This window comes from Paraburkholderia fynbosensis (genome assembly GCF_902859935.1).
Lineage (GTDB): Bacteria > Pseudomonadota > Gammaproteobacteria > Burkholderiales > Burkholderiaceae > Paraburkholderia > Paraburkholderia fynbosensis.
Window position 1 is genome coordinate 57672 of record NZ_CADIKI010000027.1, and the last position, 49317, is coordinate 106988.

The following is a 49317-nucleotide window of genomic DNA, read 5'->3' on the forward strand; positions in this document are numbered from 1 at the left end:
CCCTCACGCTACGCGCACAACCGCAACGAAGGCTGTCGTTGACTGTCGACCAATGGGTCGTTTCGGCGACCGCGCGGATTGCGATCTTCCATTCACATAGCACGGGCGCGACGGTTTCTGTCCGGCGCGGCTTCTAGTTTCGATCGCTATGAGGAAGTTCCCCGGCGCGCAGCCCGCGAGTGGTGACGCAAAGCGGCGGAGATAAAAAAGGCGGCCCATCGGGCCGCCTCGAAGCAAACAATCGACCGCGATCAGTTCGCCGCTACCCTCGCCCGCACCTTCGCGACCTGGTCAGCGGTCACGGCCGCCCCCTTGTTGCCCCAGCTCGAACGAATGAAGGTCGCAAGCTGCGCGACGTCATCGTCGCCGTAACGCCAGCCGAACGGCGGCATCGCCAGCGGTGACGGCGCCGACGCAGTCGACGGCAAACGCGCGCCGCCCAGAATCACCGCTACCAGCGAGTCCGGATTCGCCTGCGTCACCATCGGGTTGTCGACCAGCGACGGGAACACGCGCGTGGCGCCCTGACCGTTCTGGCGATGACAGGCCGCGCAGCTATCGATGTAGATGCTCGCGCCGCGCCCCGTTGCCTGACCCGCGAGAACCGACTTGAGGGTGGTGTCGTCGGCATGGAACGGCGTCGAATCAGCCGACCCACCCAGGCTCTTCAGATACACCGCGATCGCGCCGAGGTCGCCATCGCTCAGGTACTGCGTACTGTGCTCGACGACTTCGCCCATCGGACCCGACACGGACGAATGCGGATTACGTCCGGTTTTGAGCGACGCGACGATGTCTTCCTTCGACCAGTTCACGAGACCGCCGCCCGCCGCCGAACGCAGGTTGATCGGCGCGGTACGCTCGAGCGAGGAACCGGACAGATAAAGATCGCTCTTGCCGCTCAGATCCTTTTCCTCGAAGCCGACGCCGCGCGGCGTGTGGCACGAGCCGCAATGCGCGAGACCCTGCACCAGATACGCGCCGCGATTCCACTCGACATTCTTCGACGTATCCGCGACATAGCGCGAATCGTCATGGAACGCGCGGCTCCAGTACGCGAGCGGCCAACGAATGCTCAGCGGCCAGATCGCATCGGAGGCGTGATTCGGCTGCGCCGAGGCCGGCACCTGCGTGCTGAAATAGGCATACAGGTCCCGCAGGTCCGCGTCCGACACCTTCGCATACGACGTGAACGGCATTGCCGGATAGAGACGTGCGCCATCCTTTCTCACGCCTTGGCGCATCGCCAGCACGAACTGTTCGAAGGTATAGCCGCCGATGCCGTGCTCACGGTCGGAAGTGATATTGGTCGAATAGATCCGGCCCACCGGCGTATCGAACGGCAAGCCGCCCGCAAAAGGTGCGCCGCCCTTCGCCGTATGACACGCGACGCAATCGCCCACGCGCGCCAGATAAGCGCCATGCACGGCGTCGCCCTGCCGCCCCGCGAACGCGGGATCGATCGCAGCGGCGGGCTGCACCGATGCAAACGCCCATAGCGCACCCACGGCCACGACAACGGCGGCCGCCACACCCGTAATGATTTTCCTCATGTTCGTATCGCTCGTTCAGACCTGCACCATGGCGCCGGGGTTCTTTAGATATTGCGAGCGGATGTTGCTCGCAGCCCAGTAAGCAAGGCCGCCGACGAGTCCCGTCGGGTTATAGCCAATGCCATGCGCAAACACGTTCGCACCTAGCACGAACAGATTCGGCACGTCCCAGCTTTGCAGGTACTTGTTGACCACGCTCGTCTTCGGATCGGCGCCCATCGCGGTGCCGCCGCTGATGTGCGTGCTCTGATACGCGCGCGTGTCCCAATGGGTGCCGGGCTTCAGAATGCGACCCGAGATCGACTTCGGATTCATCGCACGGCCGATTTCCATCATCTTGCCGGCCACGTATTCCGATGCCTTGAGATCGTTCTCCTGCCAGTCGAGCGTGAGCCGCAGCAGCGGCGAGCCGTACGCATCGCGGTAGTTCGGATCGAGGTCGAGAAAGCAGCTGCGGTAAGCCATGTTGCTGCATTGCGATTCGATGCGGCCGGTGTGCACGAAGTTGTCCTTCACCGCCTGCTTCCATTCGGTGCCCCACTTCGGCGTGCCCTTGGGCAGCGGAATGCCGCGCACCGGACCATTGCCGGTCTGACGGCCCCAGATGATGCCGCCGCCGATGAAACCGAGCTCGCTGTGATCGAAGTTGTCCGCGTTGAATTCCTCGATGGCCTGACCGCCGCCGCCCGCGCCCATGAACGGGTTGATGTACGTGTCCTTGTCGAAGAACATGTTGACGCTATTGAGCAACTGATAGCAGAAGTTGCGGCCAACCACGCCTTCGTTGGTATCCGGGTTGAAGGGCTGGCCGATCTTCGAAGTCAGCATCAGGTGCACGTTGTGCAACTGGAACGCGGCGAGAATCACCATCTCGGCGGGCTGCTCGACTTCATTGCCTTCCGCGTCGATATAGGTCACGCCGGTGGCGCGCTTGCCGCTCGCATCCGTATTGACCTTCACGACATGCGAATTGACGCGCAATTCGAAATTCGGCTTGCGCAGCAGCGCGGGAATGATCGCCGTTTGCGGCGATGCCTTCGAGTAGTTCAGGCAGCCGTAGTCGCTGCAGAAACCACAGAAGTTGCAAGGGCCGAGCTGGCAGCCGTATTCGTTCGTATACGGTCCCGACGCATTGCCCGCAGGCAGTGCGAACGGCTTGTAGCCGAGACCTTTGGCCGCCGCGGCAAAGAGCTTGCCGGTCGGATGATCCGCCAGCGGGGGCAGCGGGTATTCACCCGAGCGGCGTCCTTCGAACGGATTGCCGCCTTCGACCGGCTTGCCCTCGATATTGCCCGCCTTGCCTGACGTGCCGCACACGCGCTCGAAGCGGTCGAAGCTCGGTTCGAGTTCGTCGTAGGTGATGCCCCAGTCCTGCAGATTCATGCCCTCGGGGATGAACTTCTCGCCGTAACGCTCGGCCACGTGGCTCTTCATGCGCAGTTCGTCCGGCATGACGCGCGACTGCACGCCCGACCAGTGCGCGCCCGCACCACCGACCCCCTCGCCCGGCTTGAACGAACCGATCTGCCGGTACGGCACAGCCGTATCGTTCTTCGTGTGACGGTTCGTGACCGTGGTCTTGGCCAGGTTCTGCAACAGCGCCTGACGCGCCGAGTATTTGATTTCGTCGACGATTTGCGGATACGCGAAATCCGGTACGGTTTCGCGCGCATCGCCACGCTCGAGCGCGACCACGTTCAGACCCGCGTTCGCCAGTTCGATCGCCATGATCGAACCCGTCCAGCCGAACCCGACGATTACCGCGTCGACCGGCTTCTTCTTGATGCTTGCCATCTTTCTTATCCTCGCTTGCCGTAGAGACTTACCGGTGCATACGGATAAGGTTTGGCCTCACCCACGAACTCCAGGTAATCGGCGCGCACGCCGGGGTAGCCGATCATCTTCCACGCAGCCATGTCCTTGTTGCCGCCGTAGGACGGGTCGCAGAAATAGCCTTCGTAGACGTTGTTGAGCAGGAACGAGCTGAAGAACGTCTTCAGCTTGAAGCCCCCGACCGTCAGCTTGCCGGACTCGATCGCCTTGAACATGTCGGTGCGCTGCGCGCCCGTCAGTTCGGCAAAGGTCTTGCCGCTGAAGTGCTCGCGGCAATACGCGTTGATCGCGCGAATGCCGAGACGGTACTGTTCCTTCGGCGTGAGTTTCGACTGATAGCCGAATTCCGCCTCCGCGGGCAGGAACGGCCCCTGCATGTACCAGCGCGTCGCGTCGCCGTACGGCGTCTGCATCTGGCGGTCGATGTATTGCGGCACGCCCAGTTCGACGGCACCGGGACCGACGTCGTCTTTCGGAATCAGCACGTCGCAGGCGGCGTTCACGAACGCCCATTCTTCCGGCGTGAAATAGCCGGGGGTGTAGTTTTCCGCGGTGGGTCTATCGGGCGGCGGCATGCCCGGCGCCTGCGTCTGCGAGCGGGACTGCACGACGGCGCCGGAGACGCCGACGACAGCTATCGGGGCAATCGCCAGCGAGCCCTTGAGAAAGCTGCGGCGGCTGCGATCGTTGGTAATCGTCATTGTGATGTGTCGTGGAGGTGAAGAAAAATCATGCGACCTTGAATACGTCGACCACGCCATGCAGACTGCGCGACTGCTCGTTGAGCGCCTGCGCGGCGGCGGTCGCCTGCTCGACGAGCGCCGCGTTCTGCTGGGTGATCGAGTCCATCTGGCTGACTGCCGTATCGACCTGCTCGATGCCAGCGCGCTGCTGTTCGGCGGCGGCCGCGATTTCGTTGACGATGTCGGTAACCTGACGCACGGCGACCAGCACCTCCTGCATGGTGCGGCCCGCGTCCGCGACGAGATCCGAGCCGACCGTCACCGTCTGCACCGACTCGGAGATCAGGTCCTTGATCTCCTTGGCCGCCGCCGACGAACGTTGCGCGAGACTGCGCACCTCGGAGGCGACCACCGCGAAGCCGCGGCCCTGTTCGCCTGCGCGCGCGGCTTCGACCGCCGCGTTCAGGGCGAGAATGTTGGTCTGAAAAGCGATGCCTTCGATGATGCCGGTGATGTCGGCGATCTTGCGCGAGCTCGCGTCGATCCCGCCCATCGTGCCGACCACGCGCTCGACCACCGCGTTGCCGCGCGTCGCGACGAGCGACGCGCTGTCGGCGAGCGAACTCGCCGTGCGCGCGCTGTCCGCGTTCTGTTTCACCGTGGCGGTCAACTGGCTCATGCTGGCCGCGGTTTCTTCGAGCGATGCGGCCTGCTCTTCCGTACGCGAGGAGAGGTCCATCGTGCCGGACGCGATCTGCGCGGTCGCGGTCGCAATCGATTCGCTGCTGCCGCGCACGGCCCGCACCGTTTTGGCGAGGCTCGTCTGCATCTTCTCTACGCCGCGCAACAGCGTGCCCATCTCGTCGTCGGCGTGCACGTCGATGCGGCGGCTCAAATCGCCTTGCGCAATCGCGTCGAAATGGTCGAGTGCCTGATTCAGCGGATTCATGATCGCGCGGCGCAGTGCGAACCAGCTCAAACCGGCGGCCAGCACACCGATCACGATCATCACGCTCGACAGCGTGAAGAACGTGCGAAAGCCCGCTTCCGCCGCTTCGTAGTTCTGCTTCGCGTTGCTGTACAACGCCTGCTTGACCTTCTCGTTGGCCGCGTTCATGTCGTTGTAGAGCGCGCTCAGCTGCGTCATCGCGATCTTGTCGACCTGCTCGTGATCGTTGGCCTTGATCGCCTCGATGAAGGCGGAGACCGCGCCGCGCATTGCCTTACGGCGCTCGGTCGCCTCGCCGATCAGGCTCGCCTCGTTCTCTTCGTGCGGTTGCTCGACGAACTTCTTCCACCACTCGTCCGATTTCGTGAAAAAGCCGCCGGCACGCTGAATCTGGTCGGCGGTATTCGGGTCGTCCGGATGCAGCGCGACGCGGTCCAGCACGAGGCGCGTGCGGGCAATGTAGATTTCCGCGTTGCCGATATTGGTCGCGGCGGTCAGCTTGTTCTCGTACGTGTCGCGATTGGCGCGATTGGCCCGGCTGGTACCGAGCAGACCCAGCACGCCGATCGCCACCATCAGGATCGCGAGGAACCCCATCGTCAGCGCAATGCGCGCCTGCAGCGAAACCGCCGCCTTGCCAGCCTTCATTTTTTCTCTCCGAGGACGTCGCCGTGGGCATCACAGCCTTCCACCCTCGTTTACGGCATGTACTTACTTACCTTTAGGATGACGGCGCGATCGTATGCTTTCTGGGCATTACATGCAGGCTCGCGCGTTGCGGCAAGGGAGGGAAATTCGGGGGGAAAGGTACGGCCGCTGGGGCGCGTGCGCGAAAAGGCGGCGCTCGGCCTAAGGGTGGAGAGAGCTTGCGAGCCGGATAGCAGCTGCCGCTCGAGAAACGCATCGAGAAGCGAAAAGGGCTTCGATGGCGGGTTACCCATCGAAGCCCAGATCGAGTCCTACCGCTTACATCTTCACTACGTCGACCAGCGTCTTCTTGCCGTCCTTGTAGTCGTACAGCGAGATCACGCCGTGCTGCAGGTCACCCTTCGCATCGAACGTCGTCTGCCCGGTGACGCCCTTGTAGTCGGTGCCCGCGATCTTCGCGAGAACCTTCGACGGGTCGGTCGAGTTCGCGCGCTTCATTGCGTCGACCACGATATACACCGCGTCGTACGTGAACGGCGCGTCGAATTCGATCGGATGGCCGAAGCGCTTCGTGTACTTCGCCGCGAATTGCGCGCCGCCGTCCATGCGCTCGACGGCCATGCCCGCCTGCGAGCACACGACATTGCCGGCTGCCGCGCCGGCCAGCTGCGCGAGGCTTTCGGTACAGACGCCGTCGCCCGACAGCAGCTTTGCGCGCACGCCCAGTTGGCGCGCCTGCTTCGCGAACGGACCGCCGGTGGCGTCCATGCCGCCGTACATGATCGCATCCGGATTCTCGCCCTTGATCTTCGTGAGAATCGCGCGGAAGTCGACGGCCTTGTCGTTGGTCGCGTCGTGCGACATGACCTTCAGGCCGAGCGCCTTGGCGGTCTTCTCGAATTCGTTTGCGAGGCCCTGACCGTATGCCGTCGAATCGTCGACGACCGCCACAGTCTTCACGTTCAGGCTCTTCGCCGCGTAGTTTGCGAGCGCCGGACCTTGCTGCGCGTCGGTCGCGACCACGCGGTACGTCGTCTTGAAGCCCTGTTGCGTGTAAGCGGGGTTCGTCGACAACGGCGAGATTTGCACGATGCGCGCATCGCTATAAATCTTCGATGCCGGAATCGATGCGCCCGAGTTCAGGTGGCCGACCACCGCGACGACCTTGTCGTCGACCAGCTTTTGTGCAACCTGGGTGGCCTGGCGGGGATCGGCGGCGTCGTCTTGCGCGTCGAGCACCAGCGTGACCTTCTGAGCGTTGATCGTCAGGCCCTTCGCATTGATTTCCTCGATCGCGAGGCGCGCGCCGTTCTCATTGTCCTTGCCGAGGTGGGCCGAGCCGCCCGTCAGCGGACCGACGTGACCGATCTTGACGGTCTGATCGGCAGATGCCGTGGCGGTCATCGCGGCGAATGCAACGACTGCGGCGCTGATCGGCAGCAGTTTATGAAACTTGAACGACATTCAGAAATCTCCTCTTTGTTTTCCAAATCAATTGCCTATGACGCTATTAACGCTGCTGGATTCATCCCGGCGAATTCGGCGCGAATGCGGCCACGTCGTCGAATTTTCAGGTGCAGGACAATAACGTAAAACTGGCGATCGTAAAAGGTTTCGAACGCATGCGGGCGTGCCGGAAGCTCCGAAAAACCCTTTGGAACGTGGCACGCATCGAGCAGACGAAAGGATAAGATTTGTAAAAGGCCGCTTTATCCCGATCAATAAATCTTCTTTGAATTCGCGTCGGTCCAAAGCTCTCGACGATCGAACGCGCGGTCAGCGGATAGCGCTGCCCTGTCATGTCCCGTCTCCTTTCACGCTTTCCGTGCGATATAGGCGCGATACTGCGAATTTGCCTGGCGGTGCCAACGAATGTTGTCTGCGCAGCTCGCCTACGCGCCCAGCGAGGTGCGCTCGCGAAAGTGGGGAAGAACGGAATGGGGAGCGTGCGCTCGCGCATCGACGGATCGCGCGCTCAAGCGGAAAGCTGGATAATCCATTGCTGTCTCCGGCGCAGTTGTTGTTGCACTGCGCAACCTATATTTTATGATCGGCCGAGTGAGTGCGGCACTGAAACTGCCATATCGGTATCGAGAGGACTTCCTGCCCCAGGACTGCACGGCGTCGACAGAATGGCAGCGCGAAAAACGTGCGAACAAGGCGACTTCATTCAACCGCAGTTGAAAAAAATTTCACTATGCGCATTCCACCGGTGAAGGCCATCATCGCTTTCGAGAGCGTGGCCAGAACGAAGAGTGTCAACCGGGCGTCCGAGGAACTCGGGTTGACCGCCTCCGCAGTAAGCCATCAGATCAGCAATCTCGAGTCGGTCATCGGCCAGCCGCTCTTTTACCGCTCAGGCCGCGGGCTCGTGCTCACGCCGACCGGCGAGCGTTATCTGTCCGACGTAACAGGGTCGCTGGCCGATTTGAGCCGCGCCACCGAGCGAGCGTCGAGCCGCGCCGACGTCGACATCCTGCGCGTGCATTCAAGCCCGAGCTTCGGGCTCATGTGGCTGCTGCCACGGCTCGCGTCGTTTCAGGAGGCCAACGGCGATATCCAGTTGAACCTCGCGTGCTCGTATGAGGACGTCTCGTTTACGAGCGGTTATTACGACGTCGACCTGCGTCACGGTTATGCGAACTGGCGCGACCTGGAAGTGAGGACGCTACGCGGCGAATTCATCACGCCGCTCGCCTCGCCGAAATATCTGGAAAACCATCCGGTAACAACGCCCGAAGACCTGCTGCAACATCGGCTGATTTACTCGGAGACGCCGCTCGTGCAGTGGAAGCAGTGGTTCGGCCGCACCGGCGTGTCCGCCGCGCACAAGACCTTCGACTTTTCGTTCGACCGCTCCTACATGTCGCTCGAGACGGCCGCGCTCGGTCTCGGCATTGCACTCGAAAGCGCGATGCTCGCCTCGGTGCGAATGAAAGAAGGTGTGCTCGTGCCGGTCTTCGACGCTTCGCACGCGGTCGAGGTCGGCGCGCACCATCTCGTGTATCCGCCGCAGAATGCCGAGCTTCCGAGGGTTGCGCGCTTTATCGCATGGATCGAGCGCGAGGTCGGCGGGATGGCTCGCAAGACTTGAGCGCCGCGCGAGCGGGACTTCACCAGGGTTTTCCAGCACGCATCGCCGCGCATGCTGGCGCCGCGCCGATGCGGCGTCGCACCAGGCACGCGGTAGGCGTCGTGCAGCACGTCACCTGAATATTTCTCAAACATAGTTGAGCCGTACGCCGTTGATGCGACCGGACGAGCAGTGGACACTTGCGCCATCACATCAACACTCAGGAGACAACAATGCTGCTCGAGAACAAGGTCGTCATCGTCACGGGCGCCGCGTCGCCGCGAGGCATCGGCAAGGCAACCGCCCAAGCGCTGGCCGCGCAGGGCGCGCGCATCGTCATCCTGGATCTGCGCGAAGAAGACGCGAAGCGCGCTGCCGCCGATCTCGGCGACGCGCATCTGGGCCTCGCCTGCGACGTCACCGACAAAGCCGCGTGCGAGTCCGCCGCCAGGGCGACGCTCGAACGCTACGGCCGTATCGACGGCCTGATCAACAACGCGGGCATCACGCAACCGGTACGCACGCTGGATATCACCGCGGAAGGCTTCGATGCGATCGTCGACGTCAATCTGCGCGGCACGCTCTATATGTCGCAAGCCGTGCTGCCGGCCATGAAAGAGCGCAAGAGCGGCAGCATCGTCTGCATGTCGTCGGTATCGGCGCAACGCGGCGGCGGTATTTTCGGCGGCCCTCACTACAGCGCGGCGAAAGCCGGCGTACTCGGCCTTTCGCGGGCGATGGCGCGCGAATTCGGCGCCGACAGCATTCGTGTGAACTCGATCACGCCAGGCCTCATTCAGACCGACATTACCGGCGACAAGCTCACTGCGGACATGCGCGTGGACATCATCAAAGGCATTCCGCTCGGCAGGCTCGGCGATGCAAGCGATGTCGCGAACGCGTGCCTGTTCCTCGTCAGCGACCTGTCGACCTATCTGACGGGCATCACGCTCGACGTGAACGGCGGCATGCTCATTCATTGAGCCTCGTTCACTAACCTCATTGATTGGCACACAGCCGCGTCGGCCGCGGCCGCGTGCAAGGCGCACCCGGGCCCACCCGGGGCCATGGAAGGAGACAGACATGAAGTCGAAGTCCAACGCTTTGCCCATACCCGCCGATCTGGCGCCACTCGCGAACTCGACCGGCTTCGAGTCGAAAACCTACGCGAAAGTCAGCCGCCGGTTGATCCCGTTCCTGATGCTGTGCTATCTCGGCGCGTATCTCGACCGGGTCAACGTCGGCTTCGCGAAGCTGCAGATGCTCAGCGACCTGCGCTTTAGCGAAACCGTCTATGGCATGGGCGCGGGCATTTTCTTTCTTGGCTACTTTCTCTTCGAAGTACCAAGCAACCTGATTCTCCATCGCGTCGGCGCGCGCCGATGGCTCGCGCGCATCATGCTGACCTGGGCCGTGATCTCCGCGAGCTTCGTCTTCGTGAAATCGCCCACCGCCTTTTACGTGCTGCGCTTCCTGCTCGGCGTCGCGGAGGCCGGCTTCGCGCCCGGCGTGATTCTCTATCTGACGTACTGGTTTCCGGCTGCGCGCCGCGCCAAGGCACTGTCGCTCTTCTTCATGGCGATTCCGCTGGCCGGCATTGTCGGCGGGCCGCTTTCCGGCTGGATCATGCACTCGCTGCAAGGCACGATGGATCTGGCCGGCTGGAAGTGGCTGTTCCTGCTCGAGGCGCTGCCGTCGCTCGTGCTTGGCGTCGCGATCCTGCTCTACCTCGACGACGGCATTGCCAAGGCGAAGTGGCTGACGGACTCCGAAAAGAATCTGCTCGCACGCAACGTCGCCAATGACAACGCGCATAAGATCGCGCACGTCTCGATCAAGTCGTTCATCGGCGACCGCCGCCTGTGGCTGATGGCCGCGATCTATTTTTGTGTCGTGCTCGGCCAGTATGGTCTGACGTTCTGGCTGCCGACCATCATTCGCAAATCCGGCGTCGCCGACCCGCTTTGGATCGGCGTGTTCACCGCGATTCCCTATCTGTGCGCGATCATCGCGCTGCCGTTGGTCGGTATGAGCGCGGACCGTCGCCGCGAGCGCCGGCTGCATCTGGCAATTCCGATGCTGATCGCCGCGGCCGGCTTCATCGTGCTGCCCACCATCGGCAGCGTGCCGGCCTCGATCGTCTGCCTGAGCGTCGCCGCTGCCGGCATCCTCGCGTCCTCTTCGCAGTTCTGGTCGCTGCCGACCGCGCTGCTCGGCGGCATGTCCGCCGCGGCCGGCATCGCAGCGGTGAATTGTGTCGCCAATCTCGCAGGCTTCTTTTCCCCGGCGATCATCGGCTGGCTGAACGACCTGACCGGCAAATCGACCGCCGGACTGATCTTCATCTCGCTGGCCGTCACGCTCGGCGCCTCCCTCGTCTTTCTGGTGCCCGCCAAGTCGGTGAACCGCTAAACCCATCTTTTACGACCGATCATAGGAGACGACATGAACCATCCATCCACGGCGACGCTCGCCGATCACGCATACCGAATCCGCAAGAACGCCCTGTTGATGGGCGAGGTCCAAGGCCAAGGCTATATCGGGCAAGCGCTCGACATCGCCGATGTACTCGCCGTCGCCTATTTCGGCGCGATGAACTATCGCCCGGAAGATCCGCAATGGGAGGAGCGCGACCGCTTCCTGCTCTCCAACGGCCACTATGCGATTGCACTGTATGCGGCGCTGTTCGAAGCAGGCATCCTGCCGGCCGAAGAACTCGAAACCTACGGCAGCGACGACAGCCGTCTGCCAATGTCGGGTATGGCGAGTTACACGCCGGGCATGGAGATGTCCGGCGGCTCGCTCGGTCAGGGCTTGACGATTGCGGTCGGCCGATGCCTCGGCCTGAAGCGTAAAGCTTCGAAGTCGTTCGTGTACACGCTGTTCTCCGACGGCGAACTCGACGAAGGCGCGATCTGGGAAGGGCTTATGTCCGCGAGCCACTGGAAGCTCGACAACCTGATCGCTATCGTCGACGTGAACAATCAGCAGGCCGATGGCCCGTCGACGCAAATCATGGCGTTCGAGCCGCTCGTCGAAAAGCTGGAAGCGTTCGGCTGGTTCACGCAACGCGTGGACGGCAACGATATCGCAGCGGTGGCCGCCGCATTCGATGCGGCCCGCCAGCATCCGGGCGCACAACCGCGCATGATCGTCGCCGACACACGCATGGGTTGCGGTGTGCCGTTTCTCGAACAGCGCGAGAAAAACCACTTTATCCGCGTCGACGCCCATGAATGGCAACTGGCGCTGCAAGCACTCGAAGCCGGGAGACAAGCATGAGCAACGCAACCATGAGCAAACCCCGCCTGAAGACTTCGGCGATGATCGCATCGATCGCCAGCGAAGGCCAGGTCACACGTTCCGCGCCTTTCGGTCACGCGCTGGCCGAATTAGCACGGCAGAAGCAGAACGTGATCGGCATGACTGCCGACCTCGGCAAATATACGGATCTGCACATTTTCTCGAAGGAGTTTCCCGAGCGCTTCTACCAGATGGGAATGGCCGAACAATTGCTGATGGGCGCCGCGTCGGGATTCGCGCATGAAGGCGCGCAGCCGTTCGTCACGACGTATGCCGTTTTCGCGACGCGCCGCGCCTACGACTTCATGCATCAGACGATCGCCGAGGACAACCTCGACGTGAAGATCGTCTGCGCGTTGCCGGGTCTCACGACTGGCTACGGTCCCAGCCACCAGGCCGCCGAAGACCTCGCATTGATGCGTGCGATGCCGAACATGACCGTGATCGATCCGTGTGACGCACTCGATATCGAGCAGATGGTGCCCGCCATCGCCGCACATAAGGGACCGGTCTATGCCCGCCTGCTGCGCGGCAACGTGCCGGCCGTGCTTGACGAATACGACTACCAGTTCGAACTTGGCAAGGCGAAGCTGCTGCGCGACGGCGCGGAAGTGCTGGTCATTTCGTCGGGCATCATGACGATGCGCGCGCTCGAAGTGGCGAAAGCACTGGAAAAGGACCGTATCGGCGTCGGCGTACTGCACGTGCCGACGATCAAGCCACTCGACACGCAGACGATCGTGCGCGAAGCGAAGCGCTCGGGCCGACTCGTGGTGGTGGCCGAAAACCATACGGTGATCGGCGGATTGGGCGAAGCGGTCGCAGCGGAACTCATGCGCGCGGGCGTGTCGTGCCGCTTCAGGCAAGTGGGGCTTCCCGACGCGTTCCTCGACGCCGGTGCGCTGCCGACGCTTCATGACCGGTACGGCATTTCGAGCGCGACGATGTCGGAGACGATCAAGGGCTGGCTGACTTGATTGAGTGCGGCGAGTGAATCGCGGGCATGCGGGCGCTGCAGCGTAAGCGCCCGCAACTGCGTGGACTGAACCGTGGCGCTATCGCTTACGAGTTCTGCCAGCGACACATTCAGACCACGCCACTCGTGCGCAGCATCTGCGTCGCTTTCTCTTCTGTTCGCGCCGCCCATCCGCATCTTCGCGGCTCATATCGATCAGCGCGCAGACAGAGCCGCTCCAGCGGCGGCGCGCAGTCTTCCAGCACGTGCGGCCGCGGGCGTCAGGCCGGGTTCGTCGAACGTCAGCGCCCTTGTCGTCGAACCGTACGATCTCGCCGTGCCGCTTCAACTCCCATGGATAGATCGCACCGCTCGGCATGCGCATGCGGATCCAGCGGTGCGCTGTCCATCACAACATCGAGGCAGCCGGATCTATTCCATCTCAACCGCGAAGTGAGCTATGCCCGTCGTATGCACGCGAGCGGACGCTACGTTCGGCGCGCGTGACGCACACAGGAGGAATGCGAAGGCGAGTCAGGAGGTAGCGGTGTGGGATGGCACTTGCGACCCACGCTCACACACGTTCATGACTCGTTCTTCGTCGCGTCGCGGTTTGCGGCGCAATCGGGAGTCTCGACATCCCTAACAAAGTCTCGTGCTCATCACCCACGACATACCGTTGAACCGCGCGACGATCGAATCCAGCAATTCACGTCGTGTTTGAACGAGCGCTATCTCGACTTCCTCGAAGCCTCTATCCGGAAACGTTTTGATATCCACGTGCTTGACGTTGCGCGAAAACGGCAGCAACACCTGCCAGATCGCAGCAACGCGTATCCCCTCGACGCGTGCGCGCACCACCAGACGATGGCAATCCGCGGCACGAATCGCCGGTAATTGAAGCTCCGTTTCGACCCGCCCACTATTCATGCCGATCCCCCTGTGTTTGCCAGACCATGTCTTCCCGATCTTCGCGGTGCCCGGTCCGCTGATTGCTCCGTTGGCTCTCCGACGGCGCGTTGCCAATGCCGCGCAGTCTTTTCAGCAACGCCTGCGCATGGTCCTGATCGGTTCGTGAAATATCGCGTCGGCCGAGTAGCGTTTCGATGCGCTGGCGCCAATAGCCCGGCTCGTTGATCAGCGTTGTGGAAGCGATCGAGTCGCCGCGGTTCGTTATCCTTTCGAGCGCAACGACTATCGCTTCGATATGCAACAGATCACTTTTACAAGAAGCGTCAAATCCCATTACACTCCCGAACTACCTGATTTCTTGAATGCGTTGTGTCGCGTCTATTTCGGTCCGCGTGTGCGATACCACCAATCGACGTGATCGAGATTTCTAAGAAGCTGTCCACGACGGTGTTCGCGGCGATAATGGCTGATTACCAGCGGTATTGCGATCAGCAGTGCGGAAACCCCGATCGTCAATCCCATCCATCGTTCGGTCATTTGCAACCTCGTCTGAAAAGAAACGGCGTGATTTACGCGATTCCGATTACGGGCGTCCCCTGGCAGCATCAGGGTCAATGAACGGACAAGACATCACCCTCATACGCCGTTCAATCCGGTACCCGGACAAACCAACAGGTAATGCGATGCCATGCCGGTCCGGATCGTCCGATCCGTCCTGCTTCTTAGAAAAACGTTTGAATGGCCCTGCAGTGCCCGGCTAGTCGGCGCGAGCGTGATCGCGGGACTTTTGAGAGTCCGGCGCAGCGGCCGTCAGCGGATTACGCTGCGCCATTGCGATGGCCTGCGCGGTGGCTTTCAACACCGTGTCGTAAGCGACACCGGCACTGGAAACCGTCGACTTCAATATCGTGACGGCAGCATCCGAACCGGCAGGTGCATGACTCGCGACGCCGTCGACCAGCGCTTGTAGTCTGCTGTTGTGCTGCTCGAAGTGAGCCTTCGTGAATTTCATCCACTCGGCTTGCGTATGGGTCGCGAGTCCAAGCAACTGGTGGTTATAAGAAAGCGCTTTGTCAGAGAGCGAGCGCGCAGTTTGGGTCTGATAAGACCAGAGTTCGACGGGCGCCTGAGCGGACATCGCCGTCAGCCAGGCCTTCTGATTCTCGGCAAGCGCCGTCTTGACCATCTGCTGATTCAGATCGACGAGCTCTTCGAAACACTGGAATGCCCGCTGCGCCAACGAAAACGCGGCGGCAACGCTATCGTGTTGCATCCCGTCGATTTGCGTGTTGGTCGAGAAGTACATTGCTCACTCCTTTAGTCGTACGTATTAATCGGCTCAGAAGAGGGCAAGAAAATCTGCCGCAACTTGACCCGGCGAATGCTCGAGGCCCGCGGGACGCAGGCCCGACGCATTCCGCATTGCAGCATTAGATGATTCATTCTAACTTTGTCAAATGAGTAGTTCGAGTGCTCTTTACTAGGTGATTACCCTGGCTTTTCGGGCATTTCTGCAAGCTGGATTTGTCAGAGGTACGAAGACCGCTGACCTGCCAGGCTGCGATCTGACTCAAAGGGTTCGAAGGACATCGTCAGTCACTCGGCGCCAGGAGGGCTCCGCGCAGTCGTTACAATGCTTCGGATGAACCCCTTTTCTTCCCCTAACATCGAATGCGCGACACGCTGACGTCCTATTTCTGGAGCAACGACGCCATGCGCAGTCGCAGCGTCAGCACCCTCATGCTGTCCGGCACAGTCGATATTCCTGTCCCGCCTACCCGACTGCTGGCGGATTGGCAACGGGAGATCGCGTCGCGCATGGTTCTGGAGCCCGGAGACGTCGAGGTCATGCCTTTGGCGCGAGCGCGCATGCGTTGGCCGGAATACTCACGCTGCGTGCAGGCAGCGTCCGACTGGACGCGTGCGCTTGGTCTGACTGAGATACTCGCCTCCAGTGACGTCGCCCTCATGGCCTGCCGTGGCGCGCGATATCACCATGACGGGGCGCAATATGGCGCAGCGGCCTTCTGCAATCTCTTTCTGAGCGAGGACAAGGGGCTCGACCTGCATTTTTCTTCTCTCGGCCGTCGCATTCCGCTGACCCGTGGAACGATTGTGCTGTTCGATACCGCGCAGCCTCATGGGGTCATTCAGCGCGGCAGCCGCGGATTCAATGCAGCCGAATTCACGCCGGATCAGGATCATGTCCAGATTTTCCTGACCTGGGAGCTTCCCATTGAAGATGCCCATGTCGCGCAAGCACTGAAGGTCGACTTCGATGTCGCTCCTTCAACCTCGTCGCAACTGGATCAAGAGCAGGTCTTGCTGAATGGTGAGCAGGTCGTCGTGTGTCCGGAATCGGGCCATTGGCGTCCGGTCGACTGAAGCCACTTTTCGGGCATCGGGTTTGATCGGCGGCGGGACGGGTGATTCATCCAACACGCAATCGGCAGCAACGAAGTGCCGATGAGCGATCAGCAGCTCAAAAGAAAATCTCCCATTTCGCCGATCGGATTCTTTTGCCGGAGCAGACGCGTGCGCTGATCGACAAGTGCCGGCATGTCGAACAACGGGGCAGCGCAGCGGAGATCGCGCTGGCGGCCTTGCCGCGTAGGCGTGGAAACGCCGCGCATCGATGCCGTCAACTTGCGAGCTGTCGACATCGATGCGATTGACTAGTGACTGGAAAGCAGAACGTTTGCAATCACGCCGGTTGCAATCGCGGCGAGCACATAGTCTCCGTTCACCCCCATCCATTGATACCCGCGCGGCGGTGCTTGCAAGCCATGGCCGTGCCAGTCGTCGACCACGTAGTTGCGGTTACGATATTCCGCCGGGAGCCGTTCACCCTTATGCCAGTCGGCGTGGGGAACCGGGCCGCCCGGGCGCCTCGAGTCGGCGTCGTGCGGCGCAGGTCCGTGACCATGTGACTGGGGATGTCCCCCAGGGCCATGCTTGCCTTGAGACGATGGACCACCGTGATGCCCGGTCCTGCTACACAAGCTTGACGACATTACCAATGCCCTGCCGTGTCATCTTCGCATAAGGGCAAAACCGTTCGGCGTTGCGGACCAGTTTCTCCGCGACGATGCGTTCGACGCCAGGCAATCGGATACGGATATCCGCGGTCAAGACGTACAGGCCGTCCGTCGGATCGCGCCCGAAATTGACCGTGACTTCGACCGAGGCACCCGGAATCGCGATGCCCGCATGTGCCGCAAGCAGACTCAGCGCGCCGTGAAAGCAGGCCGCGTAGCCCGCCGCGAATAGTTGCTCGGGATTGGTGCCGCCGCCGGGGCCGCCCAAGGCCCTCGGCAATCGCAATTCGACTGCGAGATTGCCGTCATCGGAACGGGCGATGCCCGACGCGCGACCATGCCCCGCCTCTCCGCCAGTGACGATGACAGTGGTCGAATAAAGCGTATGGTTATCTCGCCCGCGATACTTTTCGAATAGCCACAGCGGCGGTGGACGCAATAAGGTCATGGCGTGCTCGGTCGGTTTCTGGTTCTATTTGGCGGCTTGTGTGTGGGTGAACCACGCATCGAAGTTCACCGTGCCAAGGCGCGGGTTGGCGCCCGGCACAAGCGTGTCGTCGTGCAACTGCACGCCGACATAGCGGGCGTGCGCATCTGCGACGGCATTGCGTGAATCTTGAGTCGTCGAGAGAAAACGACGTTACCGCCGATGAGTCCCACGCCGCCGATCACAACGATCTGCATGATGTTCCTCCATGAGCTTGAGCGCGGTTCTCGCGTACCGCTGCCCATTGCGGACTCAGCCATGGCATCGCGTTGCGCATGCGTGTGCCGGTGCGGCGCCGGTCTGGCCGCACGATTGGCAGACCATCCGTCCACGAAGCATCGTAGGCATGCGCCGCGTCATGCGGTAGAGCCGCGGAGAGACGCACCGTGTTGTGTGAGGAGCACCCGCCAATCTGGCATCTCGGCGGCGACAAACGCAATCAGTAAGCGACAAGTGTCCCCCGCTCCGCGCCGATTGCAGCGTCGCTCATCACTCTCATCGGATCGGCATCGAAGCCTGCCGCACGCCATGCTTCGACACCGCCGGTCAGCGGCAAGGCGAGCTTGACACCGGCCAGCCGCAACCGCCTCGCCATCCACGCCGCGGATGCCTCGTTTGGACATGAACAATAGATGACGAGCGTCCGGTTCCGGCCATAGCGCTCCACGATCTGCTGCGGCTTTCGTTCATCGGCAAGCACAGCGCCGGGAATGACGAACGGGTCGAGCATCCGGCGTTCGGCGGAACGGATATCGAGCACGACCGGCCGCGGGTTGTGTGCGAGCAATGCATGCAATTCGCCCACGCTGATTCGCGCCGTTTCGAGCGCTCTCGCCATCATGATCCGCCGGCAATAGCGGTACGACACGTAAAGCGCCAGTACGATGCCGACGGCAATCAACGCTTGCCAGCCCAGATGGGAGACCAGTACAAAAATGACGCCGATCTGCGACGCAAAGATTGCGCCAACGGCCAATCCAGTCGATGCCCAAAGAGCGACGCCCGCGCAATCGTGCAACACGAAGGAACGCAGCCTGACCGCCATCGCACCGCATAGCGGCACCGCGACAAGCGACAGACCGGGGACGAACCGCGCCACGATCAGGACCCGGACTCCCCACCGGCCAAAGAAGCGCTCCGTGTTGCTGACGCATGTTTCGCGCGATAGCGACAGTTTGCAAACGGTATGAAGCGTGCGCTCGCCGTAGCGCTTGCCGCCCTGATACCAGATCAGATCGCCGAGCAGACCACCCATCACAGCGGCCGCCAGCATGGGCGCGAGATGCAGCAATGTCGACAGCGCGACGTGCGAGGTGAGCGCAATACCCGCTCCAACCGTGATCAATGTCGGAGTGACGGGCAATGGCAGGCCAAGGGAAGATCCGAGAAAATTCAGGAATACGATCAGCATTCCGTACCGCGTGATCAATTCATGCGACAACATGGCACTCTCCCTGGGCTTGCGCCGCTGTCTCTGGAAGATCGTTCATCGCTGTGCCTGAATCGGCCCAGACGAGCACGGCCTTCTCGCAGTTCTTCCTCCAGCGAGCGCCCCTTGAACGACCTGATCTTCCCCGCACTGCCAACTGCCGTTTCTGCTTCTCCCGAAGCAACGGATGGGCAAGGCGCCCCTTCTCCGGACATGCGCCTGCACTGAGCAGTAGAAACTGCTCCGCGCTTTCGCACGATTCTTACGGGATGCTGGCTGGTTCGCTTCAGGTGGCTTGTGCCGCCACCGTCAGGACAAATCGTAGGCGGGGTCGTCGAGCGGTAGTAGCCCCGCGAAGGAGCCCACCGTGTTGCCGTGCAGACAACAGTCAATAAGAGAAGGGCAAGGAGACGTCGGTAGCGCACTGCAGATCGAGAGCACGGATCTGCTAGCTGGCACAGTGGCCACAATCTATCGGGCAAGGCATCCCTGCAAACGGCTTTCACGCAAGCCGGTCGCCCGCCTTCGAAGCTGGCTTCGCTCAGCACGGCAAGAAACGCAATGACACCCGCGTAGCTGGCCGCAAAGCTGGTCGAAGTGAGCATAGACTGGACACCGTTCCCCTCACGAGGCAAGGCGAGTCCCACCGGCTCGGCGCCGATTGTTTCCCGAAAGGCAACACCATGCGCTCCTGCCCGAGGCTTCTGCATCTGCCCGGACCAGGCTAGGATTTGCTCTAACATCACCGCGTATGTTTCACTGGCGTGCGCGAAGTGATCAGCAGACCTCCGCAAAATGCCACCAGCGCCGCGGACGAGCCGCAAGTTCGCGGGCGACAGGCTCACCCTCTGCCCTACCGCGTTTGAACAGGTTCGTAGAATTACCGGATCAACACCATGGAAAACCTCACCCCTCCGCCTTTGACCGTACTCGATAAATATCACGGGCAGGACTTCCAGGGGCTCTATACCGGCACCGTACGGGTGACGGGCGGCGAGGCCAAACATGGCAGAGCGTCCGGAATCGTCCGTTCAGACGATGGCAATCTCGATCTCAACCTGCGCTTGCCGGAAGCCTTGGGCGGCCCGGGCGGCGGCACCAATCCCGAGCAGTTGATCGCCGCCGGCTATGCAGCCTGTTTCCACGGCGCGTTGACGCTGATTGCCGCTAGAAACAACATTGCGCTCGTTAACGCGGCCGTCGACGCTTCCGTGACGTTCGGACGCGACCCGGTAGACGGAATGTACATGCTGACAGCCGACATCCGGATTCATCTGCCCGGTGTGGACCGCGCCATCGCCGAGCAGCTCGTGCGCAGCACCGAACGCGTCTGTCCGTACGCCAAGATGGCGCGACACGGGATGGTCAATGTGGTCGCGCTGTATGTCGATCCACCTGAAACAGAGGGCGTCGGGCCGGAATGACACCGGCTGCGGCGAGCGGAGGGACTCGCCCCTTTCGTGAACGGACACCGACGCGTCGACCTGGCAACTGTCCGCTCGGTGGCACGCGAAGCGAGCGTGGCGACGACGTGCGTGTATGAATAGCCCGGACGCGAAGCGACGGACGACGGGCAGGCGAGCCGGAGCACCGACATAGGTTGGGCCCACGCGCTCCTGGGCATGGCAGGAGCGAATCCAGCCCAATTGCATGGGCCGGATCCGGTTATGACGCGCCTTCAAGTGATTGCGGATTTCCGTGTTTTCTCAGGTACTCCATCCATCACTGCCCATTGCCATACATATCGAGCAGCATCAACGTCACACCGTTGGTCCAGCCAAAGCCGTCCTGCAGCGGATACTCCCCGCCGCCGCCGCCCCCTTCTCCCGCTCCTTCGACGACATACTTCTCGACGAGTTTCTGCTGCGTCTTGTAGACGTTTTCGACGTCCGCGAGAAAGCGTGTGCCAATCGGCTTGGCCAGATCGGCGCGTCCATAGCGCTTGAGCCCCTGAATCGCGATCCAATGCAACGGTGCCCAGCCATTGGGCGCATCCCACTGCTGCGTGGTGTTATAGGTCGACGTCGTCAGACCGCCATCTTTGAGCAAGACACTTTGGACTGTCCGCGCGGTTTTCCACGCACGATCAGGCCACGCGACGGCCGCCATCAACGGATAAAGCATGGCGGGCGTCTGATTGTCGCGAATCTTGCCGAGCTGCCAGTCGTAGTCACCGTAGTAGCCCTTGTCGTTCCACAGATAGCGGTTGATGCCTTCCGCGCGCCGCGCCGCGTAGCCGACGAACTGCGCGACGCAGGCGAAATCACGGTTGATGGTGCAGCCGCGCACGATCGTCGTCTCGAGATGGAACAGCAGGCTGTTCAGATCGACCGGAATGATCGACGTGGTGCGCACGGTCGACAGGTTCTGGTTGTCGCCGAACCAGCGCGAGCTGAAATCCCAGCCGCTTTCGGCGGTCGCGCGCAGATCGCGGTAGACCTCGTTCGCCGGACGCCCACTGGCCTGCTGCGCGGTCTGCACGTCTTCGATATAGGACTCGTTGCGCGGCGTGTCGAGTTCGTCCCAGTAGCGGTTCAGCACGGTGCCGTCGCGCAGCACGACGACATTGCGCGTCGCACTGCCACGCGCGGTGCTGGATGCCCCCTGCATCCAGTACGCGTACTCCTTGCGCAGCGCAGGCAGATACTTCTGATAGACCTTGTTGCCTTCTTTCTGCGCGGCAAGCTCCACCATGTACGAATAGAACGGCGGTTGCGAGCGGCTCAGGTAGTACGTGCGATTGCCATTCGGAATATGGCCGAACGTGTCGATCATGTACGCGAAGTTATCGAGCATGTTGTCGACCAGATCTTCGTGTCCCGACTCCTGCAGGCCGAGCATTGTGAAATAGGTATCCCAGTAATAGCCCTCGCGAAAGCGGCCGCCCGGCACGACGTAGGGCTTGGGTAGCGGGATCAGCGAACTGTAGTCGGGCGCGCTCGTTGTCGTGCGGGTGAGACCGGCCCATAGCCAGTCGATGTGCTCGCGCAAACTCTGGTTGGGCGGCGGCGTGAGGCTCTGATCAGGCGGCGGCGTGAAATACTGGTTCACGAAGGCCAGCAGCGAAAAGCCCGGCTGGCCCTTCTGTGCTTCGTATAGCTGCACGATCGTCGCGGGATTCTCTTTCGGCGTCGAGTCCACGAAGGTCTTCTGGTCGCTGAATATCTGCGCGGTCTGCACGGCGACGAACAGATCGCCGTACAGGATGTCCGGTGCGGGCGGCAATGCTGCGCCGACCTGGGTATCGGCGAGGCAAGCCGCAGACGCGAGCGCGAGGCTCGCGATGCATGCCGCGCTGACCGCGGTCAGCGAGCGCTGCTGCGTGATACGGTGTCGACTGCGCGAAAGGCGAGCAGCCAGCCGCCATGCGGATGGTTGCAACGACGGGTCGAGGAATCGCGCGTCATTCGCTGACGCCGCGCCGGTACGAGACTGTGACTGGATGCTCATGTCGCCTCCTGGGTAGATGGGCATTGCACTGGTCTCGTCGCACGATGCCGTCTGTATGCGGCATGCATCCCCGGCACGCCACTGCCGGATCAAGGCATCCGAAGCATCGCATGCGCGGGGAGATCGAATCAACTGCGGTGCAGCAATTCCAACGAGCGGAGGCTGGCCGCCGTGGGCGGCGGTGAATTAAGGTAACGTGTAGGCTCGGATTCGCAAGCCGGTTGCCTGTCGCGGGTGGGTTAGGAGTGAGTTAGCGGGTGAACCGGCATCGGTTTGAAGAGCGACGCTGCGTCCAGGCAGTCGGCCAAATTATCAAGGTAAAACGCTGCGGGAGTTCCAACCAGCATGAAACCCCTTTGCTTCGCCGCCGTCCTCGTCGTTCTCGCCGCTGGCTGCACGTCGACATCGTCGCCCACGAATGATCAGACCGCTCGCACAAATCCGGCTCACACGGATAGCTACATTCTGCACGGCCCAAACGGGGCGACGCCTTACGACTCCACGTCAAGGCCACCGAGGCTCAGCGTCGGCACCAGCTATTCCGATACGCAATTGATCCTGCCGTGGTTCCTCAATGACATCATCAACTTCGTGAACTACCGGTAATCGGCCGGCGAGGTGCCGGCAACGCAGCGTCGAGTCCGAGGATTTCTTTGGCTCGATGTCGATTCTGCGGTTTGTCAAACGTCGTTGCTGGAGAAACAACCCGTCATGAGGCTGGCCTTGCCGTTTTTCCAGAGCTCTGGCCGCCATCACAATTCGATTCCGGAGCTACACCGTGGACAAACTCACCGATCCGATCCTGCAGGTCCTGTCTGACTACCGCGCCGCGGTACTCGCAAAAGATGTCGACCGGTTCGCAGCGCTGTACGACCGGAACGTGGTGCTGTTCGATATGTGGGCAGCGTGGTCATACAAGGGCATCACGTCCTTGCGGGACATGACGGCGGGCTGGTTCGGCTCGCTGGGTACGGAACGCGTCATCGTCGATTTCAGCGACGTGCAAGCGACTGTCGGCCAGGACCTCGCCTTTGTTCACGCCTTCGTGAAATTCAAAGCTGTGACGACCGACGGCGTGGAACTGCGCTCGATGGACAATCGGCTGACCATGACGCTCAGGCAGACAGGCGATGGGTGGAAGATCGTCCACCAGCACACTTCGTCGCCGATCGAGCCCGGTACGACGAGCGTTATTTTCAAGCGCGGGTAAGGCGTGCCCGTCGCCTCGCCTGGCTTTGCGCCGCGTTCAACCAGTATCCCCACCGGCCACCGGCAACACAGAGCCCGTGATATAGCTGGCCTCATCCGAAGCGAGGAACAGAATCGGCGCAACCTGTTCGTCAATGCTGCCGTAGCGCTTGAGAAACGTCGATTCGGTGACCTGCTTCACCGCGTCGCTCATCCACGCCTTTTCCTGCTCGCTGTCGCCCGCGGCATTGCGCGGGACGCGTCGCGGCGGCGCGTCCGTGCCGCCTGGTGCGGTAGCGACCACGCGGATGTTGTGCTCGGCGTACTCCATCGCCAGTGACTGCGTCATCGCATTGACACCACCCTTGGCCGCCGAATACGGTACGCGGCGGATGCCGCGCGTGGCATTCGAGGAAACGTTGACGATGGTTCCCCCGCCACGTTCGAGCAGGTGCGGCAGCACGGCATGGCATGCGTACAGCGTCGGCATCAGGGAGCGCCGGATTTCCGCGTCGATCTGCGCAGGTTCGAACTCGGCGAAGGGGCGCATGCGAATAGCGCCGCCCACGCCGTTGACCAGAATGTCGATGCCGCCAAACCGGCTCACTGCAAAAGCCATCGCCGCTGCGGCGCCTTCGTAGGTCTCGAGGTCGGCGACGAAGCCGGCCGTGTCCGCGCCGCCTGCTTCGGCCGCAACGTCGGAGACGAAGTCGGCGCGGTCGACGAACAGCACCCTGGCGCCTTCGGTGGCCGCACGCAGCGCCACTGCGCGCCCGATGCCCTGCGCCGCGCCAGTGACGACCATGACCTTGCCAGCGAATCGTTGCGGGTTCATGCGGGCCTCGGCGCTGCGTTGGGAGTGAACTTCTCGTAGTGGAAGCTGTTGGGCTTCACGCCGTTGTCGTCGAAATGCTTACGCACTGCATCGACCATGGGTGGCGGCCCGCACAGGTACACGTCGACGTCACCGTCATTCAAGGCTGCAGGCGGCATGTGCTGCGTGACCCAACCCTTGCGTGGGTGGTGTGAATCCGCTTCGGCCACGACGGTGGCGTAGGTGAAGTTCGGCAACTTCGCCTTATACGCTTCGATGGCATCGACCTGTACCAGATCAAGCTCTCGCGTCACGCCGTAAATCAGGTGGACCGTCTGCTGCGAATGGGCCCGCGCCAGCACTTCCAGCATCGACAGGAATGGCGCCAGACCCGTGCCGCCAGCGAGAAACAGCAATGGCCGCTCCACTGCACGCAGATAGAAGCTACCGAGGGGTCCGGTCAACTCCAACTCGTGGCCTGGCTGTGCGGAATCAAGCCAGGTGCTCATCACTCCACCGGTGATTCTCTTGATCAGAAAACTGATTTTCGATTCACCGGGCGCCGATGAAAACGAATACGAGCGATGCTGCCCGCTGCCTGGCACATCGATGTTCACGTATTGACCCGGCAAAAATACCGGTGCCGCGGCGTCCACGTCGAGTTCGAGCACGACGGCCGCGTCGTTGTGCGGGTCGATCTTCGATACGGTCGCGGCGAACTTGCTCTGCCCGGTCTTGCAGGCAGCGGACGAGGCCGGCACCGCAATCACGCAATCGCTTTCCGGCACCATCTGGCAGGTGAGTACGAGGCCGCTCTCCTTCTCGTCCTCGCTCAGCGCGTCGTCGATGTAATCGTCGCCCAGGTCGTAGCTGCCGCTTTCGGCGCGACACTTGCAGGTGCCGCACACGCCGTCGGAGCAATCCATCGGCAGGTTGATCTTCGCGCGAAAGGCGGCGTCGAGTACCTTCTCGCCCGCCTTGCAGGTGACGAAACGGGTCACGCCGTCTTCGAAATTCAGTGCAATGTTGTAGCTGGACATCTTGCCTCCTCTACTTCCAGTTTCCGCCGGCGCCACGTTTCAAACGTGATAAACGTCGAGCACCTGGCGGATGTAGTCGTCCTTGAGCACGATTCGCTTATAGGAAATCAGCAGTTCATCGTCGGCCTTTCGCAACGTCACGAACATCGTGCCGAAGAACTGGTCGGTCGTTTTGTAGCGATGGCTGAGTGTGTTGAAGTTGTAGCGCAGGTCCACTTCGTTCTCGCGCTCGGCCAGCACTTCTACATTGGTAATGTTGTGGCTGGTCCGTGGTTCGGGCATCGAAGCGCCGCTGCGTTCGGTCTTGATACGGAACACACGGTCTTCCAGGCCGCCACGGTCCGCGTAGTACATCAGCGAAATCTGACTCTCGTGGTCGTCGGTGAGCTGGTCGTCGTCATCCCACGCGGGCATCCAGTAGGTGACGTCTTCGGCATAGCAGGCAAGCCATTCGTCCCACTGACGGTCATCGAGCAGGCGGGCTTCGCGGAACAGCACCGCGCAGACTCTCTGGTAATCGAAGCTCATGCCAGCGCCTCCCCTTGTTCCTTTTTCAACGCGTCGCGCATCACATGCACCCAGTATTCGTGCTGACACACAAACAGGCCTTCGTCTTCGCTGCGCTCGCCCGAGATACGCGGCTTGAGCCCCATACTTTTCGCATTCGCGTCGGGGCCTTCGACCCACAACGGCGCCCCGCGCGAAAGATCGTTCCACAACGCGGTGGTGCCGGCATAACCTGCCTGGCAAGCGCGGAACTCTTCGAGATCGTCGGCGGTGCCCATTCCCGAGACATTGAAGAAATCTTCGTATTGACGGATGCGGGTCGCACGGTCGCTTGCACTCTCGCCCTTCGGGGCAAAGCAGAAAATGCTGACTTCGGTCTTATCCACGCTGATCGGACGCACCACGCGAATCTGGGTACTGAACTGATCCATCAGAAACACGTTGGGATAAAGGCACAGGTTTCGCGTCTGATTGACGATAAAGTCCGCCTTCACTTCGCCGACGCGCGCCTTGATTTCGTCACGGTATTGATAGACCGGTCGCACTTCCGGGTTCATCGTGTTGGTCCAGAGCAGGATGTGGCCGTGGTCGAAACCGTACACGCCCGCTACCGATTTGCTCCAGCCATTCGCATCCACCGCCTTGGTGCCATCGACTTTGCGACGGTCCATCGTGGCGGCATAGTTCCAGTGCACGGTGCTCACGTGGTAGCCGTCGCAACCGTTCTCCATCTGCATCTTCCAGTTGCCGTCGTAGATATACGAGGAATTGCCGCGCAAGACTTCCAGCCCGTCCGGAGCCTGATCGACGATCTGGTCGATGATGATTCTGGTCTCGCCAAGATAGTCCTCCAGCGGCATCACGTCCGCGTTGAGACTGCCGAACAGGAAGCCTCGATAGCTCTGGAAGCGAGCGACTTTCTTCAGATCGTGCGAGCCGTTCGTATTGAATTGCACGGGGTATTCGGTAGTCTTCACGTCCTTCACTTTCAGCAGCTTGCCGGTGTTGGCGAAGCTCCAGCCGTGAAACGGGCAGGTGAAGGTTCCTTTGTTGCCGTGCTTTTTCCGGCACAGCATCGCACCCTTGTGCGCGCAGGCGTTGATGACAGCGTGCAGTTCGCCGGTTTTGTCGCGAGTGATCACGATGGGCTGGCGGCCAATCCACGTGGTGTAGTAATCGTTGTTATTGGGAATCTGGCTTTCATGCGCGAGATAGACCCAATTGCTCTCGAAGATGTGCTTCATCTCGAGATCGAACAGATCGGCGTTCGTGAAGATATCGCGGCGGCAACGGAATACACCGTTCTGCCTGTCGTCCTGGACGGCGCTGTGAAGCAGTTCATCCAGCTGCGTGGCTTTGTCGATAAGAACTGACATGTGAGCTCTCCCTACGCGTGCTCCAGCAATGGAGCACGCGCTTCGGTGTCGAAAGGATTCTTGCGGAGAATTGAGCGGCAGCAGTGGTGTGACTCAGCCGCCGCGTCGAGCGGTTAGGCCGTAACTGACGCTCGCAGGCGGTGGACGACCTGGTTGTCCTTGCCCTCGAGCAGCGGAGTCAACTGGATGTTGAACTCGATTTCCTTGTACGCGTCGGCCTTCATGCCCAACGCCGCGCCTCCGGTCTTGTCGAGAACGGGCGGAATCAGATCCTCGCGAGTGGCGTAGGCGAAGTCGTCCCAAATCAGCGGGTCGCCCTCGATATTGATTTGCGTCGTCAGCTTGCGGTAGTTGTCGCTGGTGACGAAGAAGTGCACATGCGCAGGACGGTTACCATGCCGGGCGAGCACGTTTAGCAGCTGTTGGGTCGCGCCCTGAGGCGGACAACCGTAGCCCACCGGCATGAGCGTGCGGAATTCGTACTTGCCGTCGGCACCCGTGCTCACCGCGCCGCGCAGATTGAATTCGGACTGCGCACCGGTCGGGTCGAAATGCGAATAGAAGCCCTTCGAGTTGGCGTGCCAGCACTCGACCATCGCGCCGGCAACGGGCTTGCCGTCTGAACCGGTGACCATGCCACGGATAACGAGCGGGCCTGCATCGTCATCGGGATTGATGTCGATCTTCGATACGCCATCGCGCACCGGCGCACCGGCGACGTACAGAGGACCTTCGATGGTGCGCGGCGTGCCGCCCGTGATTTCGGCCGCCTTATCCGCTGCGTCCATGCGAATGTCGAGATATTTCTCCAGACCGAGGCCGGCGGCAAGCAGCGCTGCTTCGCCATCCTGACCGAGCTTGTTGAAGTAGTGGACGCCGGCCCAGATTTCATCAGGCGTCATGTCGAGATCGTCGATGGCCTTGAAGAGGTCGCCCAGCAGGCGTTGGACGATCTGTTTGGCGCGTGCGTCGCCGTCCTGGCTTCCGAGGTTGGCAGCGGCCCGCAGCAGGTCCTGCACCTCCTTCGTATCGAACACTTTAACGCTCATGTCTGCTCCTGAATCTCTGTATTTTTGAGTGGGGTTAACCCTCGATTCGGCACCGACCGGCTTATGTGTGAAAGGTATAATCGATTGCTGAAACAGAGTGTGAATGCAGGATAATGGACGTCGGAAAGCCTCGTCCAACACTGATTTAGTATCGGTCCATATCCAGGAGGTATCGAAATGGAATTGCGGCATCTTCGCTATTTCGTCGCGGTGGCCGAAGAACGCAACTTCACACGCGCGGCGCAGCGACTGAACATTGCCCAGCCGCCCCTGAGCCGTCAGATACAGCAACTCGAAGAATCGCTGGGCGTGCAGCTCCTCGAGCGCAATTCGCGCCCGCTGAAACTGACGGAGACAGGCAAGTTCTTTTATTCTCATGCCGCGCAACTGCTGTCCCAGACTGCGGAGCTCGAATCGATGACGAGGCGCGTGGGCAACATTGAACGAAGTCTCTCGATTGGATTCGTGGGTTCAACGTTGTACGGGATGCTGCCGAAAATCATCCGGCGCTTTCGTGACGAGAACGCTACCGTCGAACTCAGCCTGCACGAGATGTCGACCATGGATCAGATCAGAGCGCTGAAGGACGGCCGGATCGATGTCGGCTTTGGCCGCATTCGACTCGAGGACACAAATATCCGCCGGGTGATTCTTCGCGAAGAGAAGATGATTGTCGCCTTCCCGGACGGCCATCCACTTTCGATTGCCAAACCGGTCGTCGCGCTGCGTGAGCTGATCAACGAGACTCTGATTATTTTTCCGAAGTCGCCGCGCCCGAGCTATGCCGATCAGGTACTGGCGGCATTTCAGGACCGGGCGCTCAAACCTCGCCGGATCTATGAAGTACGGGAGTTGCAGATCGCACTGGGCCTCGTCGCCGCGGGCGAAGGCATTTCCATTGTTCCGAGCAGCGTCTACGGCCTGAAGCGGGACGACGTGAGCTACAGGGAACTGGATGACCCGACTCTGGTTTCTCCGATCATCATGAGTATGCGCGCGCTCGACGAGTCGCGAGACATTCGGGAAATGCTCGAACTCATTTATCGTCTTTATGAAGAGCAGAAGATATCCTTTGCACCCCGTACGGATCGGGGCCGGTAGTGCGGGTTATCGAGCGCAAGCCGGGCGATCCGCACAAATTGCTGGCGATCTGAGCGCCTGGCTCACCGATCGCAGTAGATGCCTTTACAATCCAGCACTTCGATTCGACAAATGTGATTTGCGCCATGAAATATCTGCTTGCCTCGACACTCGCGGTGGTCATCGCAGCCGCCAGCGCGGCCGCGAACGCCCAAACGTCCGCAGACACCGATACGCCGAAACAGCAATGCGCCATTGGATATGTCACGGGTATCGGCGGAACCGCACAGAGCGTTCGCGAATACCTCGCGACCCCCGACAGAGACAGATATCGCTACCTGGCCGACCACCCAATGCAATGCCAGATCTCCGATGAGGGACGCGCGTCTGGCTGTGTCGGCATGACGAGCCTGCGGCGTGAAAGAGTCAGCGTGTACGACGATATCGACAGTACGACGATGGCCGTGGTCGCGCGCGTGGAACTCGATCAGGGGACATACCCGGTGATTATCGTTGTGTCGAAGAAAGACGTGACATGCGAGGAGTGAGAGTGAGTGCCCTCACGGCACCCACCATCAAGCTGACGGCGACCACGAAGCGGTATGGTCCGCGCTCAGGCGCCGCTCAATCTCCAGTCGATTGCTGACGCGTCAGCGCCCGTATTTCATCCAGCAGTTTGCCGGTCTCCGACTCGGTGGTCAGATAGCTGACCGAGGCACGCGCGATCTGTTTAAGTCCTCTCGACTCCATATCCAGCGGCGTGTAGGGGACTCCATTGCTTCCGATCACGACACCGCGAGCCGCGAGACGACGCTGCACCGATACGGCGTCCAGCCCCGCCACGTTGAACGACACGAGGCCGGATCGTTCGACGCCTTGATCCAGCACCGTCACCCCCGCAATAGCGGCCAGTTGCCTACGTAACGTCTGCGCGATGCCGTCGATTCGTGGGCGGATATTGCCGATTCCGATCTCAATCGCTTCCTGCAACGCATTGGCGAGCCCACAGTGCAGCGCCAGCGACGCTTCCGACAATTCGAACCGCGCAGCGTCGTTGCGCAAGACGGGTTCGCCGTTCGCATCCAGCGGCGCGCAGTGCGTGTCGACGAACGCGGGCGTCAGCCGGGATAGAAAATCCTGCCTGATATACAAGAGGCCCGTGCCTCTTGAACCACGCAGTGCCTTACGGCCCGCACCGCTCAGCACATCGCAACCCACCTCGACTACGTCGACAGGAAATTGCCCCACGGCCTGCGCGGCGTCGATGAAGTATGGGATGCCGTGACGGCGCGCTACCCGCCCGATCGCCGCGGCCGGATTGATAAGCCCGCCGTTCGCCGGCATCCACGTCAGCGCAATCAGACGCACGCGATCGTCGAGCATCGCCTCCAGCGCGTCGGGATTCACCGTGCCGTCAGCATCGGACGGAATGGCTTCGATCGTCGCACCGGCGCGTTGCGCCGCCAGCCGCATGACAGCCAGATTGCCGCCCCATTCGTGACGCCCGACCAGGATGCGCTCGCCCAATCGCCACGGGCCTAGTGCGGCGAATGCGGCACCCCAGCCGTGTGAATTGCCGTTGGTCAAGGCAATCTCGGCCGGCTGTGCATTGAGCAGCTGTGCGGCAAGTGCTCGCGCGCGTTCGGTCTGCTGGCGTCCAGCTACGCCAGCTTCCATCGGCCCAATCGTGGCCTCGCGCCACAGATGCGCATGGATCGCTTCGAGCGTGGCCGACGACGGCAACGATGCGCCGGCGTGATTGAAATGCGTCGTGCTTCGTGTTCCGGGCGTGCGGGCACGCAACGCGTCCACGGCGGCGGGCGAGAGGGGCGAAGACATGTTTTGCTCCAATGACTCGAATCGGGTTCAGGCTTGCGTGAGAGAAACGACGGCTTCCACTTCAACGGCCAACCCGGAAGGCGGCAATGGCCGTTGGGAACGCATCAGGCTGGCAAGTTACGCGAGAGAAGTTCGCTATGCTACGCCTTGATATGGGGAGGCGCTGATTTCAGGCAATGTTTTCACGTGCTGTCCCAACACATCGCGCCTCCCATTAGCCGCCTATTCCATCCCGACTGACGACGTGCTCCCCCGAATTCTCAGCGCGGCATGAACGAATAAAAGAATAAGTATCTGCTGTAAAGATTCTTCCGATATTGCCGTTATTCGAATGCGTCATCGGAGAACTCCGGACGCGACCTGCCCAACTCTACCGGCAGGCAGAAAATTAAGCGACTGTACGAGTGAACGATCGATCTTGAGGCAGTCGATGTCAAAGCGCTTCAGATACGCAAGGGATGAATAACCCGTCCCGAAGCCATCAATCGAGATCTGAATCCCCGCATCACGGAGCAATTTCCCGTTCAATTCGGCGTCCAGCAACAAGCCCTTGGTTATTTCAATGGCTGCGCTCATTCCCGGCATCCCCTCCCGCATGAGGCACGCGGACCATTGAATACACACCTGTCGTTGCACTCCGGCGCTGAAGATTCCGGTTACGGCGCAGAACATACAACTGCTTATAATTCCGCTGTGAAGCCCGGTTGCCGCCCTCGATGAGACAGCTTCCGAAGGATGAACCCGGCGACCAGAGCAGAGATCATGGAGCCCCTGCGTCATATGAGAGTTGATCATGGCACGTAGCGAACCAAAGAATCAGTCGCGGTATTGGTGGGATCGTCACACACCGGGCCTAAGCCTGATGTGCGCGGATTTCACCACCCAACAGTATGCCCCGCATACACACGAGGGTCTGGTGATAGCGGTCACCGAAACAGGCGGTGCCGTGATCAAGAGCCGTGGCGTCGTCGAAGAGGCGCGCTCGTCTACCTTGTTCGTTTTCAATCCGGTCGAGGCGCATGCCGGCTGGATGGGTTGCAGCGAGCGCTGGCGTTATCGGTCCTTCTATCTCACGGAGTCGGCGCTCAATGCGGTCGCGCACGGCCTCGGGATCGAGGACGTGCCGTATTTCACGAGCAATCTGTTCGGCGAGGCCGATCTCATCGACGGCTTTCTTGCGCTGCATCGGGCGCTCGAGGACGGCCGCGATCTTTTCCGTGAGCGGGAACTACTGTTCTCGACGTTCGGACGTTTGTATCAGCGGCACGGCAGCGGCGGTGGACGTATCGAGCCGGCGCCGCACGACCAGGCGTTGGTCCGGATCGTGACCGAGCTGATCCATGACCGGCACACCGAGAACCTGCTGCTGGAGGATCTGAGCGGCGCCGTCGGCCTCACGCCCTTCCAGCTCATCGGATTGTTCAACCGCTGTGTTGGTCTGCCTCCGCACAAATACCTGACCCAGGTGCGTTTGAGCCGGGCATGCCACCATCTGCGTCGCGGAATGCCCATAGCCGATGTGGCGGCGGCGACCGGATTCTACGACCAGAGCGCACTCGCCAGGCACTTCAAGCGCTGTTATGGAATGACGCCGTTGCAATTTGTCCAGGCCGCCAACAGGACAGCGCACTAGCCCCAATAACCGCCGCAATTTTTGCCAATACGCGCGCGGCGCACCTCCCGATACTTCCACCATCTGTTACCCGTATTGGAGGCAAGCATGCCAGCACGCGCGTTCTATCACGCGAATCCTGAGACCCTCACACTCGAAACCCAGGTGATCGACGCCAGGCCTGGGCGCGTGGTTCTCGCCGAGTCCCCCTTCTATCCCGGCGGCGGCGGCCAGTTGGCCGACAGCGGCACGCTCCATCACAACGGCGGAGAAATCGCCGTGACGGGATTCGATATGGTTGACAGCAGGCTCTGGATGCGCCTCGCCGATCCCGCCGCCGAACTCGCCGGGACGGTCGAGGCCGTGGTCGATCCGGCATTCCGGCAGATGATGCGGGAACTCCACACGGGTACCCACGTGCTCAATGCGTTGATCTTTCAGGCTTTCAATGGCGCGCTCGTCACCGGCGTACAGATGAATGACGACGGCACGGCGCGGATGGATTTCGACGTGCCCGAGGCCGACAACGATCGCGTGCGAGCGCTGGAGGGGCCGATCAACGACGTCATCCGACAGAATCTCCCTGTGCGGGACATCTACCTGCCGATCGCCGCGGCGCGCGAGGAGCAGGGGCTGATTCGTTCCAGGTCGGTGGCACCGCCGCCGACCGACGATGGCCAGATTCGTATCGTCGAGATCGTTGGGCTGGACCGTCAGGCATGCGGCGGAACTCACCTGTCGGAAACCGGGGCATCTCGCGCGATCCGTATTCTGAAAATCGACAACAAAGGTCGCCACAACCGGCGTGTGCGCATTGGCCTTGCGAATGCGTAATTACACAGATAAGCGCAGAACGAGCCGCCGACACGCCGTCAAATAACGCCTTCCGCTTTTCCGGGAAGGAGCCGCACGGCCAGAAAGTCGATCAGTGTGCGGACGCGACGCGGCACTGAGCGACCTCCCGCCCATACCAGATGAACGGGTACGGGCTCCGGTTCGAACGAGTCGAGCACCGTCACCACTTGCCCTGCATCGAGAAGTTTCTGCACCTGGAAGATCGGTGCCCGACCTATGCCGGCTCCGGCTGCGGCCGCTGCATTGCAGGCTAGCGCGCTCGTAGACCGGAAGCGTCCTGCGACTTCGATTGCGCCACCTGCGTGGTTGAACGTCCATGTCTCGCGCAGCGGATGCTGGCGCAGCATACAGTCGTGAAGAGCAAGCTCGGACGGATGAGCCGGGTAGCCATGCGAGGCGAAATATTCCGGTGTGCCAAACACGACGCGTCGCAATGTACCCACCTGCTTCGCGCGCAGGGTCGAGTCCGGAAGTTGGCCCAAACGGACAGCGAGATCGATGTCGGTTTTGGTAAGGTCGAGATGCTGCTCGGCGAGCACGAGTTCCACCCTGACGTTTTCGTGAATCGATAGAAACTCGGCAACGAGCGGCGAAACGAAATCAGCGCCGAATGCCGTCGGCGCTGCGATGCGAATACTGCCGCGCAACTGGGTTGCGTGATCGACGAGTTCGTCACGTGCCGCGTCGATTTCTACGAGCGCGGGTCGTATGCGTGCGGCGAACTTCAGGCATGCCGCAGTAGGCTGTACGCGGCGCGTCGTCCGGTGGAACAGGGTCGCGTTCAGATCACGTTCGAGCGCCGCAATGGCGCGGCTCACCGACTGCAGCGTTCGGCCTAGCGATCGCGCGGCGGCCGTCAAACTTCCCTCGTCAAGGATAGCCAGCAGTACTTCATATTCGTCCCTGTTCATGACCGTCATTCTCTCGTTTTCTGGAAGAATCTTTGCCGGCTCGCGCGCCTATGCGTGGTTTGGTCGCCGTCGTACATTCTAGCCGTGCAGACACCTGCTTGGTTCCTACGGAGACGACTAATGATCCAACGAAACGAGAATGAAATGCCCATGAGCTACAGCGACCGATTCAGCCTCGCCGATGCACGCCGCGTCGCGCATGCGGCCGAAGAGGCGGCAACACGTCATGGTTGGCCCATGGTGATCGCAGTGGTGGACAGCGGTGGACACCTGGTGCTTCAGCAACGACTTGATGGAGCGCAACTCGGCAGTATCCAGGTGGCGAGACAGAAGGCCGAAACGGCCGTGCTGTTCCGGCGTCCCACGCGCCTTTTCGAGGACGCAATTGCGCAAGGAGGACTCCACCTGCGCCTGCTCGGTATGAATAACCTCGTGCCGCTCGATGGAGGGATTCCGCTGATTCGCGACGCAGCGGTGGTCGGCGCGATAGGTGTGTCGGGCATGCGCTCCGATCAGGACGCGCTGGTCGCCCAGGCCGGCGCTGATCAGTTCATGGCAAAGGAGGCATGAGAAAGGCGCCGGTCTCGGGGGCCAGCGTGGCGAGACAGCCCGATTCGCGACATTACCCCCTTCCTCGTCAACCCATTCCTTTCGCCGCAGCGGCCACTTGCATCGCCCACAACATTTCGACGATTCCCGGGTATTCTTCAGTGAACGGCAGGGCTACGTCCAGTTCTTCTGTTTTTCCACTGCGCAGTTCAGGGAACCCAAAGGAGGAAGCATGAATATAACCAGGGCGAGCAGAATCATCGGCGCAATGTTGACTGCGGCCAGCGCGTGTTGCGCCATCTATGCGAACGCGCAAACAACCATGAGCGCGCCGCCGGACCCGGCTTTCCAACGCGTGGCGACCTCGACGTCGCCGCCTGGAACCAGGCCGGATACGTCGGTGATTCGTGACGTTCGTCGCGCCCTCAGGCGCGTACCGGACATGGACGACTCCGGAATTCACATCAGGGCGCGCCTGGGCGTCGTTACGCTCACGGGAGAGGTACCGGAGAGCTGGCAGATCTCGCGCGCGGGCAACGCGGCAAGGTCTGTGCTCGGCGTCAGGTCGGTGACGAACAGATTGAAGGTGCGAGAGGAAGACAGCGCGCGTTGAGCCACCTCTCGCGGCACCGCTCGGACCATCAATCCCGCCCCCTCGCCCGGTGCGCCGCTTCCTGCACGCCCCGTACAGCCGCCGCCACGATCAGGCCGGTGAACACCATGCCGAGCAGCCCCAGCAATATTGCGTCGATCCGGCCGACCGTCGACGTAGGCACTACGTCGCCGTATCCGATGGTCAGCGCCGTGATCGCGCAGAAGTACAGGGTTTCCCCAAACGGCGAAGGCGTTCGCTTCACCGTCTCCACGGGATCTCCCATGAAATACATGGCGAGCGCCAGTAGCAGGAACAGCAACAAAATACCGGCGAGAATCGAACGCAGGTACCACAGCGTTCTGCCGGATTCCCGCAAGATCTCACGTGCCTGCACGCGCAGGACCGCGTCGCTCGTCGTATTTCCCATTGCAAGCTACCTCCTTGACTGTGCCCTGACGGACGCCAATGTCGGCGACGGGCAGAGACACGGACGCGCGCAGCGTCGTCACGCGCGGCGGCGTTGCTCGAAAATCAGCAACATCAGACACGCGTAGACCGTGACGGCCACGAAGAGCCCCATACGGACCGCGAACGCCGTGTAGACGTCCTTGCCCGCCGCACTATCCTGCACCGATTGGCCCAGCAGAATGATCATGGTGACCAGGCTGTTCAGCCAGAAGCCCGGTGAATAACGCGTCGGGCTGACGCGATAGAGCTTGCGTCCCACCAGCAGCCCGAACAGCAGCATCCACAGATAGAACATCCACAGGCCCGCGAAGAGCCTGAGCGCAAACCAGAACACGATCGCGAGCAAGCCGCCGAGCAGCGTGGAGCCGATGAGATCGCGCGCTGCGCTGCGAGCCGTCGTGGTGCAGCTTTGTCGACCGAGACTGACGGACTTCATGATGATCGGCATGTAGCTCGCGGGATCGGTGATGGCGAGCAGATAGGCCGGCATGACCACGAGCGCGGCGCGCAGCGCGATGCGTACCGCCTGCCCGTCGGGCATGGCCTGAGCGGCAGGCCGCGGCCCCGCGCTTGCGGGCTCGGGAAACAGCATGTGCGTCAATGCGGCCACCAGCACGGCGAGCACCAGGCCCTTCACCAGTGCGCCAACGACCGTCACCGCCAACGACAAGTCGGCAGTTCCCGCAGCGGAGACCATCGTCAGCCCGGCCACCAGAAAAGTAGAGACCAGGTTATTCCCGCCGCGCAATCCATAGCGAAACGCAAGGAAGAGCATCAGGCCCACAAGCATTACGCCGGCGAACGCGTAATGCCGCAGCAACGGAACAAGAAGCAGCCCGCTGCCCGTCGTCAAAGCGACGACCAGCGCGAGCGCGACGCCCGCCTTGAAGGACAGTGGCCGGTTTTGCGTCGCGAGAAGGAAGACCGCGAATACCGGCGCGATGACCGGGATCGACAGGTCCAGCGCGAAGCTGATCGTCAGGCACAGTGCCGTGCCTGTAGCGATGCGTAGCGTACGTCGCCCGAGAAGCTGAAGCCTGTGTTCCATGGATGCAGTGGCTCGTCGTTCAGTAAAGGTAGGAGACCCAACTCATCACGCGCAGAAACACGCGACCCAGGGGATTGAGCGGATTGCCCGGATCTGGAAACGCCATCACCTCCGCCTGCCCGCCGACGCGAACGTTGCGTAGGCGCGCCTTCTCACCCGGTTCGAACTCGACGATCACCGGAAAGCGTTGCGCGGGGCGCAGCCAGTCGCGGCTGTTCTGTACCGTGGGCAGACTGCCGGGCGGCGTGCCCTGCCCCACGCTCACGCCATATCCGATACTGCGAATCCGCCCCTCGAAAACCTCGCCCGGCAGCGCGTCCAGCGCAATCGCCACGGGCGTGCCAGGCTGCAGATGACCCAGATTGTTTTCGGTCAGATCCGCACTGACCCATACGTCGCGGATGGCAATCAGCGTCATGACCGGGCTGCCTGCCGCCACGAACTGGCCGACTTCCGTGCGCAGATCCGTGATGACGCCACCGGAGCGCGCCGTGACGCGGGTGTTGGCAAGATCGAGCTCGGCCTTTTTCAGCGCCGCGCCAGCGCTGCGCAACTGTGCGTTGTTTGCTTCCTGACCACCCTGCTGCTCGCGAGCCCGCTCCACTTCGGCGCGCGCTGCCGCGACCTGGCTTTGGGCCTGCTCGTGAGTCGCTCGCGCCACTTCGAGGCGCCGCAGCGAGACGGTGCCCTCGTCATCGCGATACAGCCTTTCGAGGCGCTCGCTATCTTGCCGTGCCTTGATTTCATTCGCGACGGCCGCGCGCAACGAGGCTAGCGCCGAATCGATCCCGGCCGTGCTCGCGCCGACCTGCCGGCGCGTCGATTCGAAGTCGGCCTGCGCGCGATCGACGGCGATCCGGTATTGCTCGTTATCGACCTCGAAGAGCACGTCGCCTGCTTTGACTTCCTGGTTGTTATGCACGAGAACACGCGTCACTCGCCCCGATGCTTCCGCAGCGACGGAGACGATGTAGGCTTGAATGCGCGCCTGTTGCGTATAAGGGGTAAAGCGATCGGCAAGCAGATACCAGATCAGGCTGACCACGATCAAGCAAACGACCCACTTCACCGCCTTGCCCGACGGGTCAGAGGCAGGCGGTGGGGACGGCGGGCTCAGCGGAGTGCCTGCGGCGGGTTCTGGCTTGTCGCTCATCGTGACGAACCCCCGGATGGGCTGGCGGTGGCGGATGGCGTATTCGTTTCGTTCAGCAAGTCGCCCCAGTCGGTGCGCTGCTGCATCTGCTGACGCGTGGCGGAATCGACTAGCGGCTGTTCCGAGTACCAGCCGCCTCCGAGCGCCTTGTAGAGCGCAATCAGACTGCCCACCGCGTTGCCGCGGTTGACGATGTACGCGTCCTGCTGCGCGAACAATGCACGCTGCGCGTCGAGAACGCGCTGAAAATCCGAGTAGCCTTCCCGATAGATCGTATTGGCGAGCTTGAGCGAGCGCTGCGCGGCCCGTTGTGCGTCGTCCAGGATCGTGTCCCGCTGCCACGCGGCGATGATTGTCGTGGCGGCGTCGTCAGCCTCGCGCGCCGCTTCGCGCACGGTGTTCTGGTAAGCGACGGTCAGTTCCTGCAGCCGGGCGTCCTGCACGCGCACGTTGTTGCTTATCTTGCCGTGGTCGAACAAATTCCACGTGACGCTCGGACCACCGATCAGGGCCAGCGTGCTCGGCGAACCGTTAAGGGAACCCGCGCTCCAGACGAGGGAGCCAAGCAGCGACACCGACGGGTAAAAATCGGCCTGCGCCACGCCGATAAGCGCGGACTGCGCGGCCATCTGCAATTCGGCCGCGCGCACATCCGGACGGCGCAGCAGAAGATCTGCGGGGACGTCCTGCAGCACGGCGCGATCCACGAGTGGCAGCACTTCCGCTTTGTCCGGCTGCACATTCAGTTCCGGCAACGGGCCAGGCGGGCGGCCGAGCAGCACGGATAGCGCATGATGCGCGAGCACCGTCTGGCTCTCGAAATCGGGGATGCTGCTCAGCGTGCCGAGATACTGCGTCTTCGCCTGCTGCAGATCGAGTTCATCCGTCTCACCGCTTTTGAAAAGCTTTAGCGCAATCTCGTAGCTGCGTTTTTGCAACTGGGCGTTCTCGCGCGCAATGCGCAGGCGCGCCTCGGCCCTGCGCAGCGTGAAATACGTATCGGCGACCTGCGCGTGCAGCAGGACCAATGCGTCATCGCGATTGGCTTGCGCCGCGAAAAACGAAGCGTTGGCCGATTCGATCGCGCGGCTGAAGCGCCCCCAGAAGTCCAGCTCCCAGCCGACGCTAAAGCCCAGGCCGTACTGCCAGTAGCCGCCCGAGTGTGGATTGACTCCATCCGAGCGTTTGCGCGTCGAATACAGGACGTCGGCATTGGCCTGCTGCACCTGCGGATAGCGGCCCGCGACCGCGATGCCCAGTTGGGCGCGCGCCTCGAGCACGCGCAGACCGGCAATCTTCACATCGCCGTTGTTTGCATCGGCCTGGGCGATCAGACTTTCGAGGTTCTGGTCCGCGAATATCCGCCACCATTGCCGAATGTCAGGCTGGGCCGCCTGCTGGGTGGCCTGCTCGATTGACGTGCTGCTCCAGTGCTCTGTCCAGCTCTCGTGCTGCGGGTGAAAATCCGGTCCGACTCGTATGCACGCGCTCAGGCAGCCCGTGGCGAGAAGCGGCCAGTAGAGGCGCGCGTGAACTGCCGCGGCGGACACGGATCGCCTCCGCGAGCATCAGGCGTGATGCCCTTCTTTTAACCGCGCCGGCTTCGCCGGGTCTTTTACCCATCGCCAGAACAGCTGATAGCCCACCGCGAGCATGACGGGCCCGATGAACAGGCCGATGACACCGCCCGTCACCATCCCCCCGAGCGCGCCGATCAGCACCACGGGCATGGGTACGGCGACGCCACGGCCTAGCAGCAATGGCTTGAGCACATTATCCGCAAGTCCCGCGACGAACACATAGACCGAGAAGATGATCGTCACGGTGCTCACGCCTTGCGTAACGATCACGAAGGCAATCACGGGCACCGTGATCAGCGTGGCGGGCAACTGCATGATGCCGATCAGCAGCACCGCCAGCGCAAGCAGGCCTGCACCGGGAATACCCATGAGGACGAACGCGACGCCGATGAGCAGCATCTGGATGAACGCGATCCCGACCACGCCTTGAGCGACCGCGCGAATCGTGGCCGTACAAAGTTCGGTAATTTGCGGGCCGTTCTCAGGACCGGAGATGCGCGAAGCAATTTGCACCGCACTGTTGTGGCCTTTTTCGCCATGCGCCATCAAGATGCCGGCAACGATCAGAGCAACGAAAAACACCAGCAGTCCCGCGCCCAGCCCTGTTACCGTTCCGAGCACAGCGAGACCGGCCTCCTTGAGTTGCGGAGCGAACTTTCGCGCCAGCCCTGTGAGGTCGATCGAGGCCTGCTGCCAGAAGTCGTAGACACGCTGCCCAACGATCGGCCAGCCGGCCACCGATGCATCTGGCGGTGGAATGTTAAAGCTGCCGCTCCTGAAGATGGCCATGCCATGTTCGATCGAATTGGCCACCGCGACGCCCAGCAGATACGTCGGCACGAGGATGATGCCAAACGCGGCGAGGATGATCAGCGTGGCGATCAAGCCATCCTTGTTGGCGAGCGTACGCCGGAGTCTGACCTGAAGCGGATAGAGCGTAATCGCGAGGATCAATGCCCATACCATGAGATTCAGGAACGGGACGAAGATCCGGAAACAGAAAATGGCCAGAACGGCAACCAGTCCTGCGCGAATCAGTACGTCGAGCAATTCTCTGGACTGCACCCGTTCGGTAATCGGTGTGAGCATCATCATTTGTCTCCCGCAGGTGATCTCGAGAATGCGCTGGCGACCATCCAGGGCCCGTTCATCACCATGGCAGTCGGGACGGAACCATGCCGCCGCGCAGTCATGCAGTGCAGTTCAGTGCCAGCATCCGACGTCGAGCTTGCTGATCTTCGCGCCTTCAAAGCTAAGGTTGGCCATCAGGCCCAAGTTCGTCAAAACGAAACCGACGATCGGCAACGAACTCGTGCCGGCTGGGGAATTACCTGAACCCAGACAAGAAGCGGTAGCGGTTTCTCCGCATGCATCCTCTCTGGATTCTCTGCTTCAACGGGTTCGGACGAGTCAATCAACGTCGTGATGGGAAGCCATTCAGCTCTGGGAGATTGGGCCAGGTGGGCTCAACAGGTGGCCGATGTCAAACCGGTACGAATGGGCCATATACCGCAACAGGCCTGTCGACATCGACATGGCGATCGCCGTACAGAATTACGTCGGATCAAGCATAGGCCTGAGACAGGTCGCTAGATATTGGACCTTGGTCGTATGTCGCAGCGAGAAGTATCGATTGACCGGTGCTTCACTAGCGTCAATCCCTGTCTCTTCGTCATCCATTGCGGAATGGCGAAACGGGCCGCCTGGCGCACTGTCACGCGCCGCTCACGGCCCCACATCCTCGCATGGCTCTATCGCCGCATAACCGCCAATAGTGAACGTCGCCGCTTCTTCGAAAAATGTTAATAGCCGTCAGTTCGTGGCATGCGTATGCGCGGCACATCAGCTCTCGACACGTACGCTCACTGCTGGTGGTTCGTCTTGCCGAACGCGATCGAGGCCTCGGCGTTGCGAAAAAACACGGCCGGCAACGCGGCGGCTGCGAGCAGTGCGGCCATGACATATGCGGGTAGTCTGGACGAGCCCGAAGCCTGCAGGATCAGGCCCAGAGCAGACGGACCAAAAAGACCACCGAAGTCGCCACAAAGAAGGATGACGGCGATCCCCTGACCCGCCACCACGGAGCCAACTGCCTGGCACGTTGCTCCAGCAATACGAAAGGCGCGGTTCGCCGCCTTGCCAGGCAACGGTAACTTCAGGGGTGCGATGCGACTCCAGCAGCTGGCGGATACAGGTCTCCAGCGTTGCCTGAGCCATCCGGTGTTTTTCGTTGGGATACAGCGCCTCCTTCGACAGGAAAAAGCAATACTTGCAGTCGAACTCTGTCATTCAGTTATCTTCATGAGCCACTAAGATGACGGGTTGATTTCGGCCTTGCCGGCATGCCCGCGACACCCCTTTTCCAGCCCATAGTTTGACACTCCGATGTCCATAACCGTCAGTTTCCCCGCCGAAGTGCGCGATTGGATCGCTCAGAACCTCACACGCGGCGTTGCTCCACAAGCGATTGTTCGCGAGTTGGTCGATCGAAAGAACGCGATCGAACTCGCGACGGCGATGGTCAATGCGGTCTCTTCGTCTTTTCTGTACGGCACACCGTTGCCGGGCGCGACGCTCGAAATAGGCGGTGCGCCGGTCACCTACGAACCGGAGGCGCTGCGCGTGCCGGACGGACCGACGATCCGGCTCGGCGAGCGCCAGGTGCGAGTCGTTTCGCGTATGCAGCGGCCCGCTGCGGTACTGCTCGACGATTTTCTGAGCGCGAACGAATGCGAGCAGTTGATCGCGCTCGCGCGACCGCGTCTGAACCATTCGACCGTGGTCGATCCCGTCACCGGTCGTGATGTCGTGGCGGGCCACCGCAGTAGCGACGGAATGTTTTTTCGTCTCGGCGAGACCCCGCTGATCACGCGCCTGGAAGCGAGGATCGCCGAACTCACGGGCCTGTCTGTCGAGAACGGCGAGGGTCTGCAACTGCTGCATTACGAAGCCGGCGCCGAATCGACACCGCACGTCGATTACCTGATCCCGGCCAACCCGGCGAATCAGGAGTCGATCGCGCGCAGCGGACAGCGCGTGGGCACGCTGCTGATGTATCTGAACGATGTGCAAGCCGGCGGCGAAACCGTGTTCCCGCAACTCGGGTGGTCGGTGGTGCCGCGCCGCGGCCAGGCGCTCTATTTCGAATACGGCAACCGCTTCGGGCTCTGCGACCCGAGTTCCCTGCATACGAGCACGCCTTTGCACACCGGCGAGAAGTGGGTGGCCACCAAATGGATTCGCACACGCCGCTTCGTGCCGCGCGATCAGGCGTAACGGTCGGTCTGCGAGGCGGCTGTGCACGCGCCCCGCAGACTGGGTTTCAACGCTGGAAGACCTCGTCGGCGACCCAGCCGTTCGATGTCAAGTGCACGCCTTCGCGTAACTGCATCGTGCCCGCGCCTTCGATCACACGCTTGATCATCGGGAATACGCGCTGTACGTCGGCATTTTGAGCCCATGCCGCCGGCTCGATCTTGTACGTATAGATCACCGAAGTCGCGGTCTTGCCGTCTACCTGCGTCGGCCGTTCCCAACCCACTACCTTGTCGAGCTTGAGCGTCGCCGCGCAGAAATCGGCCGGGTGCGTGACGCGCGAGTTGGCGGTCGCGACGACCTCCGGAATCTGCAGATAGTATTTCTTGCCTTCATCCGTCAACTGATACTGGCGCGCGTTCGCCGTGATCTTCTTGCCGGTGCCGTCGGTGCGTTCGACCACCACGTCTTTGCCGGCGACGAGGTTGAGTTTCTCGAGTACCGGCATCTGTACCGCGTCGCGCGTACCGGCGGCCTGGTCGTCCGTCGTCGCGTAGATTGGCCAGTCGTATTTGGCGAGGCACAGGTGGCCGCGCTGGCCGAGGAAATCGTTGATGGCGCTGGTGAAGTTTTCCTGGCTGACGTCCTGACTTTTGTCATGGCAGCCGGCGAACAGGGATAGTGCGATCAAGGAGAGCGCGCTGCAGGTGAAGCGGGCAAAAGTGAAACGTCGCGTCATGGTGTTAGTTGCTCGAGTTGAGTTGCCAGGGTACGAATAAAACGGGACGCGCGGCCTGCCCCAAAGGATAGACCGCGCGCAGCAGCCGACTTCATCAGTTCACGCAGGCGCCGCTGGTAGGCGGCGTGGCGGGTGGCTGATAGCCGTCGGTCAGCGTGTTCAGGAAGCAGACCAGGTCCGCGATGTTCTGCTGCGTCAGCTGCGGCGTCGAGTGAACCGCACGCGGCTTGGCACCGTCGGCCGCGGTCGTGCCGCCGGCGTCGGTCTGCCCTTGGCCCATCGGCAGTTCTTCGTCGATGTTGCCCTGGTAGGCCACGGGGAGATCGTTGAAGGCCTGGGCGGTCGCGCCCGACGCAGCCGTCGGGAACAGCGCGAAGGACGGGTTCTGCGTCATCTGGCTGGTGTCGCCGCCGGTGCTCGGATACCAGTACTCCGGATTCGTGTCGCGCGTGTTGTAGAAATTCAGCACCTGCACGAGCGAGTGGAACACACCGTTGTGGAAGAACACGCTGCGTGTCGCGACGTTGCGCAGCGTCGGCACCTTGAAGCGGCCGCAATACGGATCGGGGACATTCACGCCGGTGAACGAATCCGGGCCGGCGCCGCTGCTGGGCGTGCCGGGTGTGTGGATGTTGTTCAGCGGGCCGCACAAGCCCATGTCGTAATACGACGTGTCGTTGTTGCTCGGGATCGGATCGGGGTTGTCCGAGATCTGCTTGTCGTTGCGCGGCGCGCCGATCGCCTGATACGTGAAGTCGGTCATGAGCGCGACCGAGCCGTTGAAGTTCGCGCCGGCATAGTGGCACGCAACGCATCCCGCACCGTGATCGGTGTCGTTGAACAGCTGCAGGCCGCGCATTTCCGCCGCCGTCAGCGTACCGCCCACCTTGTTGGACAGATACAGGTCGAACTTGCTCGCGTAGGGCTGGAAGCTCGGATCTTCCTGCTGGTACGCCTGCAATGCGAGACCGACGTCGGTGAAGGTGGCGTTCGCGTCGGACAACACGTTCGCGCCGAATGCCTGCTGGAACAGCGCCGCGTATGACGCGTCCTTCACGGTCTGCACGACGGCGGCCGGTGACGCGTTGTTCATTTCGAGCGGATTGAGCAGCGGCAGGGCCGTCTGCGTGGCGAGCGTCGTCGCGCGGCCGTCCAGCATGAAGCCGCCGCCTGGTGCGTTCTGCGTGATGCCGTCGGGGTTGTCGGCGACGTCGTTGTAGGGCGGCGTCATCGATTTGTAGCGCAGCGAAGGCACCGCGCGCTGGCCTTCCAGCGATGGATCGGAGCCGAGCTGCACGGACAGGCTGTTGGGCGGCCCGTACGCATATTGAGGGCTGTGACAGCTCGCGCAGGACATGTTCTTGCCGCCGGACAGATTCTGGTCGAAGAACAATTGCTGACCGACCTGCGCCGCCGCGCTGAGCTTGACCGTGGCCGGGGGCGCCACGCTGCTGCCCGAGGTCGGCGGGTTCGAGCCGCTGCCGCTAGTGCTACTACTGCTGCTGTCGCTGCCACCGCCGCCGCAGGCCGTCAATATCAAAGAAAGCGCGCAGATCACGCCCACGGAGATTTTTCGCATATTAATTTTTTTGCCTGAGTCCGATTGCCGGGCGGTCCTGGCAGGGCCGAAGGGCCCCCTGGCAATGGGACGGACAGAACGGAAACTGCCGGGCCGCGAAAAACGCGGCCCGGCAGGGAGCAATTACGCGCTTGCCGATGCGGGAGGCGATCCATTGCCTCCGAACTGCGCACTTACTTGGCGAGGGCCCACACGTTGGCCTGGGTTGCGTCCGGACCAGCTTTACGCGAAGCCAGCGACGTGCTCGTCACGTCAACCGGGTTCAGCTTCTGCGTGTAGGTTGCAGGCGTGATGTAGGCGTGGTTCATTGGACGCACGGAGTCAAGGTGCGTATCGGCGCTGCCCGCGAGTTCCGGCAGGTTCAGGATGTTGCTCGCGATGAACGACTCCGTGTACTTCGCGCGAGCGAGGTACGTTTGCGGCTGAGCCGGGTCGGCGATCTGGAACATGTCCTGCAACGTGCGCACTAGCGAGAAGTGGCTGTACTCGTCGCTGTCGACAACGTTCGCGTTAGCCTGGTTCGTCGCCACCCCGAAGATCGAGTTGCCGTGACCGTGGTTGCCGGCGTTGTACAGCGTCGTCGTCGTCGGCGTGAACTTGCCGTTGGCGAACGTCAGCGGTGCCTGGTTCACGTTCGACGTCACCGGGTTCCAGCCGCAGCACGAGGTGGAGCTGCCTTCACCTTCGTCGAACATCACGACGATCGCCACCTTGCGTTGCTTGTTGGTCCACAGCGGGGACGCCTGGATCTTGGCAACCACCTGACGCACGTAGTCGTCACTACGCTGAACGATCTGCGTGCTGCCACCCGAGCAGGACGGATCGCTGCCCGTGCCGTGCATGTCATCGCACTGGTCCGGCATGATGAAGTTCACGTTGCCCACGTCGCCGAGCGCGAGGTCGGTGCTGAACTGGTCGAAGTTGAAACCGGTCGGGACCTTGTAGGCCGTCGATTTCGCCCAGTCGGCGGCGGTGTACTGCGTGCCGAAGATGGTGCGGTTGTCGGCGTAGAACTCAGGCAGATTGCGCGTCTGCTGATAGGCCATGCCAGGGTGGTGCTTGGTCTTGTACAGCGCGCCCGGCACCGTGAAGGCCGTCCCGCTGCCGCCCGGGCCCTTGAAGGTGTCCGAGATGGCCGCGTCGGCAATACTGTCCGAGCGCGGGTCCTGGCCCGGGTTCATCGATTCGCTGTAGCTGCGCCACGTCATGCCGGCTTGCGAAAGCAGCGTGAACAGGCTCGGAGCCGACACGTTGTGGTTGGCGATCGCGCCAGGTGTCATACAGGCCACGCTCGTCACGGCCGTGAGGTGAGCCGTGTCTTGCGGGGGCAGTGCGCCGACCGCGACGAGCGGCTGGCCGTCCGAAGCGGTGCCGCCGGCAAACGGCTTGTCCGTCGGTGCGTTGGTGCCGCTCGTGCCTGCGCCGCAGCCCCACCAGTTGTCGTCCACGATACCCCAGTCGTCCGCGCCGCCGAGTGCCGTGTAGTTCGGCTCGCTCGGGTTGCCGGTCGAGTAGTAGGTCGTGAACTGGTTGTTGGCGGTCAGGAACTGGTTGATGAACGGAGCGTTCGTCGAATCGAGAATCCCCGGCGTACCCGGCGTCGGCCCCACGCTGTGGTTCTCGAGCATGATCACGAACACATTGTCGTATCGCGGAATGCCTTCGACGTTGAACGCGGCCTGCTGTGCCTGGGCGAACGTGACGGGCGCCTGCGACACGGTCGGCTTCACGACGGTTGCGGCGCTCACGCCTGTTGCGCTGACCAGCGACGGATCGCCACCCGGCACGGCGAGGTTGTCGGGGAACAGGTCGCCGCGATCGAGCTTGGTCGTCGCATACGTGTAGCGGTTCGCGAGCTGGTTCTCTTCGAACAGCACGGCCTGTTGCTCTGCGCCCGAGAGCTTGTTGACGTCGGCGAGCACGTCGGCTGCAGACACCGTCACCGACGACGCGCCGAGAGCCGGGGTGCTCATGCGCGTGGCCAGGTTGGCTTTCTCGGCCGCGTAGGTCGTGCCGTTCGCTTCGACGAGACGCTGAACTTCGCTCGACATCGGGCTGATCACGACGCTCGTCGCGCCCTGGTCGGTGATCTGCGCAGCCGAGGCGCGCAGGATCATGTGGCTCGGGACTGCTGCGCCGGTCGCCGTGTTGGTGGCCTTGGTGCTCACGTCGGCGATCAACTGGCCGGTGGCGCTGGTTTGCAGCGAGAAGTGACCGTTGCTGTCCGTCGTCGCGGTAACTTCGGAAGCGTCGCACTTGCCGTTGCCGTTTGCGTCGACGCAAACCGTGGCGCCGGCGTAGTAGCCTGCCTTGATGGTCGGATTGCCGCTCGTGTTGCCCGGCACGAAGCCAGCGGCCGCGACGACACCGGAAACCGTCGGCGTCGTAGTCGGCGGGTTGCTGGCGGTAGGCGAGTTGTCGCTATTGCCGCCGCAGGCTGCCAGTACGCAGGCTGCCGCGATCGACGTGAGAAGAGGAGTAGTACGTTTTATTGGATTGGCCGACATTGTGGGGTGTCCCTGTAGGTTGCATGTCCTGCTTCTTTTTCGCGCCTTCCATCTATGCAGGCGACAGGGGATTATCGGATCGGCGTATTTATCTTCAGTGAAGGGAAACTTTCATTACATTTACTTTCACAAAATAATTATCGACAAAGCAGATCGACATTTTTCATCAAACTGAGATCTGGATATGAGCAGGGAAAACGGTTGCAGCAACCAGCGCGACGACTCGGGAATCACCCGGCGAATCCAGAAGAACAGCAATGCCATCGTCGTGCCGAGACCGAAACCGACACGCCACGACATGTCGGCTGGCAGGTTGTTCAGCACCAGATACGACACGGCGGCCGACAACAGCGCACCGAGCGGAAAGCCCGACAGAATCAGCGAATCGGTTTTACCGCGATGCCGCTTTGGAATGAATTCGCCCAGTGAAATGCGGCCGGCACAATGATTCGATTGGACGTAGTGCGTGTAGAGAGACCAAGATGGAGTCGATGCTGGGAAATCTAGCCCTGAACGTTCAGTTCGCCCCCGCATGCTCCTTCCGTGATCCTGATGACGCAAGTCGGGGCGTTTCTGTTCTGCTCATCCTCCGTGCGAGCGCAAACCGGCGGGTGCGGTAAGCTCTGCGGCACCTATACCACCGGCGCGCTGCTTTTGTTCGGCGCGTCAGAGGGCGGCCCAGCACGCATGAAGTTTGCCGTTGATCCGACCGCGTCGTTCGCATCGGGCGCCGGCCGGCATCTCGCCGGCCACGCGCAGGCGCGATTCGTCGAGCGCGACGGTGCCCATCACTGGCCCTTCGCGGGCGATCAGCAACTGTAGAGGGACTCGATTACCTTGCGAAAATTCAACCAAATAACTTCCGCCTCCAGCCAGAGCAACGACCAGTCACCGGCAGCGTTTTATCAAGGCGGAGTGCAGATGACGACATTGCCAAACCAAGCGATGTCGACAAATCGCGCTATGCAGCGTGTGGTTGCAGCGGCAGTAGCGGATGAGAGAATCCTGGCAGTTCAACCCGCGCAACGACGCAGTAGCGCCGAGCGCCCGGTTCTAACACGGATCCCCATGTAACAGGATCGCGAAAGCCGACCCACGCGCACCTCGAACTCTCAGCTTGACGTAGCCAGTCCTGGCGAAGTTTTGCTAAGCGGCCTCAAATCTGAAGTGCAACACCTATCTCGTATAAGGTGTTGCGATGCACGAAAGAACTCAGTACCAGCAACTTCAACCTGAAGAGCGTCTGACCATTGCAAGCCT

General features: G+C 61.7%; 48 protein-coding genes and 1 pseudogene (1 of these 49 cut by a window edge). 18 read left to right on the top strand and 31 right to left on the bottom strand.

The window, feature by feature from the left end:
- Positions 1-137 carry the 3' end of a hypothetical protein gene (locus HV770_RS32940; RefSeq protein ID WP_246291420.1) on the top strand. 418 nt of this gene lie to the left of the window's left edge, so the window shows 137 of its 555 coding nt (coding positions 419-555); the start codon falls outside the window, past its left edge; the stop codon is at positions 135-137.
- Between the two features lie 114 nt (positions 138-251).
- Here the strand turns inward: HV770_RS32940 and HV770_RS32945 are convergent, their stop codons facing one another.
- The 6 genes from HV770_RS32945 to HV770_RS32970 all read right to left on the bottom strand — a co-directional run bounded on the left by HV770_RS32945 (position 252) and on the right by HV770_RS32970 (position 7467).
- Entirely contained in the window at positions 252-1553 is a 1302-nt protein-coding gene (locus HV770_RS32945; RefSeq protein WP_175165670.1) for a cytochrome c, read from the bottom strand.
- Between the two features lie 15 nt (positions 1554-1568).
- Positions 1569-3347, bottom strand: coding sequence for a GMC family oxidoreductase (locus tag HV770_RS32950; protein ID WP_175165671.1), 1779 nt, complete (start codon positions 3345-3347; stop codon positions 1569-1571).
- Between the two features lie 5 nt (positions 3348-3352).
- A complete protein-coding gene (locus tag HV770_RS32955) occupies positions 3353-4087 on the bottom strand; it encodes a gluconate 2-dehydrogenase subunit 3 family protein (RefSeq protein WP_175165672.1) in 735 nt (244 codons plus the stop codon).
- 28 nt (positions 4088-4115) lie between these two features.
- On the bottom strand, positions 4116-5666 hold the full coding sequence (locus HV770_RS32960; protein WP_175165673.1) for a methyl-accepting chemotaxis protein: 1551 nt from the start codon (positions 5664-5666) through the stop codon (positions 4116-4118).
- 318 nt (positions 5667-5984) lie between these two features.
- Complete coding sequence (locus HV770_RS32965) at positions 5985-7130, bottom strand: branched-chain amino acid ABC transporter substrate-binding protein (protein WP_175165674.1); 1146 nt, start codon at positions 7128-7130, stop codon at positions 5985-5987.
- Between the two features lie 106 nt (positions 7131-7236).
- Entirely contained in the window at positions 7237-7467 is a 231-nt protein-coding gene (locus HV770_RS32970; protein ID WP_175165675.1) for a hypothetical protein, read from the bottom strand.
- 396 nt (positions 7468-7863) lie between these two features.
- On the opposite strand from HV770_RS32970, the gene HV770_RS32975 reads away from it, so the two are divergent.
- The 5 genes from HV770_RS32975 (at position 7864) to HV770_RS32995 (ending at position 13019) form a co-directional block, all read left to right on the top strand.
- Entirely contained in the window at positions 7864-8760 is an 897-nt protein-coding gene (locus HV770_RS32975; protein ID WP_175165676.1) for a LysR substrate-binding domain-containing protein, read from the top strand.
- A 212-nt stretch (positions 8761-8972) separates the two neighbouring features.
- Positions 8973-9722, top strand: a complete 750-nt coding sequence (locus HV770_RS32980) for an SDR family NAD(P)-dependent oxidoreductase (protein ID WP_175165677.1) — start codon at positions 8973-8975, stop codon at positions 9720-9722.
- Between the two features lie 100 nt (positions 9723-9822).
- Positions 9823-11151 carry an MFS transporter gene (locus HV770_RS32985; protein WP_175165678.1) on the top strand — a complete coding sequence of 443 codons (1329 nt, stop codon included), beginning with the start codon at positions 9823-9825 and terminating at the stop codon, positions 11149-11151.
- 33 nt (positions 11152-11184) lie between these two features.
- Positions 11185-12021, top strand: a complete 837-nt coding sequence (locus HV770_RS32990) for a transketolase (protein WP_175165679.1) — start codon at positions 11185-11187, stop codon at positions 12019-12021.
- Positions 12018-13019: a transketolase family protein gene (locus tag HV770_RS32995; protein WP_175165680.1), complete on the top strand. Its 1002-nt coding sequence runs from the start codon at positions 12018-12020 to the stop codon at positions 13017-13019. The genes HV770_RS32990 and HV770_RS32995 overlap by 4 nt, the downstream gene beginning before the upstream one ends.
- A gap of 620 nt (positions 13020-13639) precedes the next feature.
- Here the strand turns inward: HV770_RS32995 and HV770_RS33000 are convergent.
- The 3 genes from HV770_RS33000 to phaP form a co-directional block, all read right to left on the bottom strand.
- Positions 13640-13927, bottom strand: a complete 288-nt coding sequence (locus HV770_RS33000; RefSeq protein ID WP_175165681.1) for a hypothetical protein — start codon at positions 13925-13927, stop codon at positions 13640-13642.
- Positions 13920-14243, bottom strand: coding sequence for a hypothetical protein (locus HV770_RS33005; RefSeq protein ID WP_175165682.1), 324 nt, complete (start codon positions 14241-14243; stop codon positions 13920-13922). The genes HV770_RS33000 and HV770_RS33005 overlap by 8 nt, the downstream gene beginning before the upstream one ends.
- A 423-nt stretch (positions 14244-14666) precedes the next feature.
- Positions 14667-15215 carry a TIGR01841 family phasin gene (phaP, locus tag HV770_RS33010; protein ID WP_175165683.1) on the bottom strand — a complete coding sequence of 183 codons (549 nt, stop codon included), beginning with the start codon at positions 15213-15215 and terminating at the stop codon, positions 14667-14669.
- 365 nt (positions 15216-15580) lie between these two features.
- On the opposite strand from phaP, the gene HV770_RS33015 reads away from it, so the two are divergent.
- Positions 15581-16294 (top strand): hypothetical protein, encoded by a 714-nt coding sequence (locus HV770_RS33015; protein WP_175165684.1) that lies wholly within the window; start codon positions 15581-15583, stop codon positions 16292-16294.
- 290 nt (positions 16295-16584) lie between these two features.
- Here the strand turns inward: HV770_RS33015 and HV770_RS33020 are convergent, their stop codons facing one another.
- The 3 genes from HV770_RS33020 to HV770_RS33030 form a co-directional block, all read right to left on the bottom strand.
- On the bottom strand, positions 16585-16923 hold the full coding sequence (locus HV770_RS33020; RefSeq protein ID WP_175165685.1) for an RcnB family protein: 339 nt from the start codon (positions 16921-16923) through the stop codon (positions 16585-16587).
- Complete coding sequence (locus tag HV770_RS33025; protein WP_175165686.1) at positions 16904-17395, bottom strand: Ohr family peroxiredoxin; 492 nt, start codon at positions 17393-17395, stop codon at positions 16904-16906. The genes HV770_RS33020 and HV770_RS33025 overlap by 20 nt, the downstream gene beginning before the upstream one ends.
- A 478-nt stretch (positions 17396-17873) precedes the next feature.
- Positions 17874-18878 (bottom strand): DedA family protein/thiosulfate sulfurtransferase GlpE, encoded by a 1005-nt coding sequence (locus HV770_RS33030; RefSeq protein WP_175165687.1) that lies wholly within the window; start codon positions 18876-18878, stop codon positions 17874-17876.
- A gap of 881 nt (positions 18879-19759) precedes the next feature.
- On the opposite strand from HV770_RS33030, the gene HV770_RS33035 reads away from it, so the two are divergent.
- Entirely contained in the window at positions 19760-20287 is a 528-nt protein-coding gene (locus tag HV770_RS33035; protein WP_175165688.1) for an Ohr family peroxiredoxin, read from the top strand.
- 298 nt (positions 20288-20585) lie between these two features.
- Here HV770_RS33035 and treA read toward each other — a convergent pair whose 3' ends face one another.
- On the bottom strand, positions 20586-22313 hold the full coding sequence (gene treA / locus HV770_RS33040) for an alpha,alpha-trehalase TreA (RefSeq protein WP_175165689.1): 1728 nt from the start codon (positions 22311-22313) through the stop codon (positions 20586-20588).
- A 345-nt stretch (positions 22314-22658) separates the two neighbouring features.
- Between treA and HV770_RS33045 the strand changes: the two genes are divergently transcribed.
- A complete protein-coding gene (locus HV770_RS33045) occupies positions 22659-22919 on the top strand; it encodes a hypothetical protein (RefSeq protein ID WP_175165690.1) in 261 nt (86 codons plus the stop codon).
- Positions 22920-23091: 172 nt separating this feature from the next.
- Positions 23092-23523, top strand: coding sequence for a YybH family protein (locus HV770_RS33050; protein ID WP_175165691.1), 432 nt, complete (start codon positions 23092-23094; stop codon positions 23521-23523).
- 36 nt (positions 23524-23559) lie between these two features.
- On the opposite strand, the gene benD is transcribed toward HV770_RS33050, so the two are convergent.
- From benD to catA, 5 genes are all read right to left on the bottom strand, one after another.
- Entirely contained in the window at positions 23560-24336 is a 777-nt protein-coding gene (benD, locus tag HV770_RS33055) for a benzoate diol dehydrogenase BenD (RefSeq protein ID WP_175165692.1), read from the bottom strand.
- Complete coding sequence (benC, locus tag HV770_RS33060; protein ID WP_175165716.1) at positions 24333-25355, bottom strand: benzoate 1,2-dioxygenase electron transfer component BenC; 1023 nt, start codon at positions 25353-25355, stop codon at positions 24333-24335. Before benC ends, benD begins: the two co-directional genes overlap by 4 nt.
- A gap of 39 nt (positions 25356-25394) precedes the next feature.
- Complete coding sequence (gene benB, locus HV770_RS33065) at positions 25395-25883, bottom strand: benzoate 1,2-dioxygenase small subunit (RefSeq protein WP_175165693.1); 489 nt, start codon at positions 25881-25883, stop codon at positions 25395-25397.
- The gene (locus HV770_RS33070; protein WP_175165694.1) at positions 25880-27238 is read right to left on the bottom strand and encodes a Rieske 2Fe-2S domain-containing protein; all 1359 of its coding nucleotides are present in this window, start codon (positions 27236-27238) and stop codon (positions 25880-25882) included. Before HV770_RS33070 ends, benB begins: the two co-directional genes overlap by 4 nt.
- Before the next feature lie 113 nt (positions 27239-27351).
- On the bottom strand, positions 27352-28287 hold the full coding sequence (gene catA / locus HV770_RS33075; protein ID WP_175165717.1) for a catechol 1,2-dioxygenase: 936 nt from the start codon (positions 28285-28287) through the stop codon (positions 27352-27354).
- A 177-nt stretch (positions 28288-28464) separates the two neighbouring features.
- On the opposite strand from catA, the gene HV770_RS33080 reads away from it, so the two are divergent.
- Positions 28465-29388: a LysR family transcriptional regulator gene (locus HV770_RS33080; RefSeq protein WP_175165695.1), complete on the top strand. Its 924-nt coding sequence runs from the start codon at positions 28465-28467 to the stop codon at positions 29386-29388.
- A gap of 125 nt (positions 29389-29513) precedes the next feature.
- Positions 29514-29915, top strand: coding sequence for a hypothetical protein (locus tag HV770_RS33085; protein ID WP_175165696.1), 402 nt, complete (start codon positions 29514-29516; stop codon positions 29913-29915).
- A 76-nt stretch (positions 29916-29991) separates the two neighbouring features.
- Here the strand turns inward: HV770_RS33085 and HV770_RS33090 are convergent, their stop codons facing one another.
- Positions 29992-31206, bottom strand: a complete 1215-nt coding sequence (locus tag HV770_RS33090) for an aminotransferase class V-fold PLP-dependent enzyme (protein WP_175165697.1) — start codon at positions 31204-31206, stop codon at positions 29992-29994.
- 384 nt (positions 31207-31590) lie between these two features.
- Positions 31591-31833, bottom strand: a pseudogene (locus HV770_RS39480) (EAL domain-containing protein); the annotation flags it as partial.
- Positions 31834-31999: 166 nt separating this feature from the next.
- Here HV770_RS39480 and HV770_RS33100 point away from each other — a divergent pair.
- Both HV770_RS33100 and HV770_RS33105 read left to right on the top strand, forming a co-directional pair.
- Positions 32000-32839, top strand: coding sequence for a helix-turn-helix domain-containing protein (locus HV770_RS33100; RefSeq protein WP_175165698.1), 840 nt, complete (start codon positions 32000-32002; stop codon positions 32837-32839).
- Between the two features lie 87 nt (positions 32840-32926).
- Positions 32927-33652 (top strand): alanyl-tRNA editing protein, encoded by a 726-nt coding sequence (locus HV770_RS33105; protein ID WP_175165699.1) that lies wholly within the window; start codon positions 32927-32929, stop codon positions 33650-33652.
- Between the two features lie 38 nt (positions 33653-33690).
- Here the strand turns inward: HV770_RS33105 and HV770_RS33110 are convergent, their stop codons facing one another.
- Entirely contained in the window at positions 33691-34584 is an 894-nt protein-coding gene (locus HV770_RS33110; RefSeq protein WP_175165700.1) for a LysR family transcriptional regulator, read from the bottom strand.
- Between the two features lie 150 nt (positions 34585-34734).
- On the opposite strand from HV770_RS33110, the gene HV770_RS33115 reads away from it, so the two are divergent.
- The gene (locus HV770_RS33115; RefSeq protein WP_343048379.1) at positions 34735-35154 is read left to right on the top strand and encodes a GlcG/HbpS family heme-binding protein; all 420 of its coding nucleotides are present in this window, start codon (positions 34735-34737) and stop codon (positions 35152-35154) included.
- A gap of 211 nt (positions 35155-35365) precedes the next feature.
- Positions 35366-35746 (top strand): BON domain-containing protein, encoded by a 381-nt coding sequence (locus HV770_RS33120; protein WP_175165701.1) that lies wholly within the window; start codon positions 35366-35368, stop codon positions 35744-35746.
- Between the two features lie 28 nt (positions 35747-35774).
- Here the strand turns inward: HV770_RS33120 and HV770_RS33125 are convergent, their stop codons facing one another.
- From HV770_RS33125 to HV770_RS33150, 6 genes are all read right to left on the bottom strand, one after another.
- The gene (locus tag HV770_RS33125; RefSeq protein ID WP_175165702.1) at positions 35775-36155 is read right to left on the bottom strand and encodes a potassium channel family protein; all 381 of its coding nucleotides are present in this window, start codon (positions 36153-36155) and stop codon (positions 35775-35777) included.
- A 78-nt stretch (positions 36156-36233) separates the two neighbouring features.
- Entirely contained in the window at positions 36234-37244 is a 1011-nt protein-coding gene (locus tag HV770_RS33130) for a DUF2955 domain-containing protein (protein WP_175165703.1), read from the bottom strand.
- A 19-nt stretch (positions 37245-37263) separates the two neighbouring features.
- Complete coding sequence (locus HV770_RS33135) at positions 37264-38397, bottom strand: HlyD family secretion protein (protein WP_175165704.1); 1134 nt, start codon at positions 38395-38397, stop codon at positions 37264-37266.
- Complete coding sequence (locus tag HV770_RS33140) at positions 38394-39947, bottom strand: TolC family protein (protein ID WP_175165705.1); 1554 nt, start codon at positions 39945-39947, stop codon at positions 38394-38396. The genes HV770_RS33135 and HV770_RS33140 overlap by 4 nt, the downstream gene beginning before the upstream one ends.
- A gap of 18 nt (positions 39948-39965) precedes the next feature.
- On the bottom strand, positions 39966-41069 hold the full coding sequence (locus tag HV770_RS33145; RefSeq protein ID WP_175165719.1) for an AI-2E family transporter: 1104 nt from the start codon (positions 41067-41069) through the stop codon (positions 39966-39968).
- A gap of 770 nt (positions 41070-41839) precedes the next feature.
- Positions 41840-42124, bottom strand: a complete 285-nt coding sequence (locus HV770_RS33150; RefSeq protein WP_175165706.1) for a hypothetical protein — start codon at positions 42122-42124, stop codon at positions 41840-41842.
- A 238-nt stretch (positions 42125-42362) separates the two neighbouring features.
- Between HV770_RS33150 and HV770_RS33155 the strand changes: the two genes are divergently transcribed.
- Positions 42363-43253, top strand: a complete 891-nt coding sequence (locus HV770_RS33155; protein ID WP_175165707.1) for a 2OG-Fe(II) oxygenase — start codon at positions 42363-42365, stop codon at positions 43251-43253.
- A 46-nt stretch (positions 43254-43299) separates the two neighbouring features.
- Here the strand turns inward: HV770_RS33155 and HV770_RS33160 are convergent, their stop codons facing one another.
- The 4 genes from HV770_RS33160 to HV770_RS39075 form a co-directional block, all read right to left on the bottom strand.
- Positions 43300-43971, bottom strand: coding sequence for a hypothetical protein (locus HV770_RS33160; RefSeq protein ID WP_175165708.1), 672 nt, complete (start codon positions 43969-43971; stop codon positions 43300-43302).
- Between the two features lie 94 nt (positions 43972-44065).
- The gene (locus tag HV770_RS33165; protein WP_175165709.1) at positions 44066-45550 is read right to left on the bottom strand and encodes a cytochrome-c peroxidase; all 1485 of its coding nucleotides are present in this window, start codon (positions 45548-45550) and stop codon (positions 44066-44068) included.
- A 173-nt stretch (positions 45551-45723) separates the two neighbouring features.
- A complete protein-coding gene (locus HV770_RS33170; RefSeq protein WP_175165710.1) occupies positions 45724-48057 on the bottom strand; it encodes an alkaline phosphatase family protein in 2334 nt (777 codons plus the stop codon).
- Positions 48058-48183: 126 nt separating this feature from the next.
- The gene (locus HV770_RS39075) at positions 48184-48591 is read right to left on the bottom strand and encodes an MFS transporter (RefSeq protein ID WP_246291423.1); all 408 of its coding nucleotides are present in this window, start codon (positions 48589-48591) and stop codon (positions 48184-48186) included.
- 9 nt (positions 48592-48600) lie between these two features.
- Here HV770_RS39075 and HV770_RS33180 point away from each other — a divergent pair, with 9 nt between their 5' ends.
- The gene (locus HV770_RS33180) at positions 48601-48879 is read left to right on the top strand and encodes a hypothetical protein (RefSeq protein WP_175165630.1); all 279 of its coding nucleotides are present in this window, start codon (positions 48601-48603) and stop codon (positions 48877-48879) included.
- The last annotated feature ends 438 nt before the right edge of the window (positions 48880-49317 follow it).

What these genes read in the sequence shown, in the direction of transcription:
- HV770_RS33115 (WP_343048379.1), top strand. Translation starts at nt 34,735, where the DNA reads ATGAGCTACAGCGACCGATTCAGCCTCGCCGATGCACGCCGCGTCGCG.
- HV770_RS33130 (WP_175165703.1), bottom strand. Translation starts at nt 37,244, where the DNA reads ATGGAACACAGGCTTCAGCTTCTCGGGCGACGTACGCTACGCATCGCT.
- HV770_RS32975 (WP_175165676.1), top strand. Translation starts at nt 7,864, where the DNA reads ATGCGCATTCCACCGGTGAAGGCCATCATCGCTTTCGAGAGCGTGGCC.
- HV770_RS32990 (WP_175165679.1), top strand. Translation starts at nt 11,185, where the DNA reads ATGAACCATCCATCCACGGCGACGCTCGCCGATCACGCATACCGAATC.
- HV770_RS33090 (WP_175165697.1), bottom strand. Translation starts at nt 31,206, where the DNA reads ATGTCTTCGCCCCTCTCGCCCGCCGCCGTGGACGCGTTGCGTGCCCGC.
- HV770_RS33085 (WP_175165696.1), top strand. Translation starts at nt 29,514, where the DNA reads ATGAAATATCTGCTTGCCTCGACACTCGCGGTGGTCATCGCAGCCGCC.
- benB (WP_175165693.1), bottom strand. Translation starts at nt 25,883, where the DNA reads ATGAGCTTCGATTACCAGAGAGTCTGCGCGGTGCTGTTCCGCGAAGCC.
- HV770_RS33135 (WP_175165704.1), bottom strand. Translation starts at nt 38,397, where the DNA reads ATGAGCGACAAGCCAGAACCCGCCGCAGGCACTCCGCTGAGCCCGCCG.
- HV770_RS33070 (WP_175165694.1), bottom strand. Translation starts at nt 27,238, where the DNA reads ATGTCAGTTCTTATCGACAAAGCCACGCAGCTGGATGAACTGCTTCAC.
- benC (WP_175165716.1), bottom strand. Translation starts at nt 25,355, where the DNA reads ATGTCCAGCTACAACATTGCACTGAATTTCGAAGACGGCGTGACCCGT.
- HV770_RS32965 (WP_175165674.1), bottom strand. Translation starts at nt 7,130, where the DNA reads ATGTCGTTCAAGTTTCATAAACTGCTGCCGATCAGCGCCGCAGTCGTT.
- HV770_RS33020 (WP_175165685.1), bottom strand. Translation starts at nt 16,923, where the DNA reads ATGTCGTCAAGCTTGTGTAGCAGGACCGGGCATCACGGTGGTCCATCG.
- HV770_RS33110 (WP_175165700.1), bottom strand. Translation starts at nt 34,584, where the DNA reads ATGAACAGGGACGAATATGAAGTACTGCTGGCTATCCTTGACGAGGGA.
- HV770_RS33105 (WP_175165699.1), top strand. Translation starts at nt 32,927, where the DNA reads ATGCCAGCACGCGCGTTCTATCACGCGAATCCTGAGACCCTCACACTC.
- HV770_RS33100 (WP_175165698.1), top strand. Translation starts at nt 32,000, where the DNA reads ATGGCACGTAGCGAACCAAAGAATCAGTCGCGGTATTGGTGGGATCGT.
- HV770_RS32945 (WP_175165670.1), bottom strand. Translation starts at nt 1,553, where the DNA reads ATGAGGAAAATCATTACGGGTGTGGCGGCCGCCGTTGTCGTGGCCGTG.
- HV770_RS32980 (WP_175165677.1), top strand. Translation starts at nt 8,973, where the DNA reads ATGCTGCTCGAGAACAAGGTCGTCATCGTCACGGGCGCCGCGTCGCCG.
- HV770_RS32955 (WP_175165672.1), bottom strand. Translation starts at nt 4,087, where the DNA reads ATGACGATTACCAACGATCGCAGCCGCCGCAGCTTTCTCAAGGGCTCG.
- catA (WP_175165717.1), bottom strand. Translation starts at nt 28,287, where the DNA reads ATGAGCGTTAAAGTGTTCGATACGAAGGAGGTGCAGGACCTGCTGCGG.
- HV770_RS33030 (WP_175165687.1), bottom strand. Translation starts at nt 18,878, where the DNA reads ATGTTGTCGCATGAATTGATCACGCGGTACGGAATGCTGATCGTATTC.
- HV770_RS33000 (WP_175165681.1), bottom strand. Translation starts at nt 13,927, where the DNA reads ATGAATAGTGGGCGGGTCGAAACGGAGCTTCAATTACCGGCGATTCGT.
- HV770_RS32985 (WP_175165678.1), top strand. Translation starts at nt 9,823, where the DNA reads ATGAAGTCGAAGTCCAACGCTTTGCCCATACCCGCCGATCTGGCGCCA.
- HV770_RS33045 (WP_175165690.1), top strand. Translation starts at nt 22,659, where the DNA reads ATGAAACCCCTTTGCTTCGCCGCCGTCCTCGTCGTTCTCGCCGCTGGC.
- treA (WP_175165689.1), bottom strand. Translation starts at nt 22,313, where the DNA reads ATGAGCATCCAGTCACAGTCTCGTACCGGCGCGGCGTCAGCGAATGAC.
- HV770_RS33165 (WP_175165709.1), bottom strand. Translation starts at nt 45,550, where the DNA reads ATGCGAAAAATCTCCGTGGGCGTGATCTGCGCGCTTTCTTTGATATTG.
- phaP (WP_175165683.1), bottom strand. Translation starts at nt 15,215, where the DNA reads ATGTACTTCTCGACCAACACGCAAATCGACGGGATGCAACACGATAGC.
- benD (WP_175165692.1), bottom strand. Translation starts at nt 24,336, where the DNA reads ATGAACCCGCAACGATTCGCTGGCAAGGTCATGGTCGTCACTGGCGCG.
- HV770_RS33080 (WP_175165695.1), top strand. Translation starts at nt 28,465, where the DNA reads ATGGAATTGCGGCATCTTCGCTATTTCGTCGCGGTGGCCGAAGAACGC.
- HV770_RS33025 (WP_175165686.1), bottom strand. Translation starts at nt 17,395, where the DNA reads ATGACCTTATTGCGTCCACCGCCGCTGTGGCTATTCGAAAAGTATCGC.
- HV770_RS33145 (WP_175165719.1), bottom strand. Translation starts at nt 41,069, where the DNA reads ATGATGCTCACACCGATTACCGAACGGGTGCAGTCCAGAGAATTGCTC.
- HV770_RS32995 (WP_175165680.1), top strand. Translation starts at nt 12,018, where the DNA reads ATGAGCAACGCAACCATGAGCAAACCCCGCCTGAAGACTTCGGCGATG.
- HV770_RS33015 (WP_175165684.1), top strand. Translation starts at nt 15,581, where the DNA reads ATGCGCGACACGCTGACGTCCTATTTCTGGAGCAACGACGCCATGCGC.
- HV770_RS33120 (WP_175165701.1), top strand. Translation starts at nt 35,366, where the DNA reads ATGAATATAACCAGGGCGAGCAGAATCATCGGCGCAATGTTGACTGCG.
- HV770_RS33125 (WP_175165702.1), bottom strand. Translation starts at nt 36,155, where the DNA reads ATGGGAAATACGACGAGCGACGCGGTCCTGCGCGTGCAGGCACGTGAG.
- HV770_RS33155 (WP_175165707.1), top strand. Translation starts at nt 42,363, where the DNA reads ATGTCCATAACCGTCAGTTTCCCCGCCGAAGTGCGCGATTGGATCGCT.
- HV770_RS33035 (WP_175165688.1), top strand. Translation starts at nt 19,760, where the DNA reads ATGGAAAACCTCACCCCTCCGCCTTTGACCGTACTCGATAAATATCAC.
- HV770_RS33160 (WP_175165708.1), bottom strand. Translation starts at nt 43,971, where the DNA reads ATGACGCGACGTTTCACTTTTGCCCGCTTCACCTGCAGCGCGCTCTCC.
- HV770_RS33170 (WP_175165710.1), bottom strand. Translation starts at nt 48,057, where the DNA reads ATGTCGGCCAATCCAATAAAACGTACTACTCCTCTTCTCACGTCGATC.
- HV770_RS39075 (WP_246291423.1), bottom strand. Translation starts at nt 48,591, where the DNA reads ATGCGGGGGCGAACTGAACGTTCAGGGCTAGATTTCCCAGCATCGACT.
- HV770_RS32960 (WP_175165673.1), bottom strand. Translation starts at nt 5,666, where the DNA reads ATGAAGGCTGGCAAGGCGGCGGTTTCGCTGCAGGCGCGCATTGCGCTG.
- HV770_RS33005 (WP_175165682.1), bottom strand. Translation starts at nt 14,243, where the DNA reads ATGGGATTTGACGCTTCTTGTAAAAGTGATCTGTTGCATATCGAAGCG.
- HV770_RS32950 (WP_175165671.1), bottom strand. Translation starts at nt 3,347, where the DNA reads ATGGCAAGCATCAAGAAGAAGCCGGTCGACGCGGTAATCGTCGGGTTC.
- HV770_RS32970 (WP_175165675.1), bottom strand. Translation starts at nt 7,467, where the DNA reads ATGACAGGGCAGCGCTATCCGCTGACCGCGCGTTCGATCGTCGAGAGC.